Genomic DNA, 57,671 nt, shown 5'->3' with positions numbered 1-57,671 from the left:
TTTGTTGAACCGGGCAAGGTTGAAGCCCAAAAATTACCAAAGCCAACGGTCAAGAATCCCACGGACGCCGTCTTGAAGATCGTTCGGGCCTGTGTCTGTGGTTCCGACCTGTGGTGGTACCGTGGCATCAATGACCGTCAAAAGAACACACCGGTCGGGCATGAAGCCATCGGTATCGTAGAAAGTGTCGGTAGCGATGTCACCAATGTGAAGCCTGGTGACTTTGTTATCGCGCCATTTACACACGGTTGTGGCCACTGTGCGGCCTGCTTGGCTGGGTTCGATGGTAATTGTGAAAATGCCCAGACTGATGACGAAATCGTCGGCTACCAAGGTGAATACTTACGGTTTAAGAACGCCAACTGGGCCTTGGTCAAAATTCCGGGTCAACCCAGCGATTACACCGACGCCCAACTCAACGACCTGTTGACGTTGGCTGATGTGATGGCAACCGGCTACCATGCCGCTGCTACCGCCGAAGTCAAGGGCGGCGATACGGTCGTGGTTATGGGTGATGGCGCTGTTGGGCTGTGTGGCGTCATTGCCGCTAAGCTTCGCGGTGCTAAGCGGATTATCGCGATGAGTCGACATGCCGATCGTCAGGCACTAGCCAAAGAATTTGGTGCGACTGATGTGGTTGCTGAACGTGGAGATGACGCGGTTAAGCGTGTGATGGAACTGACTGACGGTGCTGGTGCCGACGCGGTCTTGGAATGTGTTGGGACCGCCCAATCTATCGATACGGCCGTTAAAGTTGGTCGGGCCGGTGCCGTTGTTGGCCGGGTGGGTGTGCCACAGAAGGCAGAAATGAACACGAACAACCTCTTCTGGAAGAACATTGGTCTGCGTGGCGGGATTGCTTCCGTCACGACTTACGACCGGGATGTGTTGCTGGATGCTGTTTTGACCGGTAAGATTCACCCCGGCAAGGTATTCACCAAGCGTTTTGACCTCGACCACGTTGCGGAGGCTTATGCCGCAATGGATAAGCGGGAAGCCATCAAGTCACTATTAGTTATTAGCAAATAATTTAATAACAATTAATTATTAAATAATAAAGACCCCTGTCGTCGATGGGGGCCTTTTTAGCTTCCGTGGAAATGGGGGGCGCTTACAGAATTTAAGAGAAAAATTTTTTTAAAATTCCCCTTGCCTTGAAGTGTAGATGAAGGTCTAAACTCCTAATCATTCACTTAAAGACGAGAGAGGTAAAACAAAAATGGCAAAGCAAAAACGATTCGACTGGATCTTACTGGTCATCTTAATGAGTTACTTTATGATTCTATTGGACAATTCAATTATTTTTACGGGGACGGTGAAAATCGCCCACGACTTAAATCTGAGTCAGTCGACTTTATCCTGGGTCAGCAGCGCGTACTCCCTGACCTTTGGGGGCTTCTTACTACTGGGCGGTCGTGCGGGGGATCTCTTTGGCCGGCGGCGTGTGTTCGAGATTGGTCTGGTAATCTTTGGTCTTGGCTCGTTGCTGGTTGGGCTAGCTATCAACGCCCCCATGATCATTGCGTCCCGGGCCTTTCAAGGCATCGGCTCGGCCATTCTGGCGCCGACCACGCTGGCTATCCTGATGGATACCTATGAGGGTGCCGAACGGGTCAAGGCGATTGCATACTACGGGGCCATGGCTGGCATCGGTGCGAGCGTGAGTCTGGTTATTGGCGGCGTCTTCGCCAGCCTCCTGACGTGGCGCGTTGGTTTCTTCATGAATGTGCCAATTAGTATTTGGATGTTCTATTTAGCCATTAAGTATTTGAACAAAGACAGTGGTCAGGCCGGTAAATTAGACTGGTTGGGAACCTTTAGTTCTCTGATCGGGATGAGCGCCTTGGTCTACAGCATCATTGGTGACTGGGCAAAGCTGCCAGCTTTCCTGTTAGCCATCCTGTTTCTAGGAATTTTCATCTACCAGGAACATCGGACGGGCCAACCCATCATGCCCTTACGGTTATTTATCGACCGTGAACGTATTGGCGCCTATATTGGCCGGTTCCTCTATCTGGGCGCGATGATGGGCTTCTGGTTCATCACGCCACAGTTGATGCAAAATCAACTGGGATTCAGTGCCCTGATGGCTGGGGTGGCGTTCTTTCCCTTAACCATCGTAAACTTTATCGTGGCTTTACAAGTGGCACGGTTAACGGCGAAATGGGGTAACGGTGGCTTACTGGTCATTGGGATTGCCCTGACTGCGATTGGTATGATTTGGATGAGTCGTTTTACACCGGCAGTTGGTTACTGGTGGGGGATTGCCGCCCCAATGGTCATCGTTGGGGTTGGCCAAGGCTTCTCACTGAGTCCCTTTACGGCGGCCGGTGTGGCCCATACCCGTGGTACTGACGCGGGGGCAGCCTCTGGTGTTGTCAACGTCATGCATCAGATCGGGGGCTCTGTTGGGCTGTCGATTCTGGTAACGGTGCAGGGGTTATTTACCGGGCAAGTGGCCGGCTTTCAACACGCCATCTTAATTGGTGGTGTCCTGTTAGTCTTGGCCCTGTTAGCGGCAATTTTCCTGATTGTGCCAGGTGAACGGCAGTCAAAATAAGAAACACTAAGACTAGAGGCATAAGAGTTATCCGATGGGATGCTCTTATGCCTCTATTACTTTATTCAGATGCTGGTGCCATTTTACGATTAATATTGGGATTATCAAATGATTTTACGCTTAGAAAAATTACGCCGTTATCGGCCCTCAAAGCAAATACTGTCTGACTGGTACCAAGCATCGTTAACATGGCACTTAGCTTTGTTAGCTCAGTAGTTGGAAACGATATGTTGATAGTGGTCAGGGCTTCGTCTGTTTGAATTAGAGCTTCATCTTGCAGAATCATCTTAAAAAAAAACGAGCAAAGTTTTCATTGTACTTCCTCTATTAGCCATTTTTTCAGATTATCACTTTGACTTAAACTGACATGTAATCGAATATGACTTACTTTTCCACTTGAGTCCAGTATATCTGTCGTGCCAAATTTAGCACCATGTTGTCCCAATAAGTTAAAACAAGGACATAATCTTTCGACATCAGACCCGCTTAAATGAACATAGACTTCACCGTCCGTAGCGGAGAACCTACTGACATTCTGCGGTCCTAAAGACTGCTGAAAAAGTAATTTTAGATAACCTTCTGGGGAACTGTCATTACGCAATTAATCATCCTCAATACTATTAAAATGCAACGTGGAAGTTAGGCAAGACACTGTAGGGGTGTCCACTATAATCGCGGGCTGTACCCGAAAGATAAACCTTTCCACCGTTATTTTTGTTAATTCCAATATTTTCGCTATATGATCCGCCTAAAGCACCCCATCCATGTAGGGTAATATTACGACTATAACCACTGTAATATCTTAACTTCAGAGTACCACCAAATAACCATGGACCAGTTGTCTTAGGTTTAACAGACCAGTAAATATTACGTCGATTGGCAGAAACATTTAATCTCGCAGTACCACCAGTTCCTGTTACGGAACCCTTCATAAGCGAGTTACTTGGTAAATAGAACTCTGAACTAGCTGAAACGCCAGCTTCCACTTGCTGATAAAGCTCGTTGGGAACTGGTTATCTCTCAAAAAAAGAGTATCATATACTAACAGAATAGTAAAGCTAATAAATTATAAATATTATTGTATAATACTTATAATTTTATAATTACTGTTTCCAGAATAACGTATTACAAGGTCAGTCACCAACACACTATTGTGATATGCCTCTTGACATGATCTTCGGCATGAAAAAGCTGCTTGTCCACAGTGAGTCACCTGTTCCTCTACTAGAAAATACATGCTTATAATTTAAAAACGGAAGATCGTTATGGACATTAATGTTATATATGCTTCAACTAATGATGAGTGGGATTGGAAATGGGTAGATAGAGAGATCAGTGGAAGAGGCCTCTCACAAAAAAGAATCTCCCTTCCCAGAAGCAAATATATTCAAATTAACTTGTTCAATCAATCTGATAAGTGACAAAATAAAAAAAGTTAAATTAATTTGCAAATAAAGCTTGCCTTGAAGTAACTGCAAGGCACTACACTAGCTTTAAGCAATCACGAACGGAGGATATTCAGCATGACAAACATCTTAATTATTGGCGCAACGGGTTCTGTGGGCAGTGTCACCCGGCAATATTTCTTAGACAACACGGACGATCACTTAACGTTGATGGCCCGGAGCACGGCACGTTTGGGCAAGTTGTCCGATCGCGAGCGGGCAGTTACGGGGAGTGTCACCGATTTGGCGGCTCTGCACGACGCATTAAAGGGGCAGGACGTGGTCTTCGCCGCTTTGAGTGGGAATCTGGCTGGTATGGCCAAGAGCTTGATTGCTGGTATGGACGAAGCAGGCGTTAAGCGGCTATTATTCATCGCGTCTATGGGAATCTATAATGAAATTCCTGCTAGTCTTGGGGCAAGCGGCAATCTGCGAAGTAACCCGATGTTACAAGGTTACCGGAATGCCGCCGATGCTGTGGAAGCCTCTGACTTGAACTACACGGTGATCCGTCCCGGCTGGTTCGACAATGGTGGCGACACAGATTACCAAGTCACCAAGAAGGGTGAAGCGTTTGGTGGCCACGATGTTTCTCGACAGAGTATCGCTGACCTCGTGATGCGGTTGGCGCACGATGACACGTTGGGGTCTCGTGACAGTCTCGGAATTAACCGGAAGCGATGATAATGAATGAAGAAATTCTGAAATTATATCGTACCTATAACGTGGCTATGGCCGCTGACGATACGGTAGCTTTGAACCGGTTGCTGGCGCCAGACTTCACGCTGACTCATATGACGGGTTACGTTCAGCCCCGCGCCGAATGGTTGGGCGAACTCCAGCGGGGAACCATGCGGTACTTCTCATCCGTTGAAGACCACGTGGATGTCACGGTCACAGCCAATGGGTGGCGGGTTGTCGGCCAGAATCGCGTGGTTGCCACTATTCACGGAAGCAGCAAGAATGAGTGGCCACTGAATACGGACATGACGGTTCAGCGACGCAATGGGACCTTGCAGATCATGGCGGCCGTGGTGACGACTTACTAGAGGTTAAAAGTGCCAGCTCAGCGATGGCGATAGCAAAATAAATAAAAATATCCAATTGGCTTCCCTAGCCAATTGGATATTTTTTATGCCGTAAACTAAAGATTGAAAGCAAAAATACTCGCTCTACTCTTGCGACTGTAGGAATTGTCACCGCTAAGTTAGTGGCAATGGTCGCACTCCGGCTCTGATTGTGCACGTCAATTTCAAGCACTGAATTCCATATGGTTGTTAGAGTTTAAGCACAAAGCAACAACGTTTCTATAGTCACAATCCATGTTTCCTCAGACAACTACGTCAGCCGAGAGGTCGGCAGATATGGGCTCAGGCGCGTCGTTCTACTTAGTCAGGGGGCGTTTTTTCCACTGGCTTAGTAGAAAACCAAGCTTGGAGACTCGGTACTTTCGAGGCTTCAAGTTGTGTTCGCACCGATCCAGCCCATATCTGCCGGCCGGTAAGGCGATGGTTGGACGATGTTGCCTAATTTTAGGCCCAGTATCGTTGTGACAATAGTACTAATGAGCATTTTGGAACTTTCAACCTTCAGCCGTAAACACGGGCAGTAAGAGGCGATCTACCAAAACTTCAATACTAGCAGAATCGTACGGTGAGTCGCTCAGCAAGCAGGCCATCAGCTGGATCGCAGGTTGCTGGATGATCACGACGGGTATTTTAGCAGGAGATGTCGTAAGTTCACCACGTTGGTACGCACGCGTCAGAATTCCTGTCAGATATTTTTGTAAGAAGCTATCGTTCAGAATAAAGTGCATGGTCTTGGGCGTCAGTTGGGGCAAGGCATCCTGCAACAACGCCTTAAGATTATCCCGGCCAAACTGGTCGACCGCTGGTAGGGGAATACTGAGTAGCGCAATTAAATCATTCCGTAAGTGTCCGGTATCCGGTTCTTGAAAAACGAGGGGACTGACGTATTCACCCTGCGAGAGCGCCCGCTTACCCGCGTCGACAACGACCGCTAACTTCGTGTCCCAACGGCGGTAGATCGCGTTCTTATTGGTATGCGCGGCCTGGGCAATGTCGTCCATGGTCAGCTTAGCATAGCCGATTTTTTGCATAGCCTGCCAGGCGGCGTCAAGGATGGCTTCCTCGAGTTCTTTGCCACGCCGGCGATGATTTTTTTCCAAAATTAAAGACCCTCCCCCTTGAAAAGGTAAGTTAAAAGGTTTATTATCTCTTTTTGGGTACTCACAGTACCTTAAAAGGAGCGATTGACAATGACAACTAAGCAAGGTTCTAAGATGAGTGGGCGGCAACCCACGATTTCAGTAACGCAAATGGCTTTAATTCTAGTATTAGGTCTCATGGCACCAATGCTGGATACAACGATGACCAACATTGGACTTAACACCATTTTGAAAGATTTAGACGCAACTGTCAATACAGTTCAGTGGGTGACTACGGCCTACGTTCTCGCTCTGGGACTGGCAGTTCCCATCGCAGGATGGCTGGTTAACCAAATATCGGGCCGCTTGCTGATGGAAATTTCGCTGATTGTTTTTCTACTGGGGTCGGTCATGTCTGGAATGGCGACGAGTCTGACCTGGTTATTAATTGGTCGGATTGTGCAGGGGGCTGCCGCCGGAATTATTGTGCCATTGGTGACCACGCTGGGGATTAGAGCGGCCGGGGGGCAAGGCCTAGGCCAGCTGATGTCGGTCGTAGGCTTACCCATTGTGTTTGCGCCAATCTTAGGGCCAACCATTGGTGGGGCGCTGATCAAATTTCTCGATTGGCATTGGCTGTTCTACATCAATATTCCCTTGGTGCTGGTGGCGTTGATTCTGGATAGGGTCTTCTTACCACCGTTCAAACCAACTGCTGGTCAACACAAACCGTTCGATTTGGTCGGGTTCTTACTACTTGTCGGATTATTTTCCGGTCTGGTTGTGGGGGTGACTGAATTCAGCACGGATGATGTCTTTGGCAAATTCAGTGTGTTGCTGCCCGTCTTCATCGGGTTGGACGCGCTGTTGGGATACATCGTCTACGCCTTTAAGCGACCACAACGGGCGTTAGTACCATTAAAATTATTTCAAACGCCGAACTTCTCCGCTTCAACGGCGTTACTTTTTCTTTCAGGCCTGCTGGTAAATGGGGCTATGTTTGCACTGCCACTGTTTCTACAAAACATTCGGGGCCTCAGTGTCATCAACACCGGGATCTATTTGATCGCGCTGGGAGCTGGCATGCTAGTCACGCGAACGCAGGCAGGTAAACTGACCGACCAGTATGGGGCGAAATGGGTTGTGATTATATCTTTAATTTTTGCGGTGATCACCACGATTCCATTTGCCTACTTCACGAAAGGAACACCAACCTGGCTGATTATTGGGATGCTGTTCTTGATGGGCCTCAGCCGCAGCGGCATTACGATTCCGGTCATGTCTGACAGCTACACGGGGATTGATCATGGCTTAATTGCTGAAGCAACGGTTGCGACACGAATGGCGCAAAATATCGGTGGATCAGTAGCGACGGCAGTCTTAGCCGCAGTAATCGCCAGTTATGAAGGTAATAACGTGGCAACGATGGCGATGTTGCACACCGCTTACTTCCATACGTTTATTTGGATCAGTGTGGGAACACTGATTGGTTTGATACCGGCATTCTTCTTGAGTTCTAAGCGTCAGGAGGTGGCTTAAGATGTTAGTACTGATGATGATCATTTTAGCTGGATTAGCTGGCTGGTTATTTTATACGTGCCGGCATGGCTGGGGCGTGGTGGTTGTCCTGATCATGTTGTTGGGACAGGGATTATTGTTGTTGGATGCCTCTCACCATTATGGGACGCAGGTGGTCACGACGACGGCGACCAGCAAGTTGATCCCGGTTGGCAGTATTCGAGGCAATCATATTCTGATGACCAAAGCCATTAAGGAGGGGAAGACGACCTATACGGCGTATGCTTCCCGAGCCAAAGACAAAACTGTCGTGATTTTGAACAAACATAAGCGGGTCAACGTGAACTTTAATGCACAACGACACGCTGTACGAATAACTCGTAATCGCCGTTATCGTTATACTTCGATAGGGATGCGCTGGTTGTTTAGTGGCATTACTAATCAGAATCAACTGCAGCGACAGACTGTGACTTACCGGTTGACGGCACACTGGCATGTGATGGATAAGCAAGCCGTAAAGCGGACGGAAAAACAGTTACAGCGCAAGTCGGTACAACAGCAGGCCAAGGCTTACGTGGCGGCGAAGATGGCGACCGTACTGAAGCGACAGCCACAGCTGAAAAGCCAGCAGAAGCAATTGCAAGCGCGATATCTGCGAGACTATGTGAGTCATATTTTAAATCGCACAGAATAGAATGTTTCATGTGAAACAAAAGCGGCGTTCCTGAATTTCTTGGAAACGCCACTTTTGCTTATTTTGAGGAATGGACGACCAGCAAGCCACTCCCGATGGTCACTAACATGAGGCTAATCAAAACCATTAAGGCAATCGACCAGTTGCCAAAGATATCGTGGATTTCCCCAAAGATGAAAGGACCAACGGCGGCAAATAAATACCCTAAGGATTGTGCAATTGCCGAACGATTAGCGATGACCGCAACCTCTTGGCTACTGGTGGCAATGAGTGTCAGAGCTAGGGTGAAGATGAGGGCGCTGGTGAAACCCAGGAGGCTGGCAGCAAGCCACCAGCCAATCCCAGACCATGCGAGGCAAAGGACGCCACCGAGGTAACCGCCCAGTAAGCCCACTAACAGGTGCCGAATGTTAGTGAAGGTATTGAGAACGAGGGCCGCTGGAATGCCGACTAATTGAAAGACAGCCAGCAGGGTGCCCGCAGTTGTGGCGGAGGCACCCAATGCCTGAAAAATCGTTGGTAACCAGGTTGTCAGACTGTAGAAGATCAAGGATTGAAGACCCATGAACGCGGTTAATTGCCAAGCCTGAGGATCGTGACGTAGAGTGGTTGTGAGGTTGAGGGTAGCTAAACCAGTAGACTGTGGATGAAAGCTAAAGCTATGGCGAGGCAACCGACTGGCGATGCCAAACGTTAATACTGCGGGCAGGGCAAACCCCATGAGGACGGCGTGCCACCCCCAGAGCTCCGCCAGTGGCATTGCACCGGCCGTTCCTACCGCAGCCACGACATTCATCGTCACGGCGTAGTAACTGGTCAGACGGGCAACGCGGGTAGTCGTGAACTGAGCAATCATGGTGGGAACCAGCACGTTGAGGAGGGCGACGGCGAGGCCAATCAGCAACGTGCCAACCAATAGTGTGGTGGCTGTTAGCGGGCGAATAAGGTTGGCGATGACCAAGCTGCCGGTAGTTAGCAGAATTAGGGGTAGAATACCTAGGCGCTGAATCAGTCTTGGTGCGACAATGGCGCCCAGTGAAAAGCACAATAAGGGAATGGTCACGAGTAGGGCTGTGAAGGGACTAGCAACGTGGAGGGCCTTCTGAATCGCTGGAAAGAGGGGCGTAATGGCCGTGATGGCTAAGCGCAGATTCATGGCAGTGGCGAGAATTAAAATAGCTTTAGCATTTTTGAACATAAAAATAGAACACTCCTTAGGCTATTCCAGCCTAGTAGACGTGTTCTAACTAGTAACATGACGGGTAATAGACCCGCTTTCGGAAGTTTGATTGCAATTACTATAGCAGATTTTCGAGGAAAAGAAAAGCCCAACTTGATTAAGAAGTTGGGCTCAGGTGGGTGAAATTTAGATAAACTGAATCAATGACATCAAAATTGGAACCACAATAATAAACAGGACGGTACTAGTCGTGACCACGTTGGTGGCGTATTCCACGTCGCCGTGGGATTCATTAGCCAGGATTGGCAAGACAGCTAGCATTGGTGTTGCGGATTGTACAATCAATGTTTGAGATGCCAGTGTTGGGAACGTAGCGCCGAAGTGACCGGCCGCTAGCAAGACGCCCACCATCAAGACGGGGGACAGGACGAATCGACCCAGCAATGCCACAATGGTGTCGCGATCAAAGTGAATACTCTTTAAGCCAGCATCGGCTAGAACAATCCCAATGTAGATCAGGGAGAGTGGCGTTACCAGATTTCCCACGTAGGTTAGCGTCGAGTTAATGAAGCTGATTTTGAGGATGGGGATGTTCAGGAGTAAGAAGATCAGTGCAACTAGGAAACCAACCAGCGGCATGGGGATAACTTTCTTCCAGTCGATCTTGTTGTGATGCTTCTCCTTTGGCTGGGTGGGATCATCGTTTGAGATCAAGAAGACCCCGAAGGCCCAGGTGGACACAGTGTTGACGATATAGTAGACCAGGAAGTAGGTCATGCTCTTGTCGCCAAACAGGGCAATGTTCAACGGTAACCCGATGAAAATGGTATTGGCGTTGACCATGGCATTGATAAAGATCCCCTTACGGCCGGGCCGCACGTGCATGAGCCGAACTAGGCCAAATGCAATCACGTAGCCAATGATGACGGCGAGAAAGGCGTAGACTAGGTAACCGGAGAAGGAGACCAGTTGTCCCCGCGTTAACCGGCTCAGAACGGAAACAAAAATTGACGCCGGCAGAGCAATATTTTTGATAAACTTTGAGATGGTCCCGCCGAATTTATCGTCGAACCAGCCCTGTCGCCGGAGAACAAAACCGAGAATCATGATTAAAACAACGACGAGGACACTTTGAATTGAATTCCACAAAACAGCCACGAGTGACGGCCTTCTTTCAAATAAGTTCATTCAGCTACTTATGCCAAGTGCTGTAAGGTATTGACTTGTGTCTTGAGACAAATGATTTTGTAAGTTGATTGTTATGGTACAACTTAATCATGCACAACTCACTATAACGCATTGTGCCAGCAGGAGTTCGAGTGGACCAACTCCTGCTGGCACAAGCTTATGGGTAGATTCGGTTATCTACGAATTAATTAGTCGAAGCTCTTGTACTCTGGCACCCACTTCATGTCAGCAACGGCTTGCTTGGCATCTGCGATGGGTTCCTTGTTCAACTTCTGATCGAGAACGCTTTGCGCGACGATTTCAGCTAGCGTTTGAGAGAATGCGGTCAGTTGAGAAACAGGTGGCAGGACAGCCGCACCAGGTTGGGTGGTGTCGACGATTCCCCCGAGGGCGTGGCAAGCAGCGGAGAGGGTCTCGCCGTTTAAGACCTTGGCTTTTGCAGCAATCAGGCCGAAGCCCAGTCCAGGATACATCAGGGCGTTGTTACCTTGGCCAATGTGGTAGGTAGTCCCCTTGTAGTCCACGTCGCCGGCGGGAATTCCAGTGGCAATTAGTGCCTTGCCATCCGTCCACTTGATCAGGTCGGCAGCCGTGGCCTCAGCCAGCTTGGTTGGGTTGGACAGGGGGAAGATGATGGGCCGCTCCGTGTGAGCGGCCATGTTCTTGATGATGGCTTCGGTGAACGTTCCCGGTTGCGTTGACGTCCCAATCAAAACCGTTGGGTGAATCGTCTTGACCACGGCGGCTAAGGTCGTCAGCTCGTCGGCGTTGTCGAATTCGGCGCGGTCACGAGTGAAAGGTTGTTGTGCCGCAGTCAGGTCAGGGGTGTCACTGAATAACAGGCCTTGCTTGTCGACGGCGTAGAAGTGCTTACGGGCTTCGTCTTCGGAAAGACCAGCGCGCTTCAATTCATCGAGTATTTGATTAGCGATGCCCATACCGGCAGTTCCGGCACCGAATGTCACAAACTTTTGGTCCTTGATGTCTTCCTTAGAGATATTCAAGGCGCCCAGAATCCCAGCTAAGACGACCATCCCGGTACCTTGAATATCATCATTAAACGTGGCGATTTTGTCCTTGTACTTATCGAGGATGACCTGAGCGTTGGAGCGCCCGAAGTCTTCCCAGTGCAGGAGTGAGTCTGGAAATAGCTTCTGTTCTGCGGTAACAAAGCGGTCGATGACGTCATTGTATGGGTCACCGTAGACCCGCTTATGATGGTTTCCTAAGTAGAGGGGATCAGCGAGTAAGGTTGCATTGTTAGTGCCGGCGTCGATGCTAACGGGTAGCACTTGGGCAGGGTCGATGCCGGCGGCTGCGGTGTAAACCATCAATTTACCCACGGCGATATCGACACCGTTGACGCCCCAGTCACCCATCCCGAGAATCCCTTCGGCGTCGGTCACCACAACCAACCGGATATCCCGGCCGTCAGCGGCGTTCTTCAAGGTAGCTTCGACATTGTCGGGGTCATCTACGGAGATGAAGGCGGCGTTTTGCGGGTCAGTGAAGAGGTGGCTGTATTCTTCGATAGAATCAGCGACCGTTGGATCATACACAATTGGCATGAATTCGACGACGTGATCGTCCATCAGCCGGAAGAAGAGCGTCCGGTTTTCGTTGAACAAGTTCATCAGGAAAAGGCGCTTTTCCAGGTCAGTAGGCTTACTTTGAAATTGGGCGTAGGCCTGCGTTGCTTGCTCATCCAGTGTTTGAACGTGGCTAGGTAAGGTACCGACTAAGCCAAGTGATTGGCGTTCGGCCTGAGTAAACGCGGTGCCTTTGTTTAAAAATGGATTATTTAAGATTGCTGCTGTAGCTGTCATAAATTAAGTTCCTCCAATTCGGTTTTAACTTTACAGGGTCTACTATAAGCGGTCAGAAAAACTATAGTCAAATCTGGTAGTTGTTATAAAAATAATTTATAATGGGTCTATTAAAGTTGCTGTGAGGGGACTCTAAAATGAACACGAAAGATTTAGCTTATTTTGATCGCTTAATTAAATTAAAAAACTTTTCGCAGGTCGCCCTGGAATTCGGCGTGACCCAACCGACGATTACGACCGCCATCAAACGGTTGGAAACGGAATTCGATACAACCTTATTTTTGCGTGATCGTGTGCACCATGAGCTAACGGTAACGGTTAGCGGTGAACAATTAGCGATTCACGCCGCGACGATTTTAAAGACGCTCGAGCTGGCGCAGCATGAGATTACGCACCTGACCCAGCAACAGACAGTCCTGGGATTGCCACCAATTATTGAAAACCATTACTTCCCTCGTGTGGCTGCCCACTTACAGGAACAGGGGATGTTGGAAAATATTGAAACATTAGAAGGTGGCTCGGTGTGGCTACGGAACGCCTTACAGGCGGGGCAAATCGATTTGGCTTTATTAGGGTCGACGGCGCCGTTAGCGTATCAGACTCTGGTGGCTGAGGAGTTCGACCGTAAGCCGTTCAATATCTTTGTATCACGCCAGCACCCTTTGGCAGCGCGTAAACGGATTTACTTTAGCGAGTTGCGCCAGGAAAAGTTTGTATTGTTTGATAGTAGTTTTATCCACAATGCGGCGTTCAATCAGCTGGCGCGGCGCAATCATTTTCGGCCAGAGGTGGTCTACCGGGCTCGCGATACCCACATCATTATGAATCTAGTCGCGGAGAATGTCGGGGTCACCTACCTGACGGCCTTAGTCGATCAACGGCGAGATGATGTGGTTCGACTGGAGTTGCTTGATGACGAGCAGCCAGAGTTCATCTCGAGCATTGTCTATCGGGCGTCACATGTCTTGACGCCGGCCCAGAAGCAGGTGTTGGCGGTGCTACGAGGGACGCTGGAGTAGGCAGTTAATGAGTGTTTTGGTATTTTTAACCTTTAGAGACTAACTAAAACTGCCAGCACCTTTTTAGGATGCTGACAGTTTGTCTATCGCTTGGGGAAAGGGATAATATTTGAGGGCTTACGTGGTTGATCGTCATTGCCATCACGTAGGTAGCCAAATTCCTGTTCCATGAATTTATCGAATTCTTCGGGTGTATCGGGAACCTCGTCGTCATCGTCCCTGGTTATTTCGGTGTAAAGATTGTGGGCTTGGGCGTACTGAATCAGTTGACCGACACCTTCGTGATTGGACTTGTAGGCGTAAAGGACGTGGTCGATGCCCAGTGCTTCTGGAATCTGGGCGATAGCGTCGGCGGGCACGTTCTTTTTGATTTGCTTATAGGCCTCATTATCAATGAAGGAAAATGAAAACTTAGACGTCGTGATCGTCAACGCATCATCGTCGTTACTGAGATCCTGAAGGTCACTTAGCGGAATGGTAAATTCTTCGCGTTTATTCGTCGTAAGATTCTTGGTAATTAGTTTAAGCGTATCCTGTGGCGTCAGCAGATTTTCTTGCCGACGTTCTTGAGCTTCAGCCAAGGCATCATTCATCAACTTGCTAAATTGGTTATCGGACAGATGCAAGACATCCTGACTGGCTTGCATCGTTAGCATGAGTAAATTACGGAAGACGGCGACATTGGCATAGTCGGGGGTATCCGGGGTAAACGTGATCTGTGGGTCGCCCTGTGGGGTGATGCTGGCTTGATAAATGATGTGGTCGTGGTTCATAGTAGTCCTCCTATAAGGTTTGTCTTGACCTCATTATACCTGGAATCGATAGAGTTGCGACGGATTTTCAGAACTTGTATGATTATCTTTAGAAGGAGGTTTTCCTATGAATCTACAGGAGAAATTCGCCTATATGGCGACTGGCAAGCCCTACAATGACCTTGATCCGGTGCTGATTTCGGCGCGAGATCAAGCCACGGCAAAAACCAATGCGATCAATGCCACGAATGATCCGGCGGAACGGGCGAGGTTGTTTACGGAATTGGTGGGGAGCACCGGTGCAGATCCGGTGGTCAATCCTAACTTTCGTTGCGAGTTTGGCACGAACATTCACGTTGGCCGGGACTTTTACGCCAACTATGATGTGGTGATGCTCGATGGTGGCGAGATTACGATTGGCGATCGCGTTTTGTTTGGGCCTAAAGTTGGCATATACACCAGTAATCATCTGTTTGATCCGACTGAGCGCCAGCTTGGTGGCTGCATCGCCAAGCCTATTATGATTGGTAGTCAGTGTTGGTTGGCAGCCAACGTGTCCGTGATGCCAGGGGTCACGATTGGTGAGAACACCATTATTGGTGCCAACAGCGTCGTGACGCACGATATCCCAGCTAATGTGATTGCTGCTGGGAATCCCTGTCAGGTATTACGGCCGATTACGGTAGCAGACAAGACCGGCTTTGTCGGGCAAGACTTCAGTTAAAAATAGTGCTACTAAGTCTCAAATTATCAATTCGTATAGATTCGTGTTACACTGACAGCTTGTCTTGGGGCTGTTTTTTTTGTTCAGGTGGTGTATCATCATTAAATAGTGCAAAATGAGAGGATAGAATTTTTATGTCGATGTTTTTCCGCGGGCTGTTACTAAGCATCGCGCTGGTCTCGTCAATCGGGATGCAAAATTTATTTGTCTTTAATAACGCCATTAATCAACGCCTACCACGGGCCGGCATCGTGGCCGTCATGGTCTGGTTTGCCGATACGGCACTGACCTTAGCCGCCTTCTTTGGGATGGGCGCGTTGATTGGCGCACATGAAACGGTTAAATTAATTATCATGCTCCTTGGGGGAATCCTGGTTCTTTGGATTGGGTTCGGGATTCTGCGATCCGCCAGTAGTTTCCGGCTAGCGAGTTCCAGTCAAACCATGCCTATGGGCAAGTCACTGGTCAATGCGTGGGTCGTGACTTGGGCCAACCCCCAAGCCATTATCGATACGAGTCTGATGTTTGGGGCCTTGCGGAGTACGCTGGCCGATGGGGAAGTCTTGCCATTCATCACCGGGGTTATCACGGCGACGGCCATCTGGTTTGCCGGGATCACGCTGATTCTTGGCCTCTTAAAGGAACGGTTGCCGCAAAAGCTGATGCTCTGGGTCAACATCCTTTCCGGAATTGTCGTCATGGTTTACGGGGCCTATCTGCTCTGGCAAGCCGGTCAACTCTTTTGGTAGAATTTGTGTCTATAACTAGAGGTTGAAAGGTCTAAAATACGCATCGTGACTGTTGCAACAACGATACTGAGACTAAAATTAGGCATCGTTGTCTAAATCAGCCGGCTTACCATTCACCAAATTTAGGCTGGAACGCTGTGGGTAGGACGCCGCCAGCCTGAGAAGCGGTCTGCCAGCTCGCTTTCAACCTTCAGTCTATAAGTAAAAAGAAAAACGTTTCGTTCAGACGGAACATACGCCTCTTTAGGTAGACAAGCAAGTAACAAAAGCTTGTTTATCTACCTAAAGAGGCGTTTTTTCGTGCCCCCAAGTTGTCTGAACGGGACGTTTTTGTTTCACATGAAACATTTCAAAAGAGAATAACCAGTCCAACAATGATAAAGAGGAGGGGGGAAAGCCACGCGCCGAACCGGGCGAAAAAAGTGGTGGCCGCAGTCGACCGAGCGAGACGGTGACTCACAGCGAGCCAGAGGGCGACCAACGCCATGAAGACAAGGAAGACACTGCCAAACTCTGTGACCGTTAAGCCGGTGAAGAAGGGAATATAGATGCTGAGATTATCCCCGCCGTTGCCAATCGTCAGCGACCACACCAGCGGCAGACTGACAACACGGGCTAACTGTGGCGGTAGCGCGTGGCTGTGTCGCACAGGCCACCAGTTAATGAGGCCAGTTATCCCTAGAATAAAAGGAACTAAGCCCAGCCAGTGAGTCCAGTGGGCCACGTTGAAGTGCAGCACACCTCGGCTGATCAGCCACGAGGCGAGAATCAACGTGATGATTCCGAGGTATTGCCCGACCAGGATGGCCCGGGTATGACGGCGATTCTTAGCGGCCAGCCAGAGGAGCAGGAGAACGATGAGATCATCGGTGTCTGTGACGAAGAAGACGCCAATGCTGGTGAGCAGTAGTGAGAGTGACATGAGCAGGCCCAACCTTTTATTTGGAATGAAAAAGCGGCCGTCTCCAGCGAGATGACCGCTTCATTTGTCGTGTTACTTAGCTTCTTCTTTACCTTCAGGCTTGTGCTTGAAGACGACCTTCATGGATAGGAAGTAGTTGACCGTGACGGCAACCGCGTGACCGATAATCTTGGTGATCGTTCCGTTGGCACCGATGACGGAGATCCCTAACCACAGCATGACGAATTCAATCAGGTACGTTGCAATCCGGGTGCTGTAGAAGGTTCCCATTTCACGGAATGGGGTGTTGGACTTGTGCTTGAAGACAAACGTCCGGTCCAACCAGAATGACCCTTGAACGACCAATAACCAGTCAATAAAGTTGGCCAGCTGGTATTCGATGCCCAGGGTGTGGGATAGGAAGTAGAAGAGGGCAATGTTTACGACAACGGTTAACGCCCCGAATAACAGGTAACGTTGAACTTGACCGTGAACTTTGTCTTCGACTTCCTCCAGTTGCTCTTCGAATTCAGCTTCCGTTTCGGTTAACTCCGCTTCATACTCCGCTTCAGTAGTAGGGTAATGGTCGTGCCGTAAAGGCGTTTTGTCTGGTTCGTTCTCCATAACTTCTGAGACCTTTCTGTGACGTTCTAACCCTGAGGCAGTACCGTCACGAGAGTTTTCAGCGGCCAACCTGAGTTATGAAAACGTGTAATTAAGTTGCTAATTTAATTATACCGTTTTTAACCGTCACTGCAACGCAACGCCCCTGTTAATTTGAAACGGCTGGGCTAGCGTCTATCATTCGTCAAATCTAGGCCGGAACGCCGCGGGTAGGACGCTGCCAGGATGTGAGGCGGGCTACCAGCTCGCTTTGACCCGCCAAACGGCGGTTCAAAGTCGCTATTCTTCAAACTTTTACCCTGTAGGCAACTACTAAAAACAACGTATCCATAGAGGTTATGGACACGCTGCGATGTGACGTTAAAGTTGAGAGGCTGGGTTAGTTGGCAACGTAAGCCGCGCGGTAATCTGCGTCCCCATTGAACTTGTTGTAGACAACCCCTTTGATCTTAGGATTGACAAGGCTACTAGTTCGACTTTCGTAGAGTGGCGTGACAGCTTGGTCCTTGAGCGCAGTCTGTGCGGCAGTGACCAAATCTTGGTAACGGGCGGTCTTGTTGAGCGCATCCGTCCCTTCAGCGGCCTTAAGGGCACTATCATAAGTCTTACTGTCATAGTGGCCCATGTTGGAGTTGTTGGCCGATTGTAGAATCTGTAGAGATTGAATCGGGTCGGCGTAGTCCATGCCCCAGCTGGTCAGGTTCAGTTGGAAATTACCTTTGGAAACGTTGCTGAGCATTGATGGAAATGGCATTGCCCGGACGTTAACTTTGGCGCCTAGCTTACTGGTAATGGCACTTTGGACAAATTCAGCGATGTTTTGGCTGGCATCATCGTTACCACAAGTGATGGTCAACGTGACGGTCTTCTTGCCAAGTTGTTTCAAGGCACTCTGGTAAAGTTTCTTAGCCTGCGCTGGCGCGTAATCTACAGTGCCCTTGGTGTAGGCATCGCTGGTGAAATCAGCACCGGTCTTGGGATTCTTCATCATGTCGTGGACACCGAAAGTCTTAGCCGGTACGGAGCCGTTCTTCAAGACTTTGGTGGCTAATTGCTGCCGGTCAACGGCTAGAGAAATGGCGGTCCGTAAGTCCTGGTTGGCAGCGACCTTGTTATTCTCATTGTATTGAATAAAGCCGATCCGGCCAGCGGATAGTGATTTCAGGTTGGCATTATTCTTGTTTTGCGTGGTTTGCTCGCCGCTCAATGTGACTTGATCAAGCTTCTTGGACTGGTAGAGGTTGTAGGCCGTGGTACTGTCCTTGATGACCTTGTAGTCGATGGACTGGAGCTTGACAGATTTCTTTTCGGCGTAGGTGGCATTCTTCTTTAACGTCCAGCTGTCACTGGTCCCACTCCAGTTGGCAAGGGTGAACGGCCCGTTGTAGACGGTCGTCTTAGCAGAAGAACCGTACTTGCTGCCGTATTTATTGACGGCCTTTTCATTCAGTGGGTAATAGGTTGTGCTGGCCAGCATCTTCTTGAAGTAGGAGGCGGGTTGGCTCAGCGTAATCTTTAGTTGGTATTTACCAACTGCTTTGACACCGAGGGTCGATGGTGACTTCTTACCGGCGGCAATAGCGTTGGCGTTCTTGATGTTCGCAAATTGATAGGTGAATTCCGATTTGGATTTTGGATTCAGCGTCCGCTCCCATGAGTAGACGAAGTTCTGGGCAGTTACCGGATCGCCGTTACTCCACTTGCCATCGTGACGCAGGTTGATGGTGTATTGGTGACCGCTGTCGGAAACGGTGGTCTTGGTGGCCAGAGCGTTTTCGGCTTGACTGTTGGCGTTCAGGCGGTAAAGGCCCTCGCCAACCTGACTGAGCGTGTTGCTGGAAATGTTGTCGGTAATCTTGGACACGTCTAGGCTGGATATCGTAGCGGTCTGGTACAGATTTAAGTGCTGTGCAGCCGCGGTTTTAGTGGACTTCGAGTGAGCGGTGACGGCGAAGATTCCACCGCCGATAACAACGATTCCGGCGCATAATAGTAAAGCTTTCTTGTGATCTAATAAACTCATGATGTATTCCTCCAAATTGTGTGATTGTCTGGGTTAGAAATAACATTGAGCTTTGCCATCGTTTGAGCATTAGGGTTCCTCCTCGGTTAAGTCAAAATGTATACAAAAAACCGTCCTCAACAGCCAATGTGTTAAGGACGGTTTTAACCGCGGTGCCACCTTAATTAGATGGAGCGTCATCAAATAGACGGACCCCATCCCTCTTCACAGGAAACTAGCATTTCCCTGACAACTGACGTATGTCGCACGTCTTCCCGTACTTCGAATGGTTCGGGGAAGCCCTCGGTGGTCCATTTAACTATCTGCGTTCGGCCGTACTCTCAGCAACGACGGCTCTCTTAACGTGCACGATAATCTTGATCTCCACTTCAATGGTTTGTTTCGGACGATTTATTGAATTGAGGCTAGTGTACCCCCGGAAAAGACGGGTGTCAACCGGAAAGCTGAAATTTATTTTGATTGATTTTTTGTTATTAATAATCAGTTATTAGAATCAGTTGACTAAATTGTAACTATCATCAATCAATTGGTAGAGCACTTTGGTATCGGTCTGGTCATCCAGAATAATGGTGATCCAGTGTTCTTTATTCATATGGTAAGCCGGGAGATAGCCGGGCTTCTGGCGCAGAATACCGGCGAGGTCGGGATTAACTTTGAGGTCGATGACATCGCGTTCGTCGGTACCAGATAGGCCAAGCTTTTCTTGGGGCACGTTCATGACCAAGGCAAACCATTTGTCCTGTGGTGTCTTGAGAATGGCGTAGTGGGGGAATTTTTTGAACGTGTAGACTGGTGTTGCGGCATAATTATTTGCAATATAATCAAAGATATCTTGACGAGTTGCCATGGCAAAACCCTCCTCATGATTTAGGGACTAACTTTAGTGTAAAGGGTATCGGAGGTGGGGTCAATGAAGCATGGCGTGAGCGGATGAATAGTGGTGAACAGAGATCAATCGGACCTGGACTTACTCAGCGACTGGTTAGCTTAGTGGGTAAAACGATTGTTCTCGCTATTGCGGGCTGCTTCAGGCATACTGGGTAAAAGCTAGTGAAAGAAAAGCGAAATGGCAACTAAAGATGACCAATATTCAGTTATGGCAAAGGTGACTGCGCAATAGTCGCAGAATGGCACGTAAGTCCACAGTGTACCTAGCATATTACTTTAGTCAGACATAAAAACCGACGAATCCCATTGAGATTCGTCGGCCGATCCTTAAATGATCAAATTATTTATTTACCAGGAACATAATCTTCATCAATAACCAAGACTGGCTTGATGGTCTTCCCGGAAACGGAGTCGGCATTGGCTTCGTTGATTTGACTGAACTTGTAGAACTTTTCAGTCTTTTGATAGTCGAACATGCCCATCTTGTTGAATTCAATCAGCCGTGGAATATCAACTTGAGGAATAGAGTCCCCCATGTTGACCCCGATGACACTCTTGTCGTTGACACAGAGGTCGTTCCAGGTATCCAAGTCGATGTGATGGTTGGTGACGGCAATCGCTGCTGAAGTCCCACCTTGAGCTAAGGCATTGATGGAACTGGAGATCACGCTGGCAACCCCGGTCGTATCAACGGCGTAGTTAACACCGTAGCCACCGGTCAAGTCTTGCACGGCCTTGACCACATCGTCAACATTCTTGCTGTTGATGGTGTCAGTGGCACCGAGTTCCTTAGCTAACTTCAAACGAGAGTCCACAATGTCGATTGCGATAACCTTAGTGCATCCAGAAATCCGGCCGGCCATCATGGCAGCTAAACCAACGGCACCAGTCCCAAAGACAGCGATTGTGTCACCAGGCTTTGGCTTCAAGGTGTTCAGAACAGTCCCGGAACCAGTAACGTAGCCACAACCCAGAGGGCCCAAACCCCGCAAGTCTAAGTCCTTGCCAACTTTAACGGCATTCCGTTCCCGAACAACCGTGGTTGAGGTGAAGGAACTTTGGTCAAACATATCGGCAACCTTGTGGCCATTTTCAGTGAAGTGGGCCGTCCCATCAGGACGAACCCCAGAGAGGTTGTTTGCAGCGTAGTTTTCACACTGGGTTGGAATCCCCTTCAAGCAGCTCTTACAGTTCCCACAACCGTAGAAACTCAGGACAACGTGGTCACCAGGTTTGAATTGGGTAACTTCTGGCCCAACTTTTTCAACAATCCCGGAACCTTCGTGGCCTAAAACGATAGGATAGTCAATGACGGCAACCCCGGTACGGAGCGCTTCGTCGGAGTGACAGATCCCACTAGCAACCATGTGAACTTGAATATCGTCGGGACCCATTTCGGCCAGTTCAACGTCATCACGAATTTCAAAATCAGCACTTTGCTTATCAACAACTGCAGCTTTAATCTTCATAATTTTGGCACCTCGGTTTTAAATTTTATGTTTACATTGATAATTATCACACATGTAGCGAGAAAAGCAAGCGCTTTCATTACAGATTTACATCACCAATAGTCTTTTAACACCGACAACAGCGGCGTTTTGGACGTTGGGGTCAGATTACTGAAACTGACGGAGAAGCTTGCTTTTCTTTCACATTCACAGGAAAAAAGATAATTCCAGATGAATTATCTTCTTTCAGAGCTATGACTAGCCATTAGCCTTTTCTGGATGGCCTTGCAGGTAGATAACGTGAGTGTTCAGGAATTCTTCAATCCCGTGCTTCCCGTCATCACCACCGATACCAGATTCCTTCCAGCCAGAGTGAGAGCCGTTCATGGCTTCGAAGTTGAACCGGTTGATGTAGGTTTCACCATCTTCAAGTTCCTTGGAAGCCCGCATAGCGTTGTCGAGGTTTTCGGTAAAGATTGATGAGGTCAACCCAAAGTCACTATCATTAGCCATGTCAATGGCATCATCCAACGTCTTGAAGGTTAAGACTGGCAGAACTGGGCCAAAGATTTCGTCTTGTACGATTTCAGAATCTTGCTTAACGTTGCTAATAACGGTTGGTTCGAAGAAGAAGCCTCTAGCGATCTTAACCACGTGACCACCAGTTTCTAGCTTACCACCGGCTTCAACAGCACGGTCGACCATACCAGAAACTTTGTCTAAGGCGCCTTGGTTGATCAGTGGGCCCATGCCGATGTCTTCGTGTTTCATTGGATCGCCGACGGTAACTTCGCCCATCTTGGTAGCCAACTTCTTCGTGAATTCATCTGCAATATCTTCTTGAACGTAAACCCGTTCACAGTTGTTGCAAAGTTGTCCGTTGTTGTCGACCCGTGAATCAATAATGGATTGGACGGCCAAATCGATGTCAGCATCCTTGCAGACAATGGCAGGTGCTTTCCCACCAAGTTCCAGAGATACTTTAGCCATGTGAGTCGCAGCGGCAGCCATGACCCGCTTCCCAGAGTTTACAGAACCGGTCAAGCTAATGATACCGATCTTCTTGTTCTTGGAAAGTTCATCACCAATGACAGCACCAGGACCTGTAACGATGTTGACAACACCCTTAGGAATGCCAACCTTTTCACAAATCTTCCCAAATTCAAGGCCTAAGTTAGGCGTATCGGTACTTGGTTTCATAACAATTGTATTCCCGGTAACCAAAGCTGGCCCCATCTTCCGAGCAATTAGGAAGAATGGGAAGTTCCAAGGCAAGATTCCGGCAGCGACCCCAATTGGTTGCTTGTCGATCATGATGCTTTCGTTAGCGTTGTCAGATTGTAAGATTTCCCCTTCGTAGGTCCGGGATGCGCTGGCCATATAGTCAAAGTAGTCAGCGGAGAATAGAATTTCCGTGGTGGCTAATCCTTTAACCTTCCCCTGTTCTTCTTGGAGCATGGCAATCAGGTGATCGGAATCCTTCCGAATCTCAGTGGCAACATCGTGCAGGTATTGACCACGTGTTGCAGCAGGAACTTTCTTCCAGGATTTTTGTGCTTCGTAGGCGGCATCAATGGCTTCACGGGTTTCATCAAGTGTTGCGCTAGGAACAGTCGAAATAGGGTCCCCAGTAGCTGGGTTGATCACAGTAATTAAGTTACCAGAAGTGGAGTCCTTAAATTCACCGTTAATGTACATTTGGTAATGTTTTAATGCGACAGAGTTCTGTGTCATAATGCGAAATACTTCCTTTCCCAATTATCCAAATCGGTAGGTGCGATAACATCGAATATATCTGGGTAGTAAACGAAAAAACGTCACAGATTGTTACAACATGAGCAAACTATAATCAAAACTAAACACGCGTGTTTATTTGATTACTCAACATCGTTATAGTCCATTTTTGATTCGATTGCAAACTGATTCACAATATTTTGGCCGAAATTTAACGTTAGAAAATGGCAGATGCCAACAGCGACTAACGCTGAGCAAATTTCAAAAGAAAAGTTATAAACTTTCTTAACCGGTTAACCTAGTGCGAAAGGCCATTGCTTGAGAGAAATTCAGGATGATTCTTGATAAAGGTTGCCGCACTGGGGTGACTTGTCAGAAAGGCGCTACATTTATCCGGATCGGCTGTGAGTTGACGTAGTTGGTCGAATTCTGAGGGGAGTTTGCGGTTGTATCTGGGTAAAAAATTTCCGCAGTGTTGCGAGTGTTGACGGCGTTGACATAGACTTGAGCAACGTTGGCAGGAAGCATGGCCTCACTAGTGCCAGCGATCCCCTGTATGGTAATCAGGCCAACGTAGGTGTTGGTATCCTTCAGCTCGGCGGCTAAAGATAGGGCGTAACTGCGGAGGGCGGCCTTGGTTAAAGAAAGGGTGGTCGTGGTTTTGTCGGGATGATGAGCAGCACCGCCACCGGTAAAGAGAATGTTACGTGGCAGGTCAGTGGGCGCCAGATCTAGGAATTGACGACTAGTCGTGATGGCACCAAGAACATTGGTGTTAAAGCTTTGCATAATTTTTTGAGTCGACGTGGTTAGGGGCCCGTCTAGTGTGGTGTCAGCAACGTTGTAGATGAAGGTCTGGGGCTGACCAAACTGTCGACTGACTTGTAAGAAGAGATTTGCCGTCTGTTGCGGATTTGTGGCATCCGCAGCAATCCAGTCGGCAGCCAATCCCTCCATGTGAAGGTCTTCCGTCATGGTCTGTAAGTTTTGTGCGTTACGGGCGACCAAGACGGAGTGGTTGCCAGCCTGACTGAAGGCTCGCGCAATGGCAAGTCCAAAGCCAGATCCGGCGCCCAGGATAACAACTGTTTTTGTCATAAGTTCTGCCTCCGATATTCGATGGTGCGAGCTGTTTCAGTGGAAACGTACTCGCCTAAAAGTACCTTAACAGGTTGAGCAGGTGGCGGCAAAGAAAGGTCTTACAATCAAGAATATTTGTTGAATGACCGAATCAAGTTCGCCAATAAGCGGGGAGATGGCCAAATTGTATTGGCCGTTATCGGCAGTCAAAAAACGAGAGCGGAGTCAGCTGCCTTCTGTCCCACGTTTCAGCAATATAGCTTTGGCGAGCAAAAAAACGAGTCAGGGGTTTTGTCCCAAGACTCGCGCATTTTAGAATGTCTGAAGTTATTTAATATGTTCGTTGGTAATGGCTTCGATATCAGCTTTGGCAATCTTCGACATGTTCTTCTTAAGGTGCTTCACGTCGTTTTTGTTCGTGATGAATCCAGATTCAACCAAACTGTAGTCAATACCACGTCGGCGTAGAACGTTGCAGTTCCGAAGGTTTGTCCGGTAGCTGTAGCCGTTGTAGGCCTTGTTCAGACCAACATACTTTTTAATGACTTTTGCCAAGCGCTGGTCGCGTTTCGTTGGGTGCTTCTTATGAATGATGACGTGGCCACCGTGGCCGGCTGGCGCGTCGAGATGGAACATGATTACTGTGGTCTTCTTGTTTAACTTGTAAGATCCCTTGTGATGATAGAGGGTATCACTAACTAGGTTTTTCTTGGGATTGTAGAAGGTGATGGTACTCCCCTTAACTTCCTTAGCATACTTTCGCAGTTGTGGCAGCATGTGTTTCCGCAAGAAAGCGGCCTCTGTGGTACCGTTGCCACGAGCACCGGGATCACCGGCACCATGACCCATGACGATTAAGTAGTGTTTCTTGGCTTTTACTTTGGGCGTAGCTTTTTTGGCCGTTTTAGACGTGGTCGTTTGACGAGCAGCCTTAGCCGTGGTGACCGCTGTTGTAGCAAGTGCTAGTGGCAAAAGTAGCATAATGCCGGCGATAAGACCCATTTTCCAGGTGTGTTTCATTCCTGATCGACTCCTTATGTATTCTTGTTAACGCCTTTAATCATACGCTTATGGCGTTGATTAAGGTAGTGCTGATTACAAGAAAAAAGAATTATGCAAGGAAAAATTCACAAAGGATCGCCAAAGAAGATAGGCAAGGTTGGCTAGTGGTAACGGGCAGCCATGTCTGCGAGGGTGTTTTTCATGTTGGCTACGAATTCAGCCGGGGCGATGACCTCGACATTACTGCCTTGGCTGAGTAGCCATATTTTGGCACCAAGGTCGAAGACGATCGCCTCAATGACGACGTAATCAGAGTGACGGGCGGTGACTTTGGCCGTGGGAAAGCGGTCGAGGGCCGCCTCTGGAATTCCCCAGAATTTAAAACGAAGCGTTATTTCCTTGCCCGGCGTCATGTAATGGATGTGTTGTCGCAGCTCACCGTCTTCGAAGCGTTCGGCCCGAGTACGTGTCATCGTCTGACTGCTGGTTTGAAAGTGACGAATCCGATCGAGCCGGTAAAAGAGATGACGTTGGTACTTAGCATTATAGGCGACGACGTAGAAGTCGTATTCAGAAAAGAGAACGGCTTCTGGAAGAATCGTCCGAGTCACGATTTCGCGGTGCTGCTTCTGGTAAATGATGGTGACCGATTGTGCCTGTATAATGAATTGACTGAATTGCCACAGGCGGTCCAGCAGGGGTTGCTGATGCTGCAAGGGTTGATAGTCAATTGCCCCTGAATGAATTCAGAGGCTTGTCGCTCACGTGTCTGGCGACACAGTAGTCCAATATACCTGTTGGGTACTCCTACGCATAGTGGCAACATCGTCGGGTAATTGACGGCTACCCGTTTAACTACCAGGTTTACCCGGTAATTGTTAGCTTTTGAATCTTGGGTCGTTTGACACCGTTCAACCAGGCTTCTCCGAGCATCTCAATATTCATTGCGCCCAAGCGGTCATCATTACAACGATACTGGCACTGCGCTCAGTGTCATGATGGCGATTAGTCTTCACAATCAGTCCACACTTTGGACAGCGTTGTGAGGTATATGCTGGTGATACCTTCGCGACGGTTATACGTTAGGAATGCTTCCAGTTGGAAAAAGGCCCAAGAACGATGGCTGTTACGTAAGGATTTTGGTAAGTCTTCGGTATTGAAGGTTACGTTAGTTAAGTCTTCCAAAACAAAAACCCTATGCGAACCGTATAATGCAACGAGTGTCTTAGCTAACCGATGATTCACATCAGTCATCCAGCGGTTCTCTCGTTGGGCCAGTTGTTTCAGCCTCTTCTTGGCAGACCTGGTGCCTTTGCTTTGGAGGCGACGTCGATTCTCCAAAAACTTCTTCCGCCGAAGTAGGATTTTTTGACCATCGAAAAAATAGTCTTTCCCAGATGGTCATATGCGGTGGCCAAGAAGCGCAAGCCACGGTCAATACCGACAATCTGGGGACTATTTTCTTTGTCAAAATCAGCGATATCCTTAGTGATGCCAATATGTAGGAACCATTTTCCTTGGTTGTGGACCAATTTTCCAGTGCCTAACTTCCAGTCGCCCTGAAAGCAGTCTTCAAAACCTTTATTGGTAAAAGCTAGCTTCGTTCGCTTCCCAAGGGTGGTGATGGAGATCTGGGTCATGCCATTGACGAAAGAATAATTACTTTGGCGAACCAAATCTGCTTGTGGTCGACGAAACTGGATTGGCTTCACCAACCAGTTCAGGTCTCTAGAAACTTGAGTCCATTTATTTTCTTCGTTCTTGTAGCGGTAAGGATGTTGTTTCATTTGTTCCTGAACCGTCTTGTAACGAGCAACAACCGTGCGAAAGACCGACTGAACCATCTGACTATTGAGCGATGATGCTTGTCTAAACATTTTATACAGATGATTATTTATTTTCAACCAACTCAGTGGAAAATCGTGATCAAAGACCCACTGGCTGACAATATTCGCTAATCGCTGGTATTCTTGGGCCATAGCTAGGAATTCACCGGCTTGAATCGTGTCTAGATAGAGTCGCAACTTAATCGTACGTCCTAGTTTAACCATCGGCTACCTCCCCTGTAGGTTGGATTCGGTATACCATATCTGGCAGTCCAGTAGGGGAACGTACGTTTAAGAACGGCTTAAGTTCTTGCATTCATCTCGCGATTGAAATCACGGGTTTTTTGCCTTGGTTTTAATAAAACGATTCATTTTTAATAATTGGATAGATTTCACGCTGGTCTTCAGGGGCTGATAGACTGGGTAAACTGGTGATGGTCCGGTGCATTTCGATAGTTGTTAGAGACCGGCTAGCTAATAGTATCTTTATTAATAATAGAATTGATTGTTTAGTAACTGTGTTTTGCGTTCCCTTTAACTGGAAACCGTTTAGACGGCGGGAGTAGATCAGTTGATAGTCGAGGTTTTCGGCCGTTATAAAGTCACGTAACTGACTAAAATCACGTTGAATCACGCGGGGCGTAACGGTGAAGTGGCTGGCAAGCTTGGCCTTGATAGCAACGTGACCGGTCAAAAGAGACTGAAAATATAGAGTTGACGGTAGGCAGCGTTCATGAAGAAACCTCTTTTCACAAGTAGACGTATATGTTCTATCTACCAGTGTAGGCTGGAGACAATCAATTAGCAATGGGGCATCAATATGGATGATCCAGAGAATTGGCAAAACCTGTATCGCGAGCTGTCACAGGTTATCGGTCAACCAGCAACGCGACAACTCTATCATTATCTTCAGGGGATGCAGATCAGTTTTCCACAGTGGCTATTGGACGCGCAGCGAGAAGCCAACCTTATGTATCAGGAATACTGCCGTGGCAGTAGTGTGACCAAGTTGGCTCGGCGACATAATTATTCTGAACGCAGCGTTCGCCGAATTTTAGCAAAGTTCAGAGGACAAGATAAGGCGAACTAGCTGGGTAATTGGTGGTCTAAAATAAGCGAGGTACTGGTAGCTAGTCATTGGATAAATGCAGCGGTTAAGGTGGCAATCGCGTATAATTAAAGTCATTAGGAGGAATGACAGATGACGACTGAAGAAGAACAGATCCTAGCGATTATTCGGGCAACACCAGAATTGATGACGATTCTCAGATTAATTCGGGATTGTCATCTCAAGCAAGGTGCCTTAGCTGCGGGAAGTATCCGCAACACAGTCTGGCAGGTGTTGAGTGGCCAGCCAGTAGCCCTAGCCAGTGATATCGATGTGGTCTACTTTGACCATGAACGGCCGGCTAGTGATGACTTAGAAATCTATGCCGCACTGACTGAACGCGCACCGCAATACCAATGGCAGGTGAAGAACGAGGTCTACATGGCGCACTATAACTTTGCGGACACCCCAGAGTTTACGTCGGTGGCGGATGCGATCGGTCACTTTGTGGAGGTCCCGACTTGCGTTGGCGCCTATCTGGATGAAGATGATGCCGTTAACTTAATTGCCCCCCACGGTGTGACGGATCTACTGAATTTCCAGTGTCGGCCAGTCCCATTCTATCAGCAGGATGACCGACATCTCGCTATCTTTCGTCAACGCATGGCGGCGAAGCAGTGGCAGAAACGCTGGCCCGGATTAGTTATTACTGAAAGCTAACTGCCTGGATTGTGACTAGGAGTGACTTTGTAGAGAATAATGCAAGGCAGACCTCATTTATCGTTTATGGTAGTCCGAATTTTCCCTCGCCTTAAGCCTTTGATACGCTATTGATGGCGGAAAGCCGCACTATGAGGAGGAATTGGCAATGGCAATGCGTGTGGACTTGTTACAGGAATCATACGCCCAGTTATACGAATTATTGGGTGAGGATTTAACGGAGAAGATTTATGAAATGTACCGGGGACGGCAAATTTCATTTCCAATGCGCCTCTATAACCGCGATAAGGTGGCTGAACAGATTGTTGAGGAATACGATGGACATAACTTGGCACAGTTAACGAAGGAATATGATTACTCTCAGCGATGGATTCGCCAGATTATCCAGAAGAGTCGTGAACAAGAGAAAGAACAAAAATAAGTTGGTATGGTGATGTTTTAAGTGGCCGGCTTGAAAATGGAGGACGCTTGGCTGGGCTAAGCGTTTTTTGTATGGCATGACTGTGACTTCATGACTGTGTTACGAGATACGTGAGCGATAAAACTATCAGGTCTCAAAAAAACGGGCGGTCATCTCTAGTGATGGCCGTCCGCTGGTGGTTGCCGTGGGGACAACTCCCATAGAATAGAAAAAACGTCACCACTACTGATTGGTAGCGGCGACGTTTAGTTAGGTTAATCTTTAGCTGATTCTGGTTCTAAGTTTTCGGTAACGGCTGCCGTCTTCTTTTGGACGGCTCCCAGGATTGCCCGGGCAATGGGGCCCACCACGATTAATTGAAGTGGTAGCGCCATGAAGACGTTAAAGATCCAAGTGTGCAGGTAAGTGAGGAAGAAATTACCGCCAAAGTTTTGCGTCACGATCATCCCAAATAGTGACATCAGGGTTACCATACCAACGACCATCATGCACGAGATGGTCAGTGCAATCCGAATTTGTTTTTTCTTCATGTAATCGTTCAAGATGAATTTGAAAAAGATACCCTTGACGCTGGGACCAATGATTCCCAGGTCGCAGATTGCAGCGACCACGAGTGCCAGTGGATAGCCCACCAGGACTTCACGAATGAAATGATGGGAGAAACCATCAGTTAAGGCGATGTTGTAGCCTGCCATGACCAAGACCATTAGGCCAGCCATTACGGCAGTAAATAAAAGTTCTTCTTTGAAATTTTTAGGCATTGTGTTACTCCTCGTTTGAATTTCCCACGAGTTGTTAGCGTACCATATATATTTTCATTTCGTAAGGATTATTTTGAAAATAAATGAAAAGAGCGCTTACTTTCTGAAAATCTGTGATTAGAGAGAAGTGAAGCTGCGTTTACGGCGTTTTCCTGGTATAGAAATGCCAGTGAGGGTGTGTGTTCCATTTGGAAAACCGAGTGAGACTGAGTCACCCGTTACTAACCGCAGTGCGCCGTGTTTTTTTGCGTGGTATTATACAAGGCAATCGGCGTTACCGTCGACCACCAATAACGCGTACTATTATTCTGCATTCATCATTTGATGACGAAATAATTGTGAAGCGGGAGTGATTTGCGTGTATCGCGGTAAATACATAGTGCATAGTTTAGTGGCGTTAGTGATCATGGTCGTTGGGCTAACAGCCTTGCCAACGGCATCAGCAGTGGCAAAAAGTTCGGCTGATCAGGTCACATACAACAAGGCTTATAAGAGTTCACGGACGCTGTATCAGACGAAATTTGGGTTTTACCATAACCTATATAAGTCTGGTATGAAACGGTCAGCTTCGGCCAAGTACATGTATGAGCATCATTTTAAAATTACACGGGTTGCTAAGAATGGCCACGGGGTCTTCTTCAAGACCAACTATGGCTGGATCAATCGCGATGCCTTTTACAAGTGGTTGCGGAATAACGGGAAGTTGAGCTACAGTATGAAGGTCAACAAGCAACATATTCTGTTATACAGTAAGCCGTGGGGGCTGAAGGGAGCCAAGGTCACTGGGAGCACCAGTACCAAGCAGTTGGTCGGCCACTGGTATCATGTGGATCAGCGCGCTGAGCTCAATACGGGGATTGGCTACTACCGGATGAAGGTCGGCAATAAGCATTACTGGATTCGTGGTAAGTATCTGGCCTTCAACACGAACAAACTGAAGGGCAACGTCAAGAAGGTTGAAAAGGCGATTAAGACGGGTTCTGGATTAGTCGGTAAATCTAAGTACGACTGGGGTGGTGGTCGAACGAGTGCCAGCATTGCCAATCGGCGGTTCGACTGTTCTTCATTTATTCACTGGATCTATGCCAAGTCCGGCGTGCGGTTAGGACCGGCATCGAGTTGTACCACGTATTCCCTGATTCATATGGGGCGGAAGATCAATGCCAGCAATATGAAGCGGGGCGACATCTTCTTCTTTAATGATAAGGATGAAGGCAAAAATTGCCACGTGGCGATCTACCTTGGTGACAAACTCTTCCTACACGACTCACCGAGCTCCGATACCGGGGGTGTTGGGATTTCTAGCTTGAATGATCCACATTGGAAGACCCGATTCAACCACAATGTTCGGCGGATTGTGGGCTAATTTAACGTAAAATAGGGTGTCGTGGTCAGTCTGAAAGGACAGCCACGGCATTTTTTGAACAAGTTGTTTCTATATGCGAAATTAATAATTGGTGACGACCTATTTTTATTTGGAGGCACCCTACCACTTGGTTATTGGGGAACCGGAGAAGCTGGCGGTGGAAAACTAGGGCAGTTCGATACGGTTACGCTTGTCTACTAATGAGTGCAAGTATAAAATACTTCGGCAGTCGCAACTAACAAGAAAAATCACCTTATCCAGGATGAATGGATAAGGTGATTTTTTGAATAAGCTATTGAGCAATCACGCCTTGTTGGCAGTCGAAAAAACAGTCGTTCAGGGCCGGTGTCGGTGGATTTGGTGACCTATGGACCGCCTAAGATGACAGCCGTGAGGATTTTTCACGTCGGAGTTGACACCGTGTCACCATCATGCTAAACTGCTTGTCAGTGACACAATGTCACTTTTGTACATAGAGAGGAGTTTTTCCATTGCCTTCAACGACTTTTGACCATTTACCAATAGCTAAACGTGACCGCGTGACCGCAGCACTACTCACCGAGTTTTCTGCGCACAGTCTTGCCGATGCCCAGGTGGCACGGATCGTGGCGAGTGCCGACATTGCCCGCGGTGCTTTTTACAAATACTTCGATAATCTGACAGATGCTTACCAATATCTCTATCATGTAGCTTTACACGAGATTCATCGGGATGCCGGTGGGGATGAACGGACGACGTTTGACGCGGACCGGATCTACCAAGGGGTCGTGGACTTCGTTGACCAGATTAACGACAGCCAGTACTATGCCTTCATTCGCCGACACTACGCCGAGAATGAAAGTTTGCTGCCAACTGCTGATGTGTCTCCCAAGTTACCGGCAATTGCTTGGGCAGCGATGGTACTGAGCCATGCTGCTATCAAGGAGATTTTATTACAACCAGCTAGTGAGACCATAGTTCGCGCGCGATTACGAGCGACACTGGAACTGCTTCAGCCGAAAGGGGAAGACTGACCATGTTTCTAGCACTGAAAGAGATTCGCCACGAAAAACTCCGGTACGGCCTAATTATTGGGATGATCGTGTTGGTTAGTTACCTCGTGTTTGTGTTGAGCGGGCTGGCGTATGGCTTGGCCCAACAGAATACGCAGGCCATTTCATCCTGGAATGCCAGCAAGGTCGTCTTGAATTCGGACGCTAACGACAGTCTGTCACAGTCACTGCTGACCAAACAGACCACGTCTAAGGTTAAGCTGACTAGCCACGAAGCTTATATTGGGCAAGCCGGTGTGGTAGCGAAGGCCAAAGGACAAGCCAAGTTGTCCGCACAGTTTCTGGGGATCAACCAGAGCCAATTCATTTACAAACGGGTCAAGGTGACAGCCGGTCACAAGCCTGACAATGGTCACCAAATCATGGTCGACGATAGCTTTAAGGATAACGGCTATCGACTGGGCGATAAAGTCACACTGAACTCGACCGATACCCAGTACAAGATCGTCGGGTTTACGCACAACGCCAAGCTCAGTGTGGCCCCAGTTATTTACGGAACGTTGGGCACGTGGCGGACGCTGAGTCACGTGACTACAGACTTTCAGGCGAGTGGAATCATTACCAATCGTGATAACTTTAAGACCAAGACCAGTGGACTGAGTACGCTGACGATGAGTAAATTCATTAACAAGTTGCCGGGATATTCGGCACAAAATACGACCTTTACCTTTATGATTGGTTTTCTGATGATTATTGCAATGGTCGTGATTGCCGTCTTTCTGTATATTTTAACCATGCAAAAGTTGCCGAATTATGCGGTCTTACGGGCGCAAGGTATTCCGGCCAAGGTGCTCGTCACAACGACTGTCAGTCAGGCTCTGATCCTCGTGGTCGGCGGTTTGGCAATTGGCGCAGCGCTGACGTTAGCCACCGTATTGGCCTTACCAGCAGGGGTGCCGATGAGCTTTAACGTGCCACTTTTGGCCGGTGTCACCGGCGGTATCTTACTGACGGGGGTCATCGGTGCCTTGATTCCCGTCAAAATCATTTTAAACGTTGACCCGGTCAGCGTTATGGGAGGTTAGACCATGTCAGTTCTTGAAGTTAATCACGTGACCAAAACGTTTGGCCACAATACCAATGAAGTCACGGTGCTCACAGACGTTAACTTTACGGCAGCCGCTGGTGAGGTCAGCCTGGTGATTGGGCCGTCGGGGTCGGGGAAGAGTACCTTCCTGACGATTGCCGGTGGGATTCAGACGCCGACCGCGGGGGATGTTGTGGTTCAAGGTAACGGTCTCAGTCAGCTCTCGGGTAAGGCGCGGGATGCGCTGCGGCTCAACCGAATCGGCTTTATTTTACAGGCCTACAATCTGGTGCCGTATCTGACGGTGAAAGATCAGTTTGCGTTGGTCGACCGGGTCAAACCAAAAGGCAATCTGAGTGTGGTTGACCTCCGGCACCTCTTGGAAAAATTAGGAATTAGCCAACTGATCAACCAGTACCCAGCCGAGCTTTCCGGTGGGCAAACGCAGCGGGTCGCCATTGCCCGTGCCCTCTATCAGAATCCCGACATCATCCTGGCAGATGAGCCCACAGCGGCCTTGGACAGTGAGCGGGTCAAGGTCGTCGGCCAGCTCCTTCACGATCTCGCCAAGGAACATAATAAAGCCATCGTAGTGGTCACACATGACCTACGACTCAAGGAATTTGCGGATAAGACCTATGCGATTATGGATGGGAAGATGACGGTGGCTTAGGAAATTCAGGCTGATTGAATGGACACGCTTCATTGTGCTGGAGCGTCCCGAGTTTTTAAGCACGCAATAAAAAACCATGCCCTGACGAGTTTGCCAGTGGCATGGTTTTTTTGATTAGTTTAGCGTTTGACCTTTAGTTAGGTTAACCCTATTTTGCTAGTTCTGGCGCTGTGAAATTCAGAATCTCTTTAACGGGGTGACTTGCTCGGGTGAAGACGGGAATCGTGTCAACTGGGGTGGGAACAGTGATGATTTGCCCGCCGTCGTAGACCTTTTGTGTATTAATGTCGATCCATTTTTCGCCGACTGGTAAGTAGATCGGCCGTTGCTGTTCGTTGGCGTGAAGGACGGGGGCAACTAAGATGTCTGGGCCAAACATGTATTCATCGGAAATGTCCCAGGCGGCGGTATCATGGTTAAAGTCGTAGAAGAGTGGCCGCATGACGGGCGTGCCTTTCTCGTGGGCTTGCTTCATTTGGATCATGATGTAAGGCCGCATGGCTTCACGCAGGAACAGATATTTCCGGAGAATTTGATAGGTGTCCTTGGGATACTTATAGATTTCGTTGAAGGCCCCGGAACCAAAGGGCTGGCCAAACATGCGGTCAGCGTGCTCAATGGTCTGCTCTGCTGGCTCACGGAAGCCGTGAATCCGCATGACCGGGCAGAACGTGCCAAATTGGAACCAACGGGTTAATAATTCGTGGAACTTGGGATCTTCAACGTTACCGCCAGTGAAGCCACCGATATCGGTCGTCCACCAGGAGATACCGGACAATCCAGCGTTTAAGCCGGCCACAACCTGTTTCTGCAGGGACTCAAAGGTAGAGTGAACGTCGCCGGACCAGAGTAAGGTTCCGAAACGTTGGCTGCCGGCCCAGACACAGCGAACCAGGTTGATAATGTCCGTTTGTCCCTCGGCCTTTTGACCATCGTAGAAGGCTTTGGCATAGTCTAGGGGATAGATGTTGCTGACCTTTAAGGCGGGTCCAATGTGGTAGCGGAAGTGGTCAAAGTCGTACATAAAGCCATATTCGGGTTCGGCTTCGTCCAACCAGAAGAGGTGGATGCCCTTGTCGTAATAGTGTTGCTTAGCCTTTTGCCAAATGAAGTTCCGGGCTCCTGGGTGGGTGGCGTCGAAGAAGGTTTCGTTGCCCATGAAATGGTAGGAGTCATTGTACATCCGTTCTGAGCGGACGAGGTAGCCCTTGTCATCCATTTCATCGTAATTTTCACTATTAATGTCCACGGTCGGCCAAATAGAAACCATGAGTTTGATGCCGATCGACTTGAGTTCATCGACCATGGCTTTAGGATCTGGCCACTGCTTGGGATCAAACTTCCATTCCCCTTGCTGGGTCCAGTGGAAGAAGTCGATGACAATCACGCTGATTGGGAGACCACGGTCCTTGTACTCGTGGGCCACTCGCAGCAGTTCGGCTTGGCTACGGTAGCGGAGCTTGCACTGCCAAAAGCCACTGGCAAAGTCAGGCATCATCGGCACGTGGCCGGTGACAGCCGTGTAAGATTCTTCGATGGCGGCCGGTGAGTCGCCAGCGGTAATCCAGAAGTCAATTTGGTCGGTGTCTTGGGCTTCCCACTTGGTTTCGTTGTTGGCGAAGGTTACTTGCCCAATTGCGGGATTGTTCCACAAGAAGCCGTAGCCCAGGCTAGAAATGACAAAGGGGACGTTGGCTTGCGTGTTGCGTTGCGCCAGTTCCAGAATACAGCCCTTAAAGTTCAATTGCTTTTCTTGGCGTTGGCCCATCCCGAAGATCTTTTCACCATCGACGCCTTCAAAACGCATGGTGGCAGCGTAATCGCCACCAATAATGGGTTTGAGCTCACGACCGGGGATGCCTAAGGGACTGGTCTTATGGCCGCCGGGTTTTACTTGCCAGCGTTCTTCCAGCAAGGTCTTACCAGTCTGATCGGTAAACGTCAGCCAGCCAAATTGGTTAATGCTGGCTGTCAGGTGGCCATTTTGAATAGCACCGGTATCGTCGGTGACTGCCACCTTGGCCTGATCTTGACCGCTCACGGGTTGGGTCAGCGCCCAGTCTTGGTCGGCGGCGAAACCGGCCTTTTTTGTAACCCGAACCCGTAGACTGTTAGGCCCCCAAGGCTCGACTAGAATTTGTTCTGACGCGTGGGTCCAGTAAAGCTTATGCGTATGATCTTCAATAATTGCCATAACTTAATCGGTCTCCTTCGTTTGTAAATGCCGTTGCTTTAAATCAGATGCAATCTTATCTTCCATCCGTTCGTATTTGCCATAGAAAAACACGGGAATCAGAGCACAGATGAATAAGAGAATAGATACCCAGATGAAGCTTAATTTGATACCAAATAGGGAGCGGGCCGTTTGGACGTGGTTGGCGACGTAACCAAAGTGGGCCAGAATCATGGATGGGATGAAACCAGCGAGGCCACTCCCCATCTTGATACAGAAGGAACTGCCCAGTGCAGTGAGAATCCCGGAGGAGTGAATTCCAGTCTTCCATTCCCCAAAGTCCACGGCCTGACTCAACATGGAGAAGGGCATGGTGACGGCGACCCCAGACCCCATATTGCCGAAGATCCAGCCAAATAGAGCGATGATGATATTGTGACCAGCAGCAAGGACGATGAGTTGGCCAATAATAGCAATGATAAATCCGGCTGACCAAATCTGTGTCTTAGAAAATTTCTTGTTCAGCCAGGGAATCAGGAGAATCATGAAGAGTTGCAGGGAAGCCAATGAATTGAAGAGGGCAACTAAGCCCTTATCGTTGAAGTTATACGTAAAGTAGTAGACCAAGGTGGAGTTCCGGTTAGTGTAGGCCATCCAGTAGAATAAGTTACTGAGCACGATAATGACCCAGGGCCAGTTGCCCTTGATGGCTTTGACACTCTTGTTAATAGGTACCTTTTCAACCGAAACGGGAACACGTTCCTTAACGACCGTGAAGGCGTGTAGCGTAATAATTAAGAAGATAATGGCGACGACCACGATTAAGAAACGGAAGCCAACGGTATCATTGCCTTTGCCAAGAAAGGCGACCACGGGTAGGCAGGCGGCGTTGATCAGGAAGCCCCCCAGTTGCGAACCCACCAACCGCCAAGAATTGGCTTTCAGTCGTTCCTCTGGTACCCGCGATAACGACGGCAGGATGGAGGTTAGTGGCGTGTTGATCCCGGTGTAGAGAATCCCGGAAAGAATGTAGGTTACGGCACACCAGATAATCTTTTGCTTGTAAGGCAAGCTAGGATTCCAGAACATCAGGACGGATGAAATGGCGAAGGGGAAGGCAACCCACAAGAAGTAGGGCCGTGATCGACCGTATTTGGAATGGGTGATGTCGATTAAAGCCCCCCAGATTGGCGCGTCAATCGCATCGAAGCCCCGGGCAATCAGGAGAATTACCCCGGCGACGGTCACGGGAATCTTGGCAACGTCGGTATAGAAGTACAGCAGGTAACTACTGATTAAAAAGTAAATGAGGACTTGGGCAAAGTTTAAACTGGCATAGTTGAACATTTCATAATTGCTTAGAAATTGTTTGGTTTTCTTTTTCATATTGAAGTTCACCTCAAATTTTATGGTCTACTCGAGAAGACAGTTATATTGTACACGCTTTCACTAACCTGCTGAAACTGCTATAATGACAGAAAAAGTGGACGATTTTGAAGCGACTCACAAAAACGGTGGATGATATTCAGATAAATATACAAATAAGTGGACTATTTTTCGAAAATATAAATTAAAGGTGGACAAAATACAGATGAGTGATAACGATGCAATTACGATTTTGAACAGCGACCGCCCGTTCCATCACTTTGTGGCGGGGCGCTATACAGCCAAAAAAGGCTGGCAGCATCAGACAACCACGCTGAATGATAATTACGAATTAATCATTGGCGTGAAGGGTGTCGCCTATCTCCAGGTGAACGACACCAATTATGAGTTGGTCCGGGGAAAATTTATGCTTGTACCTGCGGGAGCAACCGTGACGGGCTATGAGAAATCCGACGTAGATGTCGAATACTATTGGTTTCACTTTTATCCTAAGGATCGCGTGGCGACAATGGGGCGTGATCAACTGCTGGCGGCGTTGGACGATTGTGATCAGCTGAGCCGGATTATTAATTATGCGATATTGCCGGTAGAATACACGATTGATAATTTTGACAATATTTTGGCGAGTGCCAATGAAGCGTTGGCCATTTCACAGCAGATTAACTATACGGATGCCATCATGTCCTACAGTGTGACGAAGTTAGCTTTGCAAATCTCCAACGACTTTATTAATTCCCTCCACCGGTTGGTTAAGGAGAATCCTAAAGCCCGGCTAATTAAAGACTGGATCCGGGCCAATTTGAATTATTCGTTGGGGGTTAAGGACGTAGCGGCACATTTTGACTTAAACTATCGCTATTTAAGTCAGCTGTTGAAGACGGAAACCGGATTTACCGTAGAAAATTACATCATTTTCTTGAAAATCAATATTGCCAAGCGATTACTATTGGAGTCCAATCTCCCGTTGAAGGTCATTGCCGATCGGGCTTACTTCAATGACGAGAAGTATTTCTTGCGATTATTTAAGAAGAAGGTGGGTGTGACCCCCACGACTTATCGGAAGAATTATATGAAGGGGTTCTTGGTAACCGGGAACCAACCCGCGAACAAGGATGACTAGCGTGACGTGGTTTTTACGCTGGCAATCTCATTTTGGGGTTAGCTTTAAAGGGAGATAGTAGTCGACCGAAAAAATTTGTTTTTCAAACAACATTCTTCTATGAGTCAGCCCCTTAGTTTAGTGAATAAAGAAAGCCAACAAATCCCGATTTAGCTCGGATTTGCTGGCTTTTGTCATCGGACATACGCAAAAATTATAAGTTTCGTGAAATTTAAAGGTCTAGACAATTGCGTCTCACCCTGAGAACGGGTAAAATGTTTTATGGAAACGGTTACACAAATAGTTTAATCAAAATTTCTATGAACAGTGGAGGATGACAATAAGATGAATCGACACTTAAGTACCTTCTTTATCTTTACGTTCGGTGCACTTGGTGGATTATTGTTTGGATTTGATACGGGGATTATTTCTGGGGCATCACCATTAATTGAAAGCAACTTTAGCCTAAACATTGCTCAGACGGGATTCATCACGTCTTCCGTCCTGATTGGGTCGTCCGTCGGGGCGCTGGGCGTTGGACCACTGGCCGATCGGTATGGGCGTAAACGCCTACTGATCTTGGCGGCGATCCTCTTCTTACTGGGGTCATCACTATCAATGGTTGCGGTTGGGTTCTGGTCGATGGTCGTTGCCCGAATCATTTTGGGCCTAGCCGTTGGATCAGCTTCTGCCTTGACGCCAGCCTATCTGGCCGAATTGGCCCCCGCAGAGCGACGAGGGTCATTGGGAACCCTGTTCCAGCTGATGATTACGCTGGGAATTCTATTGGCCTACGTCTCTAACCTGGGCTTCCTGGACCACAACCTGTTGGGCATTCGGGACTGGCGGTGGATGCTGGGGTCCGCCTTGATTCCAGCGGCACTCCTGCTAATCGGGGGCTTACTCTTACCAGAATCACCACGGTTCTTGGCCGAACAAGGTAAGAATGACCAAGCACTCAGCGTGTTAAAAATGTTGCGGAAGAATACGACGGATGATCCGTCGGCTGAGTTGGAAGAGATCAAGGTCGTTGCCAGTCAGCCCAAGGGTGGCCTGAAGGAACTCTTCACGGTTGCCCGGCCCGCCGTTATCGTGGCGGTCGGCATCATGCTGCTACAGCAATTGGTTGGGATCAACTCCGTCATTTACTTTCTGCCACAAGTCTTCATCAAAGGCTTTGGTTTCGCGGAAGGCAGTGCTATCTGGATCTCCGTTGGGATTGGGATCGTGAACTTTGCCGTGACGGTGCTTGCGACCTTCATCATGGATAAATTCAACCGACGGACGTTCCTGATGTTTGGGTCGATCGTTATGGCAGTTTCACTGAGTATTTTAGCCGTGATGAACTTCACTATGGATATTCACACGACGGCGGTGCCAACCATGATTCTCATTGCCGTTTACATCTTTGGGTTTGCTATTTCCTGGGGTCCCATCGCGTGGGTCACGATCGGTGAAATCTTCCCGTTGAGCGTTCGGGGAATTGGCTCGTCCATCGGGTCAGCGGCTAACTGGATTGGAAACTTCTTGGTTTCACAATTCTTCCTGGTTATGCTGGCTTACTTCCACAACAATGTGGGTGGTCCGTTCGCTGTATTCGCTGTCTTTGCTGTCCTCTCCATGTTCTTTGTCCACTACCTGGTTCCCGAAACGCGGGGCAAGTCACTGGAAGAGATCGAAATGGAATTGCGGCACCAAGATAAGCAAAAGTCAGAAAATTAAAGTTATTTCACTGAAGGGATTGGTAACGGACGAAAGGGTCTGACCAATCCTTTCCTGTTTTTATGAAACGGTGATAAAATTAAAAATGTAAGCGTATTACTAAGGAGTGAATGGCATGTCAGATTTTAATCGTGATAGTTTTTCATTAAAGGGTCAGGTCGCCATTGTTACTGGTGGTTCCCGTGGACTCGGTAAATTCTACACCACGGCACTGTCCCTGTACGGGGCCGACGTGATGGTCGTGAGTCGCACGCAAAACGGGTGGGACGAGATTCGGCAGGTCGTTGAAAAAAATGGCCAGCAAGTGGCATTCTGCCAACAGGATGTTACCGCACCAGGCGCCGCTGACAAGATCGTGACGGCCACGCTCAAGGAATTTGGTCACCTTGATATTCTGGTCAACAATGCCGGGGTCATCATTAGAAATGACGTGCTGGATTATAAGGACGAGGACTGGCAAAAGGTCATCGATATTAACTTGAACGCCACTTACTACCTGGCGCACGCCGTTGCCAAGGTCCTGACTAAGCAGAAGCACGGCAAGATCATCAACATTGGCTCCATGCTCTCTTACCGGGCCGGAAAATATATCTTTCCGTACACCGCCAGTAAGCATGCCGTCCTAGGTTTGACGCGGGCGTATGCCGATGCCCTAGCCAAGGATAATGTTCAAGTGAACGGGTTAGCACCTGGCTATATTAGTACCGACATGACGAAGGCACTGCAGGAAGACCCCGTTCGTGGGCCAGAAATTGCGGCGCATATTCCGAGTGGCAACTGGGGTGTTCCCGCTGACTTGATGGGTCCCATGATCTTCTTGGCCAGCCATGCTTCAGACTACGTGACCGGGGTTATGGTTCCTGTCGATGGCGGGTACCTACTGCGGTAATTGCGTGAGTAAGTGCTGAGCAGTTTGTTTTAAAAGAGTGATTAGCGGCGTCGGGGCTTGGATAATGCGAGCGCCGGCGCCTAAGTATAGGTACCACCGGCTAAAATCAATGAGCTGTTGCTGGTTGGTCGGGTCCAACACACATTCCAGAATCGCCGTCTGTTGAAAGGCGTCCTGATATTGGAGTACCGCAGTTGGATGGGGATGGTTGTGCCACTGTTGAATAGCGTCGGCGTTCAGCGTTAATTTCACGTTAGGCTGTGGCTGGGCCCGTTTGATGGCAGTCGCAATTGCCGCAGGCTGGAGGACCTTCTCTTGAGTGACGGGAGCCACTGCGGTCAGTTGGTCGATGGCAAGCTGGACGAAGTGGTGGCTAGTCAGGTTCCAGGCGTCCACGTACCAGTTGGCCTGGCGACTGAAGACGTGGCGAATCCAGACGGTCTGGGCCCCAGTCGCGGTGGTCAGCACGAGTTGTCGGGTGGTCAGGCAGGCATTCAGGAGAGGCTTCAGCTGAGCGGGGGCGTAGTCGGTAAGCTCGGTCAGCTTGGGATTGCGGGGATTGGTATGGTCAAAGACCAGCAGTTCCTGTAGTGTGAGCAGGTCATCCTGTTGGGACTGTGAGGCAATGGCGACTAGCTTTTCGGTTAGGGTATTGCGGTTCTGTAGGTAGGGTAGCTGCGTATTGAGAGTCGCAAGAAAGCTGACAAAAAGGGCCTTGAGTTCTTCACTGTTGAACTGAACGGCTGGAAGTAACTGGTTCTGTAAAACCGCGTAACCCCCGTCCCGCCCGACGCTCGCCGTCAGTGGCATCCCCAATTCTTGGATGGTATTGAGGTCACGAATGACGGTACTGCGCGAGACGCTAAAGTGGGTCATCAGTTCGCGAATTGTAAAGTATTGGCGATTATTGATGTAACGCATCATCGTGTTAATACGATCAGTTTTATGCATGCTATTTTTTCTCCTAACAGTGTCAGTTTTTGAAACTATTAGACCGTATACTGAGTCTATCATCTTAAGGAGGCCACAACAACATGGCAGATTACACGATTGAAACGAAGTCAGCATTCACGGTATTAGGTATTGGAACGGTCCTCACGGGAGGTTTTCCCGAAATGGGGCAACAGAAGACGGCTTTCTGGCAGAAAATCAATGCCGACCGCACCCTAGACAGTCTGACGGGCGTGAACGACTATCCTTTTGCGGTCAATGAAGCCGTTAATGGTCAATTTTGCTACTACGCTGGCCGTGAGGTTGTGGCTGATACGCCGGTCGCTGATGGCCAACGGCTGATTGCATTTCCAGCGGGGAAGTACTTGGTGATCAAAGGGACTGCGGCTGACCAGATGAGCTTGTACAATTCTCTGGAAGGGCCAGCCTTCGGTGAAATTCTGCCGCAACTGACCGATTACGCCTACGTGGGTGGGCCCAATACATCTTACGTGACCGGGACCGATATTGACGGCGTCCACGGCGAGATGCTCGTCCCATTAGTTGAAAAATAAGCGATTGTGAGCGAGGCGGCTACCGTCCCGCTCTTTTTGGCGAAGGAGGTTGTTTCACGTGAAACATGAATGGCGAAAGGCTGAAAAAGACTGGTATCTTCCCAAGAAACCGACATTATTGACGTTACCCAAGCTGAATTTTATCACGCTGGCCGGGACTGGTGATCCCAATCAACCACAGTTCAGCGAGCAGATCGGTGCGCTCTATCCCGTGGCCTACGATCTACGCATGGCCTTGAAACGCGGTGATCTGGGAGCGCCTTACGAATATACTGTTTATCCATTGGAGGGTGTCTGGACCACCGACGACGGATCACGGGGAGCTGGCCTGAATAAGGCCGCATTGCGTTATAAAATCATGCTTCGACAACCGGATCGACTGACTGCGGCCGATTTTCAGGCGAGTTTGGCACGGGTTCAAGCGAAGAAGCAGAACCCGTGGTTTACGGCGCTACAGTGGGAGACGTACGAGGAGGGTCAAGTCCTCCAGACTATCCATCACGGGCCGTTTGATGATGAACCGGTAACCTTTGCGCAGTTACAACAGGTGGTGACCGACCAAACACTTAAGGTCATCCCGACGATGGGCGAGTACTGGCATCGCGAAATCTACTTGACTGACACGCGCCGGACGGCCCCAGAGAAGGCCAAGACGGTGCTGCGGTACCGGGTTGCCCCGGCGTAGAAAAGAAATGAAGGTGTAACGACGGGAGAGTCCTGTAAACCAGAAAAGGCCTGTAAAACCGAATGGATTTTACAGGCCTTTTTGACTGGTTAAATTACGCTGATTTTTTAAAGTAAATGCGAGTCCCCAAACCACGAGCATGACGACTAGACTCAGACCCAATGCAATCTGTGTACCGAGTTGCGTCTGAACCACGGTTGTGGCCGCTGGTTGAAGCTTCCCGCCGAAGGCCAGCAGTGCCGCCATGATGGCAGTGCCGAGTGACCCGGAGTATTGTTGCAAAGTATTGAAGGCGGCATTTCCATCACCGATATTGGGTCGGGGCAGTTGTTGCAGGCCAAAGGTCAGGAGGTTATTAAACATGAAGCTAAAGCCGATCTGGAAGAGGACAAACAGCCCGATGATTAATGGAATTGATAGCCGAGTTGCCAGGGCCGCAAACAGAATCATAGTAAATAGGAGAAAGCTGGCCCCAATGCGTAATGGAGCGGTGGCACCGCGCCGGTCCATGACTATTCCAGCAATCGGGGATAGGACAGCAGAGGTTAGACTACCAGCCAGCAACATCAGACCGGAAACCATCGCATTTTTCCCCAGTACCAGTTGGGTAAAGTTTGGGAGTAAGAAGGTCAAGCCAATTTGCACAAACTGAATTAAAAAGTAGAGAAGCAGTGCGCGGCTAAACGTGCCATGTTTGAAGATAGTGAGCTGGATGAGTGGCTGGTCACTGCGACTGGCCACGCCAATGAAGCCTGCCAGAACGACGCACGCTACGAGAAAGAGGCCGTAGAATCTGGGCGATGTGAAGCCTGCACTACCGATAGTGTTAAAGGCCAGTGTCATGAGTCCTAAGGCCGCGACAATCAGGATAAATTGGCCCCACGGAAATGACTGGCGTTCGGTTTTCCAAGTTTGTTTCAGATGACGAGCCGCAACCCACCACGAGATTATCCCGATTGGTAGGGTCAACCAGAATACTAGCCGCCAGCTCAATAGCTGCGTCATGAGGCCACCATAGGTCGGGCCCAATGAGGGGGCCAAGGCAATTAGCATGCCTGCCGTCCCGGTGTAGCGGCCCTGTTTCGCAAATGGCACCTGCCGCATGATCAGAGCAAAGACCAGTGGCATGGCGAATCCCGTCCCAATGGCCTGAATGATCCGGCCAAGCAAAAGGATAGTCAGGGACGGTGCCAAGGCGCAGAGCACGCCGCCTAAGACAAAGGCTGACCCGCCAACACCAATGATGGTACGGAGGCGAAAGCGACTTTGAATAAAGGCAGTGACGACCATCGTCGCTGCAACCGCAAGCAAGTAGACCGTAGTGACCCACTGAACAGCGTTGAGGGAAACATTGAATTGGTGCATGAGGGTGGGGAATGTGACGTTCATGGATGTTTCGACGAGGACGCCACAGAAAGCCAAGCCAGCCGTGCCAAATACGGCATATTTTGTTGCAGAATCGCTGTTTTCTGACATATGAAGAAGAACCTCCATCACCGAGTAAAGTACGAGCAACATCATACTTTTCCTTGGTAACGCAGGTTCCGTCGCGGGATATACAAGTATTATTAATTTAGTGGTACGGCTTTACCCGAATGTAATTACTGTCTAGTATACCGCAAGCTTTCCCAAAAATTCAAAGGCTTATTTTAACTACCTGAAGGTTGAAAGCCAAAATGGTTGGCCTACTCTTGTGACCGTATGAAGTATCACCGCTAAATTAGTGCTAATGGTCGCACTCCGGCGGTCAGGGATTCCGCTTGCTGGGGAACGCCTCCAGCCAAAGGACGGGCTTTCAGCTCGCCTGAAAGCCCCCAAGTTCAGGCGTCTCTCAGGTCGTCCCATATCTGCCGGCCGGTAAGGCGATGGTTGGACAACGTTGCCTAATTCTGGGGCCAGTATCGTTGTAACAACAGTCATAATGAGTATTTGAGAATTTTCAACCTTCAGTTAACCACTGTAAAATCTGATCCAACGTAGTGACCTCATGCGTGGGACGAGCAGCAGTTGCGGGAGCCTCACTATCTCGATTGATCCAAATGGATGGCCAGTTCAGTTGATCAGCGGGGACAATGTCACTCAGATAGCCTTGAGCGATGTGCCAGTGGTTCGCTGACGTCAGGCCGTAGTGGTCAGCCACCGCATTAAAGAAGGTATGATCGGGCTTGTAAGCGTGAACGTCCTCGGCAGTCCAAATATCAAGGGGCACTTCTAGTGCAGCGGCATTGGCAGGAATGATATCCCAGCTGGAGTTAGACATCATAATCAGGTGGTAACCGCGTTGCTTCAGCGTTTTCAGAGTGGCAATCACTTCGGGAAAGGGCTTAAGGCTACGGTGAGCTATGAGTACTTCCGGAAAGTACCGTTCGAACTGATGGCGAAGACCAAACTGGTAGTCTAAGTGAATTAAGTTATTACGTGTGAGCAGGTCGTAATCGAGGTACGGGTGCATATTGTTGCGGTCGTCCTGATAGGCGATGAACCGTTGACGGGCTAACTGCGCATCAACACCAAACTCAGTTGCTGCTTGCGTCACCGCGTCATAGGTGTTTGTTTCATTGAGGAGCGTGCCGTAGCAGTCAAATGTGAGATATTTATCAGTCATGAGAAGACTTCCTTTTTATTTTCCCTAGTATGGAATGAAAAAAGCCACCCCGCAAGGTGGCTTTTCCAGTTAACTGAATTACTTAAACAGGTGGGCCTCAGAAGTGGCGGCTTCTGAAACACTTAGGATGACACTTTATTCAGCGTCGTAAGCGGCTTGGAAGATCTTGATGATGTCTTCCTTAGTTCCCTTACGAGGGTTAGAGAAGGCGTTTCCGTCCTTCAAGGCATTTTCAGCCATCAGTTCGAAGTCTTCTGGCTTAGCACCGATTTCCTTGATGGAAGTTGGGATACCAACGTCTTGTGACATTTGCTTCATAGCCTTGATGGACAATTCAGCTGCGTCACGTGTAGACAATCCAGTGGTGTCTTCACCCATGATTTCAGCCAATTGGGCGAAACGTTCTGGGCAAGCGATGATGTTGTACTGTTCCACGTAAGGCAGGAGCAATGCACAGCAGACACCATGTGGGGCATCGTATTGGCCACCAAGTTGGTGCGCCATGGCGTGAACGTAACCTAAGTTGGCGTTGTTGAAGGCCATCCCGGCTAACATTTCAGCTTCGACCATTTTGGTCCGGGCATCCAAGTTGTGGCCGTTCGCAACGGCTTCACGTAAGGAGCCTTCAATTAACTTGATGGCTTCGATACATTGTGAGTCGGTGATTGGGTTGTGGTCAACGGACACGTAAGGTTCGATGGCTTGGACGAAGGCGTCCATCCCAGTTGCGGCCGTCAGGTTCTTAGGAATATCGAGCATCAAAGTAGGGTCGTTGAAGGAAACCAACGGAATATTCCGCCATGAAACGACAACGAACTTCAAGTGGGTTTCTTCATTCGTGATAACGGCGTGACGGGTTAATTCGGAACCGGTCCCGGCAGTCGTGTTTACGGCAATCAATGGTGGTAAGGCGTGGTCGAGCGTTTCGATCCCGGCTAACTTGGTAATGTCGTCGCCGTTGGTCAAAATGTCACCAGCACCCTTACCAGTATCGTGAGCGGAGCCCCCACCAATGGTGATGATGGAATCGGCTTCAGCTTCTTCATAAAGTTTCTTAACTTCTTTGATATTCCGGATCTTTGGGTTGGGTTCAACGTTATCGTAAATAACGTAGTCCACACCAGCCGCTTCAAGAGAAGCAATGGTTTGTTGAACGGCACCATTGTCCATGCTTTCGAGAATCTTCCCAGTCACGATGACGGGCTTCTTCATCCCTAACATCTTTGCACGTTCACCAATCTTGCTAATTACGCCAGGGCCAAAAAAGTTGACACTGGGCATAAGAAAGTCATAACTACGTTCAGCCATAATTCAATTTTCCCTCTTTCAGAAGTTTTGAAAATCCTTAGTACCAATTTCACAAAGTAATTATAACTTAGGTGATTACAGTTTGCAATAGGTTTCGTTCATTTTGTGTTCGTTAAGGCGTGTGCAACCGGGTGAAATGCTGATGGATAGGCATTTATCGAATGCTTTATAAAACTAAAGTTATCGATTTACCAGTCGGTTTTACGATAATGAAAAAGCTAACAAGTTGACTAGTCAACACGAAAACAACTGTCAACTAAGGGGATATTTGGCAAAAAAATTCGCTGGGTACGCGTTTTTTTCATAGAATGGGTATAATGAAAGTATCTTAGCAAGTGAGAAGGCATAGGTATGAAGGATATGGATGCGCACCGTCGAAGTGAGCAGGCCGTGTGGCAGGCTCGGCAACAAACCAAGCTGGCGAAGTTAAAGGGTGCGCAGCGTCATTTGGTGGTGAACGTGGGGGCTTACTTGGCGATCTCGGTGATTGAATTCTATCTCGCTATTGTTGGGCATTCACAGACGTTGCGGGCAGATGCGTTCAATAATTTATCCGGAATTATTGCGTCCGTCCTGTTAATGGTGGGCCTCTACATTGCCCGCGATATTCACGACGACGATTTGATGGGCCAACCATTACCGGAGGATTTCGATAACAGTGGCCAGCGCTTGCAGCTGACGCGGTTTCACTACGAGACGGTCTTCACCCTGATTACGGGACTCGTGATGATCGTCATTGCCGCCAGCGTGATCTTTTCCGGGATCAAGAGCCTCATGCATACGAACACGCAGGAGATTCCCCGGGCAATTACGTTGGTCGGTGCCGGGATTGCGACGGTCATCATGCTTGGTGTCTGGTGGCTGAATCGGCGTGAAGGACGGAAGCTCCAGAACGCCGCGTTAACGGCTGCTGCTCAGGATAGTCTGAGCGATGCCGTCACCAGTCTGGGCACAATGGTGGCTATTGGTGGCGCGCTATTCTTCAAGCTGAGTTGGTTAGACGGCGTGGCTAGTATCTTAGTGGGCTTTTTCCTTCTCGCGACGGGTATCAGAATTTTCCGCGAGAGTAGTCTGAACTTGGCCGATTACTTTGATCCCCAAGTGGAAGACCAGTTTCGTCAAGCGGCGGAAGATTTTCCGGAAGTTGAACGGGTCACGGAATTGAAGGCCCACTACAACGGAAACGTGGTGACACTGGAACTGGTGATTGCGGTCGATCCGCACATGGAGGTCCAGGAGAGTTACCGTTTGGGTGAAGAGATTGAGGCGGCCATGCGTTTACAGTTTGGAATTGTGGATACCGACGTGATGGCGGTACCGGCGATATAGAAGAAGGCACTCGGCGATGATGAGCTGGGTGCCTTTTAGATGCTTGCGTAAATGGTAGAATGCAATCTTAAAAATGGATGATCAATTGTAATAACTGATCATTAAATAGCGTAATTATCAGTTATTGATTAATAAAGCTGAATTGCCGGCAGACTAACTCGTGGCTTCCCCAGCAAAGAAGGGCTCAGTCACCGTGAGCGTTTGCGCATCAAAATTAAGTTCGGCAAGCAAGCCGTACGGTAATGCAGTACGTGGGTAGGCGTGACCAAAATTAAAATTGGTCATGATGGGAATGTTGAGATCGCGCGTCACTGTGAGCAATGCCTGACAGTAGTCAGTATAGTAGCGTTCGTTTTGGGGCTTACCCGTAATGATCGCACGAACATTACCGAGAATACCGGCACACTTGAGATTTTGGAGCATGGTTTGATAGGCGGCTGGTGTTGGCTGTTCCTCGCTGGTTTCCAGAAAGAGAATTTTATCGTGCCAGCTAGCTGGCCCTGGTAACAAGCCATAGTGGCGAGCGATCTCAGGCTCGTCGGGGTAGCGGGTATCCGTCAAGAGACTGTTCAGACTATCGAGGCAACCGCCTAGGAGTCGCCCTGTGACACGACCGTTTCCCCGTAGCACCTCGTAGCCCCGGGTTTCGGGATGACTGCGTCGTGGGGTATCCAAGGCGGCTGGCGAAAAGTCGGTACGTTCTTCGTACCACACGGGGCTGCTGGGGATGGCAGTTGTCGTGGGGTTCTGGAAATAGTGGGACAAGGTCTGGTGCGTATAAGGCAACAGCTCTGGGCCCAGCTCGGCTAAGTCGTTCAACAGGTTAGGGCCATAATAAGTTGTGAGACCCAGTTGATACAAGACTAAGTGGTCAACAGTGGTATCAGAAAATCCGGTAAATATTTTCGGATGACTCTGGACGGCAGCCGTAAATTGTGGATCATCGAGCAAGTAAGGGGCTAAACGGTAGGTATCAATACCACCAATCGCACAGATGATCCCTTTGATCTCTGGATCCATGAAGGCAGCCTTTAGGTCAGCGGCGCGGGCTTCCGGGTGGGCGTCAAGATAGTCCAGCCCCTTGAGCGCGTTGGGCATGGTTACGGGCGTAAGACCAAGTTCATGCAAACGTTGGCAACCGCGGGCGAGCTCATGAGCTGCAAACTTTTCGCCTAATACGCCACTGGAAAGACTGACAATAGCGACATGATCACCGACTTTTAGTGGATAAGGTTTGAACATTAGCGCGCCTCCTAAGGAATAAATTGACTTTTATTATACCTTTTTCACCAGTTGTAGACCAGACTATTCAAAATGAGGCGGGGATGAATTTCCCGGCCTCATTTTAGGTTTTAACTTATTTTAGCTGTCGCGTTAGACTAATTATTTAGATTGATTAAACAACCAATCACGCACAGCGGGAACCGTATAGCCGTGATCAAACGAAGCCATGTGCTCCATTGATTGACTGGACCCAACGAGTACGGATCCCTTCTTCCAGGTCACAAAGTTGCGGGCTTTATTCTGGGAGATGGCTTTGTTAGCTGCGGTGTTGAGCTGCTTAGCACTCCAGGTGGCATTCCAAGTGGCATCGGTGTAGCTGATGCTATTCTTCTTGAAGCTACTGATGAGGCTATCCTGACCCGCAGTTGCTTGGGAGTCCCCACCGGCGACAATGTAGAAGAATTTCTGTTTCCGCAACGCCTTGAGTTGACTGACATCCCATTGGCCAGAAACGTAGAGACTAGCCGCAAATAGGTTCGGGTGATGGGCATTCAGGTATAACATCGTCATGCACCCCATGGACTGACCAGTCGCATAGAGTCGCTTACTATCAATGTTATATTGCTTTTGTAGTGACTTTAGGAGGTCCAAGTAGGTGTTAACCTGCGCCTTAACCACACTGGAACCTGATTGACCCATCCCTCCGGAGACCGTTGATTTCTTAAAGGATGGCACCAAGACGAAGCTGGCGTGTTTGGCCTGTTCAGCCTTGGTCGCCCAGATGACACCACCGTAGCCTTGTGTTAGCGCGGATTTCGTGCTTTTACCTACAATGCTATCGTCATGAATGAAGCTGACCATGGGGTAAGATTTGTTCTTCGTGTAATTGCTGGGGACGTAAAGGTTATAAGCCAGCTTAACCCCCGTTTTGGCATCGGTGTAGGTTCGTTGCACGTACTTGGATTCGACCTGCTTCAATACGGTCTTCAGGGACGGATCTGTCGTGGCGTCGTTCGTATCCGTCTTGGTAATCGTGCTGGAACTGGTGCTCGAAGATGAGGAAGAACTCGTCGTGCTTTTAGAAGTGGATTTTCCGCAGGCGACAAGGGCACCAGTTAAGGCTAGTGCGGCAACACAGAGCGCAATTTTTTTGAAATGATGCATGGCATGGGATAGGCCTCCTAAAATATAGATTAAATGATTCATAACTATCCAAAGTTGAGTATAGCAAGCTTAGGTTAAAAGTAGAACAAAAGCACCTTCAAAGTTGAAGGCATTTTTGCGAATCAGAATTGGCCTCCTTTAATTGATGGTGCTAGTTTACGCGCTAACTAATGATCAGAACAGTGGATTGGGATAAATGCTACCTGAGAAAATGACAGAATCCATGGTTACCAAAAGGTGCCTACTCCCTAAATGGACGCTTAAGCGGTAGAATGGAGAGAAAGTCTGGGAGGTCATCACGTGAAAAAGACGTATAATAATGGGGTTGAAGCCACATTGGGTGTGATTAGCGGTAAGTGGAAGCCACAAATTCTTTGCCATTTAGGCAATCGGCCCCAACGGACGTGCGATCTCCGTCAAAAATTACCGGCCATTTCGCAGAAAGTTCTGACGCAACAATTGCGAGAACTGGCAGCGGATGGGATCATCCTCCGGCACGTGTATGGCGAACGCGCACCATTTAAGGTCGTTTATGAGTTGACTGATTTGGGGCATTCACTGGGCCAGATCTTGGTACAGATGTCGTTGTGGGGTGAGCAACGTGCGAGCCAGCTTCCTGATACGGAAATTAAGTACGATCATGGTGGATTTACCAAGCTACTTCAAAATTAAGGGAAGGTACTTCAAAGTGCCTTCTTTTTTTATACGCCACGAGCCGTTATGCTAGGTAATGTTGAGGAGGTGGTTCTATGGAACCCACAATTCGCGGCCTAGAAGCGACGCGGGCGATGGTGACTAGTCCCATTCAGTGGCAGTTATTACTGGCTTTGGCGGATCAATCTCAGTCTACTGGGAGGCTCTTGAAGCAGACATCAGTTCGGTACCGCTGGCACTATTGGTTCGGATTATTCCGGCTCCAGCGCCACCAACTCGTGATGTTTCACATGAAACAATGGTGCTGGTCGTTGACCGCCGCGGGGGAAACGCTCCGGCCCATTTTGAACGCAATTCAAACTTGTCACGCAACTCAGAAAGGTGGAAATTCTAATGACTTATAAATTTATGGCGCCCTATTCGTTTGAAAATGGGTTGACCCTTAAGAATCGAATGGTGATGTCACCAACGACCACGATGTCTAGTTTTTATGACGGTCACGTCACGAATGACGAGATTGCCTTCTATGGTGCTCGCTCTGGGGGACTCGGCATGATTATTGGCGAGGTTGCCAACGTGATTGACAGTGGAAAGGGGTTTGAAGGGGAACTTTCAATTGCTGATGACGGTGATATTGCGGGACTAAGCGAATTGGCGCACGCGATGAAGCGGAATGGGACTAAAGCGGTACTGCAAATTTTCCACGCTGGGCGTAAGTCCAATGACAAAATTCTGCGCGGGAATCAGCCCGTCAGTGCCAGTGCAGTTAAAGCTACATTTCCGGCAGATTCACAGACGCCCCATGAATTGACGGCTGACGAAATCACGGATATTATTACGGCATTTGGTGATGCTACGCGCCGGGCGATTGCCGCTGGGTTTGACGGTGTTGAGCTCCATGGGGCCAATACGTATTTGTTACAACAGTTCTTCTCTCCTAATTCTAACCGGCGCACCGACCAGTGGGGGGGTGACCGCAATGAGCGAATGGCCTTTGCCAAGGCCGTCATCGCCAGTGTTCATGCGGCTATTGAGAAGTATGCCGACCGGCCATTCCTATTTGGCTATCGGATTTCACCGGAAGAAATCGAGACACCCGGGATTCGCTTGGCGGATACGCTAGCCTTTGTGGATATGCTGGGAGATTCGGTGGTGGATTACGTGCATACTTCAATGGGCTCAGCGCAACGGACTTCGTTGAATGACAAGACGGATCACGAACCGATTATGACCAAGTTAGTCACCCAACTGGCTGGGCGTAAGCCACTGATTGGGATTGGCTCCGTTGAAAAGCCAGCCGATGCTGAAGCCGTACTTGGAATGGGTGCTGAGTTAGTCGCTATGGGGCGTGAAATGATTCGCGAACCACAGTGGGTGGAGAAGGTAGCTGACGGTGATGAAGCCAGCATTCGGTATCAGCTTTCACCTTCAGAGATGGACGAGTTAAAGATTCCACGAGCCATGCAAGATTACCTAAAGGGCGCCTTTTACTCAGTCATGCACTTTACCACGGACCCTGAAGTAGCCGCTGATTATCAGAATCAAGCAGCGCCGATGGAAGGTTTTGAAAAGAAGATGTAAACTGCATGAGCATGAATAAAACGGTCGGGATAGCTATCCCGGCCGTTTTGCTGTTTCAAAACTTAATTACACGGACACGTGCACTCAAAGCCCACTGGAGCCTAGCTGTTAGTTATCGCCCTTCTGGTTTGGTGGGCGCCAAAAAAGCCCGGCATAAGTGGCCGGGCCTTAAATAGTCAAACTTTAGTTAGTGGTTAACTGCCGCTTTAGGCTGTAAATCTGAAGGGATAAAACTATCGGATTCATGACTCTCCATCAAAGTGGCATAGTGGTCGACTTTAAAGTTAATGGTTGCGAGATGTTGTTGTAGATCTTGGATCTCCTGTAACGTCCGCACCTGCTGTTCCTTCATCATCTCGTAGCGTTCTGGGACGGTATCATCGCCGTCTTGTGCGAGATCAAGATAGTGCTTGATCCGTTCGACTGACATGCCCGTCGCCCGCAGACAAACGATGATGTTGAGCCATTCGAGGTCACTATCCTCAAAGACCCGGTTGTTATTCTCATCACGCTGGACAAATGGCAACATGCCATGTTCATGGTAGTAACGGATACTATAAGTGGAAATTCCCATTTTTTCGGCGACTTCGTGAATGGTATAAGACATTTTGGTTTCCTCCCGACGAGATTCACCTTCGAGTAACTCGAAGTAATTGTTCATTATCATACGGGAAAGCGACGACAATCGCAAGCATTTTGGTCTCTGGGGTGGTTGTGGGGCGTGACCGATCGATCGTAGAGTAGTCGGCACGTCTAACTATATCCGAATTTAATAACGATTTTTATATTTATTATTCGGAAAATGTAAAATAAAGATGGACTTAAATTGGCATATACCGTATGATGGTGAAGAAATACGAATAAACCGTTTCTAGTGGGGAGGAAATGATTATGCACTGGGTAGCCGATTTGTTAGCGGCCATCGGGGTAGTGTTAAACGGCATTCCGCAAGGGATTATGGCGATGTCGCTCGGTTTTGCAATTTTTCCAACGATGTTTTCTTTTATTTTTGCTTCAGCGGTCAACGGAGCCTTTAGTTCCGTCGCACCGTTATCGTTTCAGGCAGAGTCACTGGCCTTAACTGGCAAGCTAGGCCGTGATTTACGTGAACGGACTTCGATAATTTTGGGTGGGTCCATCGTGATGCTGTTGATTGGGGTTACGGGAACACTCACCAAGATTGTCGATGTCCTCGGTAACGGTATCATGGCGGGAATGATGGCCGGTGTGGGGATCATGCTGGCCAAGATTGCCCTGGGGATGGCGAAGACTGAACAGCTGACTGGGTGGCTATCTGTAGCGTTGGCCGCAGTGACCTACCTGATCACAAAGGATTTAGTGTGGACCATCGTTATTTCAGTGGTCGGTTCCAGCCTCGCGGCGGTCTTTGTCCAGCATTATCGCGCGGAGTTGCCAGAACACGTGACGGCGCGGCGCTTTGTATTTACCAAGCCGACGATTAATGTGCGTGTGGTTCGTGGCGCGTTGAGCCTGGCGTGTTTGAACATCGGGGCGAACATTTCTTACGGCTTGATTACCGGCCAGATGACTGGTCAGAAGCCCAACCCGGTTGATTTAAACTTACTGACGATCACGCAATCAATCGCCGACATGGGTACTAGCCTATTAGGTGGGGCCCCGGTCGAAGCCATTATCTCGGCGACGGCCAGCGCACCCGAACCGGTCGTCGCTGGCATCATGATGATGCTGATTATGGCGGCAATCCTGGCGGTAGGGTGGTTACCCAAGCTGGGTAAGTATGTGCCGAGCGCCTCGATTGCTGGCTTCCTGTTCATTCTGGGTACGGTCGTCATCTTTCCGGTCAATGCCGGTGTGGCGCTGCAAGGACCTACGGCGACCATCGCGGCGATTACGTTGGTGATCACGGCGGTGGCTGATCCCTTCGCTGGGCTGTTGGCGGGCGCGATTCTGAAATTCTGTTTGCCACTCGTGGGACTGGGGGTCTAAGTGTTGAAAACTTTTGAGATTAAGATTGGGCCGTTAACTCGTCGTCTACCGATCATGCCGATCAGTGAAACGACATCGATTGCGTCCTTTGTGTTGCTTGGTGATGCTGAATTGACGGATTACGCGGCCCAAGCTCTGGCACAACGTGTACCGGCTGACTTCGACTATTTCGTCACATTGGAGAGCAAGGGCATTCCGCTGGCGCAGGAGCTGAGTCGCATCACGAATCATCCACAGTTCGTGGTGTTGCGGAAGAGTGTGAAGGACTACATGGTCGCGCCGCTGACTGTGCCCGTGGCGGCCATCACGACCAGTGCGCCGCAGCAGTTGGTGCTTGATGGAACCGATGCGGACAAGCTAGTTGCCAAGAAAGTCGTGATTGTCGATGATGTCATTAGCAGTGGTGGCTCACTCGCGGCGGCCCAAGCTTTGATTGAGAAGGCGGGGGCGATGGTCGTGGGACAGTTGGCGATCCTGGCTGAGGGTGATGCAGTTGACCGATCGGATATTGAATTTTTGGCGGAATTACCCCTGTTTCCGCGGTAACACGTTTTGATATAAAAATTAAACAAACCCGATAACAAACAACGACCGGTGCCAAGAAAATTGGCTGGACACCGGTCGTTGTTGTTGATGTAAGCGCGTTTGACGGCGAAACTTGTAGAATTACCGTCGTCATGGCGGTTGTATAAGCTGCGTATTCACCCGATAAGTTAGTTGCTTTCATTTACTAGAGGCACCGGGTTATTGCGACAAACTGCGCCACTACACCGATTGTCGGCCATAACAGTTAGCAAATCGTTCATATCCCCCGATTAGTTTATTTTCTTAAATCAACATTTGAAATCACGATTTTAAAAACTTTCATAAAATATTTTTCACAAAATAGATAAGACCGTAAATCACATGACAACATCTTTTGAAAAGCGCTTTCATAACAAATACAACTAATTGAAATCGTAAGATGCACCGCCTTCGACCTCTTGAATTGAAATCGCTTCCTGATATACTTCGAGGTGGTTAGTTTAATATTTTAAATTTATAGTCGAAGGAGATGCCTCATTCATGGAAAATGCGCAACCAAAACGTACCATCAGGCCAATTGGTCAGATTGGTGTGGGTGAAAAGGTTGGATTCGGGCTTGGTGATTTTGCCTGTAATTTAATTTATGCAAGTTTGTCGAGTTACTTACTCTTCTTTTATACCGATGTCTTTGGATTGTCTGCTGGTGCCGCTTCATTACTATTCTTGGTGGTCCGGTTCATCGATGCGTTTAGTGATCCGATCATTGGATTCTTCGTTGATAAGTCGAATACCCGCTGGGGGAAGTACCGGCCATTCCTGCTATATGGTGCGATTCCATTTGCCATCTTAGCTGTTCTCTGTTTTACGGTACCAAGTTTCGGCGGTGTGGGTAAGTTAGCTTACGCCTACGTCACTTACATTCTGTTGTCCGTTTGCTACACGTTCGTCAACGTTCCTTATGGGAGCCTCACGTCCGCTATGACTAACGACCAACAGGAATCTGTTAGTTTAACAACGTACCGGACCTTCTTGGCCAACGTTGGTCAAGTGATCGTGGCGTTCTTCGTGCCATTCTTAGCCGATCTCTTTACGAAGAGTATGGGTGCTGCCAAAGGTTGGCAACTGACCATGGTGATCATGGGTGTCATGGGTGGCCTGTTACTCTGGGGCTGTTTCTTCTCCACTAACGAACGGGTCAAGGTACCAGCTTCACATACGAAGATTCAAGTGAAAGATGTCTTCGAACAATTATTACATAACCGTCCCTTAGTCGTCTTATGCATCTTCTTCTTTGTTATTTACGGGGTTAAGTCCATCGTTAGTTCCACTGGGATCTACTACGTCACTTACTACGTTGGTCGTGCCGACTTGGTTAAGTGGTACTCCTTAGCTGGGACCTTACCAGCCTTGGCCTTCATTCCAGCCATTCCTTGGTTAG

At 48.8% G+C, this 57,671-nt stretch carries 54 protein-coding genes, 1 pseudogene and 1 other annotated feature (2 of these 56 cut by a window edge); of the genes and pseudogenes, 28 read left to right on the top strand and 27 right to left on the bottom strand.

Annotation, left to right across the window (positions count from 1 at the left end):
* A protein-coding gene (locus ACKTSF_RS09540; RefSeq protein ID WP_407888867.1) for a zinc-dependent alcohol dehydrogenase family protein crosses the window boundary here: on the top strand, positions 1 to 1,029 show its 3' portion. 15 nt of this gene lie to the left of the window's left edge; 1,029 of the gene's 1,044 nt are visible here — the last part of the coding sequence; the start codon falls outside the window, past its left edge; the stop codon is at positions 1,027 to 1,029.
* Positions 1,030 to 1,219: 190 nt separating this feature from the next.
* A complete protein-coding gene (locus ACKTSF_RS09535; protein WP_407888865.1) occupies positions 1,220 to 2,560 on the top strand; it encodes an MFS transporter in 1,341 nt (446 codons plus the stop codon).
* A gap of 61 nt (positions 2,561 to 2,621) precedes the next feature.
* Here the strand turns inward: ACKTSF_RS09535 and ACKTSF_RS09530 are convergent, their stop codons facing one another.
* Both ACKTSF_RS09530 and ACKTSF_RS09525 read right to left on the bottom strand, forming a co-directional pair.
* On the bottom strand, positions 2,622 to 2,846 hold the full coding sequence (locus ACKTSF_RS09530) for a hypothetical protein (protein WP_407888863.1): 225 nt from the start codon (positions 2,844 to 2,846) through the stop codon (positions 2,622 to 2,624).
* 334 nt (positions 2,847 to 3,180) lie between these two features.
* Positions 3,181 to 3,546, bottom strand: coding sequence for a hypothetical protein (locus ACKTSF_RS09525; protein ID WP_407888861.1), 366 nt, complete (start codon positions 3,544 to 3,546; stop codon positions 3,181 to 3,183).
* A 537-nt stretch (positions 3,547 to 4,083) separates the two neighbouring features.
* Between ACKTSF_RS09525 and ACKTSF_RS09520 the strand changes: the two genes are divergently transcribed.
* Together ACKTSF_RS09520 and ACKTSF_RS09515 are read left to right on the top strand one after the other, a co-directional pair.
* Complete coding sequence (locus ACKTSF_RS09520; RefSeq protein ID WP_407888859.1) at positions 4,084 to 4,689, top strand: NAD(P)H-binding protein; 606 nt, start codon at positions 4,084 to 4,086, stop codon at positions 4,687 to 4,689.
* 2 nt (positions 4,690 to 4,691) lie between these two features.
* Positions 4,692 to 5,054, top strand: a complete 363-nt coding sequence (locus tag ACKTSF_RS09515; RefSeq protein WP_407888857.1) for a nuclear transport factor 2 family protein — start codon at positions 4,692 to 4,694, stop codon at positions 5,052 to 5,054.
* A 533-nt stretch (positions 5,055 to 5,587) separates the two neighbouring features.
* Here ACKTSF_RS09515 and ACKTSF_RS09510 read toward each other — a convergent pair.
* The gene (locus ACKTSF_RS09510; RefSeq protein WP_407888855.1) at positions 5,588 to 6,193 is read right to left on the bottom strand and encodes a TetR/AcrR family transcriptional regulator; all 606 of its coding nucleotides are present in this window, start codon (positions 6,191 to 6,193) and stop codon (positions 5,588 to 5,590) included.
* 90 nt (positions 6,194 to 6,283) lie between these two features.
* On the opposite strand from ACKTSF_RS09510, the gene ACKTSF_RS09505 reads away from it, so the two are divergent.
* Positions 6,284 to 7,711, top strand: coding sequence for an MDR family MFS transporter (locus ACKTSF_RS09505; protein ID WP_407888853.1), 1,428 nt, complete (start codon positions 6,284 to 6,286; stop codon positions 7,709 to 7,711).
* Position 7,712: 1 nt separating this feature from the next.
* Positions 7,713 to 8,384 carry a DUF4811 domain-containing protein gene (locus ACKTSF_RS09500; protein ID WP_407888851.1) on the top strand — a complete coding sequence of 224 codons (672 nt, stop codon included), beginning with the start codon at positions 7,713 to 7,715 and terminating at the stop codon, positions 8,382 to 8,384.
* Between the two features lie 58 nt (positions 8,385 to 8,442).
* On the opposite strand, the gene ACKTSF_RS09495 is transcribed toward ACKTSF_RS09500, so the two are convergent.
* The 3 genes from ACKTSF_RS09495 to ACKTSF_RS09485 all read right to left on the bottom strand — a co-directional run bounded on the left by ACKTSF_RS09495 (position 8,443) and on the right by ACKTSF_RS09485 (position 12,578).
* Complete coding sequence (locus tag ACKTSF_RS09495; protein ID WP_407888849.1) at positions 8,443 to 9,582, bottom strand: MFS transporter; 1,140 nt, start codon at positions 9,580 to 9,582, stop codon at positions 8,443 to 8,445.
* A gap of 168 nt (positions 9,583 to 9,750) precedes the next feature.
* On the bottom strand, positions 9,751 to 10,722 hold the full coding sequence (locus ACKTSF_RS09490; RefSeq protein ID WP_407888847.1) for an AEC family transporter: 972 nt from the start codon (positions 10,720 to 10,722) through the stop codon (positions 9,751 to 9,753).
* 218 nt (positions 10,723 to 10,940) lie between these two features.
* Positions 10,941 to 12,578, bottom strand: coding sequence for a malolactic enzyme (locus ACKTSF_RS09485; RefSeq protein ID WP_407888845.1), 1,638 nt, complete (start codon positions 12,576 to 12,578; stop codon positions 10,941 to 10,943).
* Between the two features lie 137 nt (positions 12,579 to 12,715).
* On the opposite strand from ACKTSF_RS09485, the gene ACKTSF_RS09480 reads away from it, so the two are divergent.
* Positions 12,716 to 13,597 (top strand): LysR substrate-binding domain-containing protein, encoded by an 882-nt coding sequence (locus tag ACKTSF_RS09480; RefSeq protein ID WP_407888843.1) that lies wholly within the window; start codon positions 12,716 to 12,718, stop codon positions 13,595 to 13,597.
* An 83-nt stretch (positions 13,598 to 13,680) separates the two neighbouring features.
* On the opposite strand, the gene ACKTSF_RS09475 is transcribed toward ACKTSF_RS09480, so the two are convergent.
* The gene (locus tag ACKTSF_RS09475) at positions 13,681 to 14,370 is read right to left on the bottom strand and encodes a hypothetical protein (protein ID WP_407888841.1); all 690 of its coding nucleotides are present in this window, start codon (positions 14,368 to 14,370) and stop codon (positions 13,681 to 13,683) included.
* A gap of 106 nt (positions 14,371 to 14,476) precedes the next feature.
* On the opposite strand from ACKTSF_RS09475, the gene ACKTSF_RS09470 reads away from it, so the two are divergent.
* Together ACKTSF_RS09470 and ACKTSF_RS09465 are read left to right on the top strand one after the other, a co-directional pair.
* Positions 14,477 to 15,073 carry a sugar O-acetyltransferase gene (locus ACKTSF_RS09470; RefSeq protein ID WP_407888839.1) on the top strand — a complete coding sequence of 199 codons (597 nt, stop codon included), beginning with the start codon at positions 14,477 to 14,479 and terminating at the stop codon, positions 15,071 to 15,073.
* Between the two features lie 134 nt (positions 15,074 to 15,207).
* On the top strand, positions 15,208 to 15,822 hold the full coding sequence (locus tag ACKTSF_RS09465; protein ID WP_407888837.1) for a LysE/ArgO family amino acid transporter: 615 nt from the start codon (positions 15,208 to 15,210) through the stop codon (positions 15,820 to 15,822).
* 349 nt (positions 15,823 to 16,171) lie between these two features.
* On the opposite strand, the gene ACKTSF_RS09460 is transcribed toward ACKTSF_RS09465, so the two are convergent.
* The 10 genes and pseudogenes from ACKTSF_RS09460 to ACKTSF_RS09415 form a co-directional block, all read right to left on the bottom strand.
* On the bottom strand, positions 16,172 to 16,744 hold the full coding sequence (locus tag ACKTSF_RS09460; RefSeq protein WP_407888835.1) for a cadmium resistance transporter: 573 nt from the start codon (positions 16,742 to 16,744) through the stop codon (positions 16,172 to 16,174).
* 72 nt (positions 16,745 to 16,816) lie between these two features.
* Positions 16,817 to 17,347, bottom strand: a complete 531-nt coding sequence (locus tag ACKTSF_RS09455) for a GtrA family protein (RefSeq protein ID WP_407888833.1) — start codon at positions 17,345 to 17,347, stop codon at positions 16,817 to 16,819.
* A gap of 379 nt (positions 17,348 to 17,726) precedes the next feature.
* Positions 17,727 to 19,370: a peptide ABC transporter substrate-binding protein gene (locus ACKTSF_RS09450; protein WP_407888831.1), complete on the bottom strand. Its 1,644-nt coding sequence runs from the start codon at positions 19,368 to 19,370 to the stop codon at positions 17,727 to 17,729.
* A 130-nt stretch (positions 19,371 to 19,500) separates the two neighbouring features.
* Positions 19,501 to 19,751 (bottom strand) — a binding site (T-box leader).
* Between the two features lie 112 nt (positions 19,752 to 19,863).
* Complete coding sequence (locus ACKTSF_RS09445; RefSeq protein ID WP_407888829.1) at positions 19,864 to 20,217, bottom strand: MmcQ/YjbR family DNA-binding protein; 354 nt, start codon at positions 20,215 to 20,217, stop codon at positions 19,864 to 19,866.
* A gap of 385 nt (positions 20,218 to 20,602) precedes the next feature.
* Entirely contained in the window at positions 20,603 to 21,727 is a 1,125-nt protein-coding gene (locus ACKTSF_RS09440) for an NAD(P)-dependent alcohol dehydrogenase (RefSeq protein WP_407888827.1), read from the bottom strand.
* Positions 21,728 to 21,964: 237 nt separating this feature from the next.
* Positions 21,965 to 23,440 (bottom strand): aldehyde dehydrogenase, encoded by a 1,476-nt coding sequence (gene aldA, locus ACKTSF_RS09435; protein WP_407888825.1) that lies wholly within the window; start codon positions 23,438 to 23,440, stop codon positions 21,965 to 21,967.
* A 372-nt stretch (positions 23,441 to 23,812) separates the two neighbouring features.
* On the bottom strand, positions 23,813 to 24,538 hold the full coding sequence (locus tag ACKTSF_RS09430; protein WP_407888823.1) for an SDR family NAD(P)-dependent oxidoreductase: 726 nt from the start codon (positions 24,536 to 24,538) through the stop codon (positions 23,813 to 23,815).
* A gap of 309 nt (positions 24,539 to 24,847) precedes the next feature.
* Positions 24,848 to 25,540, bottom strand: coding sequence for an N-acetylmuramoyl-L-alanine amidase (locus ACKTSF_RS09425; RefSeq protein ID WP_407888822.1), 693 nt, complete (start codon positions 25,538 to 25,540; stop codon positions 24,848 to 24,850).
* A gap of 143 nt (positions 25,541 to 25,683) precedes the next feature.
* Positions 25,684 to 26,238: a WYL domain-containing protein gene (locus ACKTSF_RS09420; protein WP_407888820.1), complete on the bottom strand. Its 555-nt coding sequence runs from the start codon at positions 26,236 to 26,238 to the stop codon at positions 25,684 to 25,686.
* A gap of 148 nt (positions 26,239 to 26,386) precedes the next feature.
* Positions 26,387 to 27,573, bottom strand: a pseudogene (locus tag ACKTSF_RS09415) (RNA-guided endonuclease InsQ/TnpB family protein).
* Between the two features lie 595 nt (positions 27,574 to 28,168).
* On the opposite strand from ACKTSF_RS09415, the gene ACKTSF_RS09410 reads away from it, so the two are divergent.
* From ACKTSF_RS09410 to ACKTSF_RS09400, 3 genes are all read left to right on the top strand, one after another.
* Entirely contained in the window at positions 28,169 to 28,438 is a 270-nt protein-coding gene (locus ACKTSF_RS09410) for a Mor transcription activator family protein (RefSeq protein ID WP_407888818.1), read from the top strand.
* Between the two features lie 111 nt (positions 28,439 to 28,549).
* Positions 28,550 to 29,116: a nucleotidyltransferase family protein gene (locus ACKTSF_RS09405; RefSeq protein ID WP_407888816.1), complete on the top strand. Its 567-nt coding sequence runs from the start codon at positions 28,550 to 28,552 to the stop codon at positions 29,114 to 29,116.
* A gap of 148 nt (positions 29,117 to 29,264) precedes the next feature.
* Complete coding sequence (locus ACKTSF_RS09400) at positions 29,265 to 29,537, top strand: Mor transcription activator family protein (RefSeq protein ID WP_407888814.1); 273 nt, start codon at positions 29,265 to 29,267, stop codon at positions 29,535 to 29,537.
* Between the two features lie 254 nt (positions 29,538 to 29,791).
* Here ACKTSF_RS09400 and ACKTSF_RS09395 read toward each other — a convergent pair whose 3' ends face one another.
* Entirely contained in the window at positions 29,792 to 30,298 is a 507-nt protein-coding gene (locus ACKTSF_RS09395; protein ID WP_407888812.1) for a DUF2798 domain-containing protein, read from the bottom strand.
* 358 nt (positions 30,299 to 30,656) lie between these two features.
* Between ACKTSF_RS09395 and ACKTSF_RS09390 the strand changes: the two genes are divergently transcribed.
* The 4 genes from ACKTSF_RS09390 (at position 30,657) to ACKTSF_RS09375 (ending at position 34,416) form a co-directional block, all read left to right on the top strand.
* A complete protein-coding gene (locus ACKTSF_RS09390) occupies positions 30,657 to 31,664 on the top strand; it encodes a C40 family peptidase (RefSeq protein ID WP_407888810.1) in 1,008 nt (335 codons plus the stop codon).
* A 491-nt stretch (positions 31,665 to 32,155) separates the two neighbouring features.
* Positions 32,156 to 32,677, top strand: coding sequence for a TetR/AcrR family transcriptional regulator (locus ACKTSF_RS09385; protein WP_407888808.1), 522 nt, complete (start codon positions 32,156 to 32,158; stop codon positions 32,675 to 32,677).
* A 2-nt stretch (positions 32,678 to 32,679) separates the two neighbouring features.
* A complete protein-coding gene (locus ACKTSF_RS09380; RefSeq protein WP_407888806.1) occupies positions 32,680 to 33,741 on the top strand; it encodes an ABC transporter permease in 1,062 nt (353 codons plus the stop codon).
* A 3-nt stretch (positions 33,742 to 33,744) separates the two neighbouring features.
* Positions 33,745 to 34,416, top strand: coding sequence for an ABC transporter ATP-binding protein (locus ACKTSF_RS09375; protein WP_407888804.1), 672 nt, complete (start codon positions 33,745 to 33,747; stop codon positions 34,414 to 34,416).
* 148 nt (positions 34,417 to 34,564) lie between these two features.
* Here ACKTSF_RS09375 and ACKTSF_RS09370 read toward each other — a convergent pair whose 3' ends face one another.
* Positions 34,565 to 36,610: a glycoside hydrolase family 31 protein gene (locus ACKTSF_RS09370; protein ID WP_407888802.1), complete on the bottom strand. Its 2,046-nt coding sequence runs from the start codon at positions 36,608 to 36,610 to the stop codon at positions 34,565 to 34,567.
* Between the two features lie 3 nt (positions 36,611 to 36,613).
* Entirely contained in the window at positions 36,614 to 37,975 is a 1,362-nt protein-coding gene (locus ACKTSF_RS09365; RefSeq protein ID WP_407888800.1) for a glycoside-pentoside-hexuronide (GPH):cation symporter, read from the bottom strand.
* Positions 37,976 to 38,180: 205 nt separating this feature from the next.
* On the opposite strand from ACKTSF_RS09365, the gene ACKTSF_RS09360 reads away from it, so the two are divergent.
* The 3 genes from ACKTSF_RS09360 to ACKTSF_RS09350 all read left to right on the top strand — a co-directional run bounded on the left by ACKTSF_RS09360 (position 38,181) and on the right by ACKTSF_RS09350 (position 41,685).
* Positions 38,181 to 39,095 (top strand): AraC family transcriptional regulator, encoded by a 915-nt coding sequence (locus ACKTSF_RS09360; protein ID WP_407888798.1) that lies wholly within the window; start codon positions 38,181 to 38,183, stop codon positions 39,093 to 39,095.
* Positions 39,096 to 39,419: 324 nt separating this feature from the next.
* The gene (locus ACKTSF_RS09355) at positions 39,420 to 40,796 is read left to right on the top strand and encodes a sugar porter family MFS transporter (RefSeq protein ID WP_407888796.1); all 1,377 of its coding nucleotides are present in this window, start codon (positions 39,420 to 39,422) and stop codon (positions 40,794 to 40,796) included.
* Positions 40,797 to 40,911: 115 nt separating this feature from the next.
* The gene (locus ACKTSF_RS09350; protein ID WP_407888794.1) at positions 40,912 to 41,685 is read left to right on the top strand and encodes an SDR family NAD(P)-dependent oxidoreductase; all 774 of its coding nucleotides are present in this window, start codon (positions 40,912 to 40,914) and stop codon (positions 41,683 to 41,685) included.
* Here the strand turns inward: ACKTSF_RS09350 and ACKTSF_RS09345 are convergent.
* Positions 41,674 to 42,636 (bottom strand): helix-turn-helix transcriptional regulator, encoded by a 963-nt coding sequence (locus tag ACKTSF_RS09345; protein ID WP_407888792.1) that lies wholly within the window; start codon positions 42,634 to 42,636, stop codon positions 41,674 to 41,676. The genes ACKTSF_RS09350 and ACKTSF_RS09345 overlap by 12 nt on opposite strands.
* Before the next feature lie 83 nt (positions 42,637 to 42,719).
* On the opposite strand from ACKTSF_RS09345, the gene ACKTSF_RS09340 reads away from it, so the two are divergent.
* Positions 42,720 to 43,190, top strand: coding sequence for a GyrI-like domain-containing protein (locus tag ACKTSF_RS09340; protein ID WP_407888790.1), 471 nt, complete (start codon positions 42,720 to 42,722; stop codon positions 43,188 to 43,190).
* Positions 43,191 to 43,248: 58 nt separating this feature from the next.
* Complete coding sequence (locus tag ACKTSF_RS09335) at positions 43,249 to 43,875, top strand: GyrI-like domain-containing protein (protein WP_407888788.1); 627 nt, start codon at positions 43,249 to 43,251, stop codon at positions 43,873 to 43,875.
* Positions 43,876 to 43,944: 69 nt separating this feature from the next.
* Here the strand turns inward: ACKTSF_RS09335 and ACKTSF_RS09330 are convergent, their stop codons facing one another.
* The 3 genes from ACKTSF_RS09330 to ACKTSF_RS09320 form a co-directional block, all read right to left on the bottom strand.
* A complete protein-coding gene (locus tag ACKTSF_RS09330; protein ID WP_407888786.1) occupies positions 43,945 to 45,351 on the bottom strand; it encodes a DHA2 family efflux MFS transporter permease subunit in 1,407 nt (468 codons plus the stop codon).
* Between the two features lie 463 nt (positions 45,352 to 45,814).
* Positions 45,815 to 46,480 carry an HAD family hydrolase gene (locus tag ACKTSF_RS09325; protein WP_407888784.1) on the bottom strand — a complete coding sequence of 222 codons (666 nt, stop codon included), beginning with the start codon at positions 46,478 to 46,480 and terminating at the stop codon, positions 45,815 to 45,817.
* 135 nt (positions 46,481 to 46,615) lie between these two features.
* Positions 46,616 to 47,788 (bottom strand): iron-containing alcohol dehydrogenase, encoded by a 1,173-nt coding sequence (locus ACKTSF_RS09320; protein WP_407888782.1) that lies wholly within the window; start codon positions 47,786 to 47,788, stop codon positions 46,616 to 46,618.
* Positions 47,789 to 48,139: 351 nt separating this feature from the next.
* Here ACKTSF_RS09320 and ACKTSF_RS09315 point away from each other — a divergent pair, with 351 nt between their 5' ends.
* On the top strand, positions 48,140 to 49,117 hold the full coding sequence (locus ACKTSF_RS09315) for a cation diffusion facilitator family transporter (RefSeq protein ID WP_407888780.1): 978 nt from the start codon (positions 48,140 to 48,142) through the stop codon (positions 49,115 to 49,117).
* A 153-nt stretch (positions 49,118 to 49,270) separates the two neighbouring features.
* Here the strand turns inward: ACKTSF_RS09315 and ACKTSF_RS09310 are convergent, their stop codons facing one another.
* Together ACKTSF_RS09310 and ACKTSF_RS09305 are read right to left on the bottom strand one after the other, a co-directional pair.
* Complete coding sequence (locus tag ACKTSF_RS09310; protein ID WP_407888778.1) at positions 49,271 to 50,359, bottom strand: S66 family peptidase; 1,089 nt, start codon at positions 50,357 to 50,359, stop codon at positions 49,271 to 49,273.
* Positions 50,360 to 50,500: 141 nt separating this feature from the next.
* Complete coding sequence (locus ACKTSF_RS09305; RefSeq protein WP_407888776.1) at positions 50,501 to 51,505, bottom strand: carboxylesterase family protein; 1,005 nt, start codon at positions 51,503 to 51,505, stop codon at positions 50,501 to 50,503.
* Between the two features lie 300 nt (positions 51,506 to 51,805).
* On the opposite strand from ACKTSF_RS09305, the gene ACKTSF_RS09300 reads away from it, so the two are divergent.
* From ACKTSF_RS09300 to ACKTSF_RS09290, 3 genes are all read left to right on the top strand, one after another.
* Positions 51,806 to 52,177, top strand: a complete 372-nt coding sequence (locus ACKTSF_RS09300) for a winged helix-turn-helix transcriptional regulator (RefSeq protein WP_407888774.1) — start codon at positions 51,806 to 51,808, stop codon at positions 52,175 to 52,177.
* A gap of 77 nt (positions 52,178 to 52,254) precedes the next feature.
* Positions 52,255 to 52,563, top strand: a complete 309-nt coding sequence (locus tag ACKTSF_RS09295) for a hypothetical protein (protein WP_407888772.1) — start codon at positions 52,255 to 52,257, stop codon at positions 52,561 to 52,563.
* Entirely contained in the window at positions 52,553 to 53,740 is a 1,188-nt protein-coding gene (locus tag ACKTSF_RS09290) for an NADH-dependent flavin oxidoreductase (RefSeq protein WP_407888770.1), read from the top strand. The genes ACKTSF_RS09295 and ACKTSF_RS09290 overlap by 11 nt, the downstream gene beginning before the upstream one ends.
* Positions 53,741 to 53,927: 187 nt before the next feature.
* On the opposite strand, the gene ACKTSF_RS09285 is transcribed toward ACKTSF_RS09290, so the two are convergent.
* Positions 53,928 to 54,347, bottom strand: a complete 420-nt coding sequence (locus ACKTSF_RS09285; RefSeq protein WP_407888768.1) for a MerR family transcriptional regulator — start codon at positions 54,345 to 54,347, stop codon at positions 53,928 to 53,930.
* Between the two features lie 284 nt (positions 54,348 to 54,631).
* Here ACKTSF_RS09285 and ACKTSF_RS09280 point away from each other — a divergent pair, with 284 nt between their 5' ends.
* From ACKTSF_RS09280 to ACKTSF_RS09270, 3 genes are all read left to right on the top strand, one after another.
* Entirely contained in the window at positions 54,632 to 55,708 is a 1,077-nt protein-coding gene (locus ACKTSF_RS09280) for an NCS2 family permease (RefSeq protein WP_407888766.1), read from the top strand.
* On the top strand, positions 55,709 to 56,254 hold the full coding sequence (locus ACKTSF_RS09275; protein ID WP_407888764.1) for a phosphoribosyltransferase family protein: 546 nt from the start codon (positions 55,709 to 55,711) through the stop codon (positions 56,252 to 56,254).
* A 519-nt stretch (positions 56,255 to 56,773) separates the two neighbouring features.
* A protein-coding gene (locus ACKTSF_RS09270; protein ID WP_407888762.1) for a glycoside-pentoside-hexuronide (GPH):cation symporter crosses the window boundary here: on the top strand, positions 56,774 to 57,671 show its 5' portion. 521 nt of this gene lie beyond the right edge of the window; the window shows 898 of its 1,419 coding nt (coding positions 1–898); the start codon lies at positions 56,774 to 56,776; its stop codon lies off the right edge, out of view.

It is taken from the genome of Levilactobacillus muriae (genome assembly GCF_045862015.1).
In the GTDB taxonomy this organism is placed as follows: Bacteria; Bacillota; Bacilli; order Lactobacillales; family Lactobacillaceae; genus Levilactobacillus; species Levilactobacillus muriae.
The sequence above is the reverse complement of the archived record's forward strand: the minus strand, read 5'-3'. Positions and strand labels throughout refer to the sequence as shown.

Coding starts and splice junctions, on each gene's coding strand:
- ACKTSF_RS09280 (WP_407888766.1), top strand. CDS start 54,632: ATGCACTGGGTAGCCGATTTGTTAGCGGCCATCGGGGTAGTGTTAAAC.
- ACKTSF_RS09400 (WP_407888814.1), top strand. CDS start 29,265: ATGGCAATGCGTGTGGACTTGTTACAGGAATCATACGCCCAGTTATAC.
- ACKTSF_RS09365 (WP_407888800.1), bottom strand. CDS start 37,975: ATGAAAAAGAAAACCAAACAATTTCTAAGCAATTATGAAATGTTCAAC.
- ACKTSF_RS09290 (WP_407888770.1), top strand. CDS start 52,553: ATGACTTATAAATTTATGGCGCCCTATTCGTTTGAAAATGGGTTGACC.
- ACKTSF_RS09345 (WP_407888792.1), bottom strand. CDS start 42,636: ATGCATAAAACTGATCGTATTAACACGATGATGCGTTACATCAATAAT.
- ACKTSF_RS09305 (WP_407888776.1), bottom strand. CDS start 51,505: ATGCATCATTTCAAAAAAATTGCGCTCTGTGTTGCCGCACTAGCCTTA.
- ACKTSF_RS09360 (WP_407888798.1), top strand. CDS start 38,181: ATGAGTGATAACGATGCAATTACGATTTTGAACAGCGACCGCCCGTTC.
- ACKTSF_RS09530 (WP_407888863.1), bottom strand. CDS start 2,846: ATGATTCTGCAAGATGAAGCTCTAATTCAAACAGACGAAGCCCTGACC.
- ACKTSF_RS09410 (WP_407888818.1), top strand. CDS start 28,169: ATGGATGATCCAGAGAATTGGCAAAACCTGTATCGCGAGCTGTCACAG.
- ACKTSF_RS09455 (WP_407888833.1), bottom strand. CDS start 17,347: ATGGAGAACGAACCAGACAAAACGCCTTTACGGCACGACCATTACCCT.
- ACKTSF_RS09430 (WP_407888823.1), bottom strand. CDS start 24,538: ATGACAAAAACAGTTGTTATCCTGGGCGCCGGATCTGGCTTTGGACTT.
- ACKTSF_RS09445 (WP_407888829.1), bottom strand. CDS start 20,217: ATGGCAACTCGTCAAGATATCTTTGATTATATTGCAAATAATTATGCC.
- ACKTSF_RS09440 (WP_407888827.1), bottom strand. CDS start 21,727: ATGAAGATTAAAGCTGCAGTTGTTGATAAGCAAAGTGCTGATTTTGAA.
- ACKTSF_RS09515 (WP_407888857.1), top strand. CDS start 4,692: ATGAATGAAGAAATTCTGAAATTATATCGTACCTATAACGTGGCTATG.
- ACKTSF_RS09500 (WP_407888851.1), top strand. CDS start 7,713: ATGTTAGTACTGATGATGATCATTTTAGCTGGATTAGCTGGCTGGTTA.
- ACKTSF_RS09425 (WP_407888822.1), bottom strand. CDS start 25,540: ATGAAACACACCTGGAAAATGGGTCTTATCGCCGGCATTATGCTACTT.
- ACKTSF_RS09465 (WP_407888837.1), top strand. CDS start 15,208: ATGTCGATGTTTTTCCGCGGGCTGTTACTAAGCATCGCGCTGGTCTCG.
- ACKTSF_RS09310 (WP_407888778.1), bottom strand. CDS start 50,359: ATGTTCAAACCTTATCCACTAAAAGTCGGTGATCATGTCGCTATTGTC.
- aldA (WP_407888825.1), bottom strand. CDS start 23,440: ATGACACAGAACTCTGTCGCATTAAAACATTACCAAATGTACATTAAC.
- ACKTSF_RS09320 (WP_407888782.1), bottom strand. CDS start 47,788: ATGGCTGAACGTAGTTATGACTTTCTTATGCCCAGTGTCAACTTTTTT.
- ACKTSF_RS09475 (WP_407888841.1), bottom strand. CDS start 14,370: ATGAACCACGACCACATCATTTATCAAGCCAGCATCACCCCACAGGGC.
- ACKTSF_RS09375 (WP_407888804.1), top strand. CDS start 33,745: ATGTCAGTTCTTGAAGTTAATCACGTGACCAAAACGTTTGGCCACAAT.
- ACKTSF_RS09480 (WP_407888843.1), top strand. CDS start 12,716: ATGAACACGAAAGATTTAGCTTATTTTGATCGCTTAATTAAATTAAAA.
- ACKTSF_RS09370 (WP_407888802.1), bottom strand. CDS start 36,610: ATGGCAATTATTGAAGATCATACGCATAAGCTTTACTGGACCCACGCG.
- ACKTSF_RS09340 (WP_407888790.1), top strand. CDS start 42,720: ATGGCAGATTACACGATTGAAACGAAGTCAGCATTCACGGTATTAGGT.
- ACKTSF_RS09395 (WP_407888812.1), bottom strand. CDS start 30,298: ATGCCTAAAAATTTCAAAGAAGAACTTTTATTTACTGCCGTAATGGCT.
- ACKTSF_RS09315 (WP_407888780.1), top strand. CDS start 48,140: ATGAAGGATATGGATGCGCACCGTCGAAGTGAGCAGGCCGTGTGGCAG.
- ACKTSF_RS09330 (WP_407888786.1), bottom strand. CDS start 45,351: ATGTCAGAAAACAGCGATTCTGCAACAAAATATGCCGTATTTGGCACG.
- ACKTSF_RS09485 (WP_407888845.1), bottom strand. CDS start 12,578: ATGACAGCTACAGCAGCAATCTTAAATAATCCATTTTTAAACAAAGGC.
- ACKTSF_RS09325 (WP_407888784.1), bottom strand. CDS start 46,480: ATGACTGATAAATATCTCACATTTGACTGCTACGGCACGCTCCTCAAT.
- ACKTSF_RS09520 (WP_407888859.1), top strand. CDS start 4,084: ATGACAAACATCTTAATTATTGGCGCAACGGGTTCTGTGGGCAGTGTC.
- ACKTSF_RS09495 (WP_407888849.1), bottom strand. CDS start 9,582: ATGTTCAAAAATGCTAAAGCTATTTTAATTCTCGCCACTGCCATGAAT.
- ACKTSF_RS09535 (WP_407888865.1), top strand. CDS start 1,220: ATGGCAAAGCAAAAACGATTCGACTGGATCTTACTGGTCATCTTAATG.
- ACKTSF_RS09470 (WP_407888839.1), top strand. CDS start 14,477: ATGAATCTACAGGAGAAATTCGCCTATATGGCGACTGGCAAGCCCTAC.
- ACKTSF_RS09295 (WP_407888772.1), top strand. CDS start 52,255: ATGGAACCCACAATTCGCGGCCTAGAAGCGACGCGGGCGATGGTGACT.
- ACKTSF_RS09460 (WP_407888835.1), bottom strand. CDS start 16,744: ATGTCACTCTCACTACTGCTCACCAGCATTGGCGTCTTCTTCGTCACA.
- ACKTSF_RS09380 (WP_407888806.1), top strand. CDS start 32,680: ATGTTTCTAGCACTGAAAGAGATTCGCCACGAAAAACTCCGGTACGGC.
- ACKTSF_RS09350 (WP_407888794.1), top strand. CDS start 40,912: ATGTCAGATTTTAATCGTGATAGTTTTTCATTAAAGGGTCAGGTCGCC.
- ACKTSF_RS09285 (WP_407888768.1), bottom strand. CDS start 54,347: ATGTCTTATACCATTCACGAAGTCGCCGAAAAAATGGGAATTTCCACT.
- ACKTSF_RS09355 (WP_407888796.1), top strand. CDS start 39,420: ATGAATCGACACTTAAGTACCTTCTTTATCTTTACGTTCGGTGCACTT.
- ACKTSF_RS09450 (WP_407888831.1), bottom strand. CDS start 19,370: ATGAGTTTATTAGATCACAAGAAAGCTTTACTATTATGCGCCGGAATC.
- ACKTSF_RS09505 (WP_407888853.1), top strand. CDS start 6,284: ATGACAACTAAGCAAGGTTCTAAGATGAGTGGGCGGCAACCCACGATT.
- ACKTSF_RS09405 (WP_407888816.1), top strand. CDS start 28,550: ATGACGACTGAAGAAGAACAGATCCTAGCGATTATTCGGGCAACACCA.